Origin of the sequence: Nonomuraea sp. NPDC049028, assembly GCF_043197735.1 — a bacterium.
Classification (GTDB): Bacteria; Actinomycetota; Actinomycetes; order Streptosporangiales; family Streptosporangiaceae; genus Nonomuraea.
This window is the reverse complement of sequence record NZ_JBICTR010000004.1, coordinates 401,331-458,000: the sequence shown is the minus strand read 5'-3', so window position 1 is coordinate 458,000 and position 56,670 is coordinate 401,331. Positions and strand designations below refer to the sequence as shown.

Here is a 56,670-nt window from a genome sequence, read left to right as displayed (position 1 = left end):
CGCACCGGCAAGACCGCCGGCTTCGTCGTACGGGAGGAGCCGTGAGGTTACCGGAGTCCCTGGGCAGGCAGTTCAACCTGTACTGGGGCGGCCAGACGGTGAGCCTCGTCGGCGACCGCGTCACGGTGTTCGTGGTCCCGACCCTGATGATCTTCGTGCTGCACGCCTCCGCATTCGAGGTGGGCGTCGTGGCCATGGCCCAGTACCTCGGCATCCCCGTGCTGGGCCCGGTCGCCGGGGTGCTGGTCGACCGGTGGGACAAGCGCCTGACCATGCTGATGTGCGACGTCGTACGGCTGGTGGCGGTGACGGCGATCCCCGTGGCCTACTGGTTCGGCGTGTTGTCGACGCCGTTGCTGTTCGTCTGCGTGGCGCTGATCAGCGGTGCGACGATCTTCTTCAACGTCGGCTACCTCGTCGCCGTGCCCACCACGGTGCCGGAGGACAAGCTGGTGCGGGCGTACTCGCGCCTTGAGGGCAGCAGCACGGTGTCCGAGGTGGCCGGGCCGTCGATCGCCGCGGGCCTCTACCACGTGCTCGGGGTGGCCGCGCTGCTCGTCGACGCGGCCAGCTACCTGGTCTCGGCGGCGTGCTTCCGCGCCATGCGGCCCTGGGGGGTCAAGGCCGTCCAGCAGGGTTCCGTGTGGTCGCGGCTGGTGCTGGGGTTCCGGCTGAACTGGGCCGATCCGGTGCTGCGCCGGGTGGTCATCGCGGCCGTGACCCTGAACTCGGGCGGCCCGATCTTCGTCACGGTCCTGCCGGTACTGGCCTACCAGGGCCTGGGCATCTCGGTGGGCGTGTTCGGGGCGGCGATGTCGGCCGGGGCGGGCGGCGCGGTGATCGGCGCGCTCGTCGCTCCCAAGATCAGTGACCGGCTGGGCCTCGGCCGGACCATGGCCTGGGGACTGCTGCTGCACTGCCTGGTCGGCCTGGGCATCCTCGCCGCGCCCGCGCTGCCCGCCGCGCCCGTGATCGCCGTGACGTTCGGCTGCTACGGCTTCTTCATGTCGTGCATCAACGTCTGCAGCGCCCCGATCCGCCAATCACGGATGACGGCCGAGAACCAGGGCGTGATGCACGCGGCCTTCCGCACCGTGACCTGGGGAGTGATCCCGCTGGCCGCCCTCGTCGGCGGCACGGCGGTCACCCTGCTGACCGGCAGCCTGGGCGTACTCGACGCGGCCAAGGTGGTCATGGTCGCCGGCACGCTGCTGGCCGCGTTCTCCTTCCTGCCCGCGGTGGGGATCCAGCCGCTGATGAACCGCGCCAAGAACCTTGAGGAGAGCCCGGCATGACCGTGCTGATCACCGGTACGTCCTCCGGCATCGGCCTGGCCACCGCGGTCACCGCCGCCAGGGCCGGGTTCACCGTGGTGGCGACGATGCGCGACCCGGGCAAGGACGGCGCGCTGCGCGAGGTGGCCGACCAGGCCGGGGTCACGCTGGACATCCGCCGCCTGGACGTCACCGACGCCGCGTCCATCGACTCGTGCCTGCAGGGCGTGCGGGAGGAGTATGGGCGGCTGGACGCGGTGGTCAACAACGCCGGCGTCTCCAACTTCGACCCGACGATGGAGATGTCCACCATGGAGGCGCTGCGGGCCAACCTGGAGGTGAACTTCTTCGGCGTCATCGCCGTGAGCCGGGTCGCGATGCCGCTGCTGCGTGCCGCCCGTGGCCGGCTGCTGACGATCGGCAGCGTGCACGGGGTCGTGGGCCAGCCGTTCAACGAGGCGTACGCGGCGGCGAAGTGCGCGGTCGAAGGGTTCATGGAGAGCCTGGCTCCGGTCGCGGCGGTGCACGGGGTGCGGGTCAGCGTGGTCGTGCCCGGCTTCGTACCAGACACCGAGTTCGGGATTTTTCCGGACATCAACCGGGGGACCATCCGGGCGGCCTCGGGGCCGTACGCGCGGACGTTCGACGGCTACCTCGACTGGGTGCGCGGCGCGGGCTGGGAGGGCGCCGGCCAGTCCAAGTGGGAGGTGGCCGAGGTGGTGGTGCGCGCGCTGAGCGAGGACGAGCCGCCGTTCCGGGTGCCCACCAGCGAGTGGGTGGCGGCGTACCTGGCGCGGAAGCTCGCCGATCCGGACGGGTCGGCCGTCCAGGCGCAGGCCAGGACGTGGATCGGGGCCGCGGTATGAGCCACGGTATGAACGGTATGACCACCGAGGACCCGGCCTGCCGCTCGCTCGGCATCGCGCTGGAGGAGGTGGCCGCCGGCCGGGCACGGCTGCGGATGCGGATCACCGGCGAGATGGTGAACGGCCACGGCATCGCCCATGGCGGCTACCTGTTCCTGCTCGCCGACGCCGCGTTCGCGTACGCCTGCAATTCCTACGGCCGCGTCACGCTGGCGCACAGCGCGCAGGTGACGTTCCTGCGCCCGGTCGCGGCCGGTGACGAGCTGGTCGCCGAGGCCACGGAGCGCGTCAGGTACGGCAGGAACGGCGTCTACGACGTGACCGTACGCCGCCCGGCCGGCGAGATCGTCGCGGAGTTCCGCGGCCAGAGCGTGACGGTCTCCGGCCGGCCCGATGGGTCCACCAGCGAAAGGAAGCATTCATGAGCGAGCAGCGGACGGCGCCCCGGCGGACCGGGCGCTGGATCGATCACTGGGAACCGGAGGACCCGGGGTTCTGGGCGGCCACCGGGCGCCGCGTCGCCACCAGGAACCTGGTCTTCTCCATCTTCGTGGAGCATCTCGGCTTCGCGATATGGCTGCTGTGGAGCGCGATCGTCGTCCTCCTCCCCAAGGCGGGCTTTCCCTTCACCGTCGACCAGCTCTTCTGGCTGGTGGCGGTGCCGAACCTGGTCGGGGCCACGCTGCGGCTGCCCTACACCTTCGCGGTCTCGGCCTTCGGCGGCCGCAACTGGAACGTGGCCAGCGCGCTGCTGCTCCTGCTTCCGGTAGGGCTGCTCGCCTGGATGGTCACGGATGCGGCGACCCCGTACTGGATGTTCCTGATCGCCGCGGCGGTGGCCGGGTTCGGCGGCGGGAACTTCGCCTCCTCCATGGCCAACGTCTCCTACTTCTATCCCGAGCGGCACAAGGGGTTCGCGCTGGGCGTGAACGCCGCCGGCGGCAACCTGGGGGTGGCCGTCGTGCAGTTGCTGATCCCGCTCGTGGCGAGCGCGGGCCTGGTGTACGCCGGCCTGGTGTGGGTCGTGCCGATCGTGGCCGCCGCGATGTGCGCGTACTTCTTCATGGACAACCTGGCCGTGGCCAAGACCGACTTCGGCACCCAGGGGCGGGCGTTCCTGCGCAAGCACACCTGGGTGATGTCCTTCCTCTACATCGGCACCTTCGGCTCCTTCATCGGCTATTCGGCGGCGTTCCCGCTGGTCGTCAACGCGACGTTCGCCGAGTCCGCGTCGCCGTACTTCGCCTTCCTCGGCCCTCTGGTCGGCTCGTTGTCGCGGCCGGTCGGCGGGTGGCTGGCCGACAGGTACGGCGGGGCCAGGGTCACCGCGTGGTCCTTCATGGCCATGGCGGTGGGGGTCGTCGGCGCGCTCGCCGGGCTCGGGCAGCACGGGTTCCCGCTCTTCCTGAGCGCGTTCCTGCTGCTGTTCACCGCGTCGGGGATCGGCAACGGGTCCACGTACCGGATGATTCCGGCGATCTTTACCATCCAGGCGGCGCACGGCGAGCCGGACGCGCGGCTGCGCGCCAGGCGGGAGGCCGCGGCGGCCATCGGCATCGCCTCGTCGATCGGCGCGTTCGGCGGGTTCCTCATCCCGCGCGGTTTCGCCATCTCCATCGGCCAGACCGGATCCATCGACCTGGCGCTGTACGTGTTCGTCGCCGGTTACGCCGTGTTCCTGGCGACGAACTGGTGGTTCTACCGCCGCCGGGTGCTGCTGACCCGAATCCCCAGCCTGGCCCACAGCCGGATCTGACCCGCCGGATCTAGGAGAGGCACATGCCCGCCAAATCCCTGCGTGACCTGGTCGACTTCGCCCGCCGCCACTCGCCCTTCTACGCCGAGGCGTACCGCGACGTGCCCGAAGGCGCCTCCGACCTCAGCCAGCTGCCGATCATCGACCAGACGGCCTTCTGGGCCGCGAACGTCTACCCGGACAACCGGCTGCTGACCGGCCCGCTGACCGACGCCGGCGTGTACACCTCCGGCGGCACCACCGGCGCGCCGAAGTTCTCCCCCTGGACCCGCACGGAGCACGCCGACTCGGTGACCGCGTTCGGCGCGGGCATGGTCCGGGCGGGGCTGAAGCCGGGGCACCGGGTGGCGAACCTGTTCTCGGCCGGCGAGATGTACGGCGGCTTCCTCTACATCGAGCACTCGCTGCACAACGCCCCGGTGGAGAACGTCCGGCTGCCCATCGCCTGCCACGCCTCCGACGACTCCGTCGCCGACCTGATCGCGTACTTCGGCGTCGACGTGCTGGCGGGCCCGCCGATGAAGCTCGCCACCGTGGCCGACGCGGTGGCCGCCCGTGGCCAGGTGGCCGACACGGTGGAGTTGCTGCTGTTCGCCGGCGACTTCCTCTTCGACGACCTGCGTCCCCAGCTGGCCAAGGCGTTTCCCGGGGCCAGGATCGCCTCGCTCGGATACGCCTCCGTGGACGCCGGGCTGGTCGGCGGACCGGTGCCGGGCGACGACGTGCGCGTGCACGAGGCCTTCGCCAACCGCACCCTGGTGGAGCTGATCGACGACTCGACCGGCGAGCCGATCACCGAGCCCGGCGTACCCGGCCGGGTGATCGTCACCAATCTGTTCAGGACGCTGATGCCGATCATCCGCTATCCGGCCGGCGACCTGGCGGAGTGGACGGACGCGGACTGCCGCGCATTCCGGCTGCTCGGCAGGTCGGCCGAGGGCGCCAGGGTGGAGACGGTGTCGATGTCGACGGAGGCCATCCGCGCGGTCCTCATCGCGGCGGACCCGGACCGGGCCATGTCGGGGATGCAGATGGTGCAGCGCCGCTGGAACGGCAAGGACGGGCTGACGCTGCGGCTGGCCTGCACCGAGGAGCCGCCGCCCGAGCTGACGCAGCGGCTCATCGACGCCGTGTACGCGGCCAGGCCGCTGTACCCCCAGACGGTGGAGGAGGGGGGCGTCCACCCGTTGACGGTCGAATGGGTACGGCCTTCGGAACTGGTGCTGCATCCCCGTACGGGGAAGGTCCTCCAGGTCGTGGACGAACGCTCCTAGCATGGAGATTCATCCACCATAGGGGTTGAACACGGTAGCAATCTCCATGGTCAGGCGCATAGCCCGGCTGCTTGGCTGTCGGCATGCGAGTCATCGTGCCCGCCGGCGAAGGGCGGGCGGTAAAGGTCAGTACCGGTCAGCGCGTGCGCGTCACCGATCTTGACGGAGGTCAGGTCGGTGACGTGTTCGCGTTCGCCGCCGACGACGTGCGCGAGCACCTCAGCGCGTCGCACACGCGGGCCGCCATCAGCCGCCTGTTCCCGCTGGTCGGCGAGCAGTTCGTCACCGACCGGCGCAGGCCCGTCCTCACCCTGGTGGCGGACACCTCGCCGGGCCGGCATGACATGCTCATCGCGGCCTGCGACCCGGCGCGCTATCGCGCTCTGGGCGTGCCCGGGTTCCATGCCTCCTGCGCGGACAACCTGGGCGAGAGCCTGTCCCGGCTCGGCCTGGCCTGCCCGAGCACTCCGCAGCCCGTCAACGTGTTCATGCGGATTCCCGTGGCGGACGACGGCCGGCTGAGCTGGCTGAGCTCGGTCAGCCGCCCCGGTGACGCGATCACGTTCGAGGCGGCGATGGACTGCGTGTTCGTGCTCTCGGCGTGCCCGCAGGACCTGGTCGGGATCAACGGGCACCGGCCGACGCCGCTGGCGATCGACCTGATCACACAAGGAGAGAGCGAACAATGAACGATGTCCAGCACCCCGCCCTACGACCGGAACGCGTCGGCGGGCTCAGCCTCGCCAACCGGCTGGCGGTCTCGCCCATGACCAGGGTGTCCGCTGCCGCCGACGGCACGCCGACAGCCGAGATGGCCGACTACTACCGGGCGTACGCCCAGGGCGGCTTCTCCCTCGTCGTGACCGAGGGAACCTACACCGACACCTGGCACAGCCAGGGGTACGCCAACCAGCCGGGCATCGTCACCGACGGCCACGAGGCCGCCTGGCGGGAGATCGTCGGGCAGGTGCACGACGCCGGCGCGTCGATGATCCTCCAGCTCATGCACGCGGGCGCGCTGTCGCAGGGCAACCGCTACCGCGACGAGACGGTGGCGCCGTCGGCCGTCCCGCCACGCGGGGAGAAGATGCCCGAGTACGGCGGGCACGGCTCATGGCCGACACCTCGCGCGATGAGCCAGGAGGACATCGACCGCGCGGTGGCCGGTTTCGTGGCCGCGGCCGTCCGCGCCCGGCGGGCGGGTTTCGACGGGGTCGAGGTGCACGGCGCCAACGGCTACCTGGTGGACCAGTTCCTGACGGACTACACCAATGAGCGCGACGATCGCTACGGCGGCCCGGTCGCCCGTCGGGTACGGCTGGCGGCCGACATCGTCTCCGCCATCCGTGCGGAGGTCGGGCCGGGCTTCTGCGTGGGGATCCGGCTGTCCCAGGGCAAGGTCAACGACTTCACGCACCGATGGGCAGGCGGCTCCAGGGACGCGGAGACCATCTTCGCCGCGCTCGCCGAGGCGGGCGCGACCTACCTGCACATCGCCAGCGAAGGACGGGACTGGGTGGAGACGGCGACCCTGGACGGAGGGATGACGATCACCGGCCTCGCCCGGAAGGTGACGGGACTGCCCGTGCTGGCCAACGGCGGCATGCACGACCTCGACCAGGCGGCCATGCTGCTGGAGGACGGCCACGCGGACGTGCTGACCCTCGGCCGGGGCGCGCTGGCCAACCCTGACTTCCCGCGGCGCCTGGCCCAGGGGCTGCCCATGGCGGCCTTCGATCACCAGATGCTCCAGCCGATGGCGACGCTGAGCAACGCCCGCCTGTGGCGGCAGACGGTCTGAGCTCGGTCCAGCACGGCGCTGGCCCTGAGCTCAGTCCATCGCGTCGATGGTCAGCGCCAGGAACAGATCCACCCGATCCTCGGTGCGTCCCACGTCCCTGCCGGTGAGCTCGGTGATCTTGGCCAGCCGGTTGCGGAGGGTGTTGACATGGACGTGCAACGCTCCGGCCGTCGCCGCCCACTGCCCATCGTGATCGAGGTACGTCCGCAGCGTCAGCTCGAGCTCACCGCCGCGCCGCGCGTCATGGTCCTTCATCGGCCCGAGGAGCTCGCCGGAGAACTGGTGCAAGGTCTCCACGTCGAGCGAGCCGAGGAGCAGCCGGTGCGTACCCAAGTCGGCGAAGGCCCGTACGGAAGGCCCCGTGCGGGTCCGCCGCAGCACGCGGCAGGTCTCCCTGGACTGCAGCAGCTCGGGTCGCAGCTCGGCCGAGTGGGCGGCGAGTCCGCCCAGGCCCGCGACCGGGCGGCGGCCGGGGAAGCGCCGTTCGACGTCGCGTACCAGGCGCTGGGCGAGCAGCGGCAGCTCACGCTCGGGATGGCGCCAGGGCAGTACGGCGACGACGTCCTGCGTGCCATCGGCGACGACGACCGGCACCCCCTCGGCCGCGAAGAACTCCCCGATCACCTCGGCGAGCCCGTGCATCGTCGCGGTCTCGCCGAGCGCGAACGCCACGGCGCAGACGGCCAGCGGACCGCCCGGATCGACGCCGAAGGCGCGCAGCCGGCCAGGGACCTCGGCGGAGCGCCGCCCCCCTGACAGGATCATCTCCAGGAGCTCACTGGCGAAGCGCATCTCGATCGCCTGGACCGCCTGCTGCTTCGCGACCTCCAGGCTGAGGAAGCGGGCCGTCTGCTCCAGTGCCGCCCGCTCGTCCGCCGCGAGCTCGCGCAAGGGGCGCAGACAGATGAGAGCCGCGTCGATGTCGCCGACGGCACCCACCGGGAACAGCGCCGCGCGTCCCGCGTCCCCCAGATCCACCTCCAGGGCCGGAGGTCTCTTGGCCAATCCCGTGGCCACGGCGTGCAGCTGGTCCGTGTCGAGATCGGCGCCGGCCATCGCGAGCGACCGCGCCATCCTGTCGACCACCGCGAGCGGCAGGTCGTGGTCGCGCCGCAGGACGTCGAGCACGCCGGAGGCGCCGGCTCCCCGGGAGATCGCCGTGGCCAGGGCGTCTCCCCGGCGCACCATGCCGACCAGCGACTGCTTGCGTTCGTCGGTCAGCATGTCGGCCACGGCCTGTGAAACCGCCGTGAACGGCACCGCGATGGAGATCTCCAGCAGCGGCAGCTCCCCTTCGCGGCAGGCGTCGACGAGCTCCGGGGGAGTGGCGGGCGTCTCGGCCCGCAGGCCGAACACGATGCCGCCGGCCTTGGCCTTCATGACGTTGCGTACGAACTGCTCCGGCGGCACTTGGTCGATCCACAGGCCGTTCGTCAGTACGAGCTCGCCTTCGCGTACGTAGTGCGAAGGGTCGGCCAGCTCGGTGTTGTGCACCCAGGCGACCGGCTCGTCCAGCGCGCCCGGCCGGCCCGGCACCAGCACCCGCAGTTCGAGTGAGGCGCGATCCACCAGGGCTTGAAGCGTGAACACGGTGTAACTATAGACAGCCAACAGCTGATTCTATGGAGCTTCCTCCGATGGGGGTCAGGCCCCTTCCACCGCGTACGTGACCAGCGTCGTGAGCACTTCCTTGACCGACTCGCGTTCGCGTACGTCGCACAGCACCACCGGAGTGGTCTCGGCCAGGCCGAGCGCCCGCCGTACCTTGGCCGGGTCGTAGCGCTTGGCCCCGTCGAAGCAGTTCACGGCGACCAGGAACGGGATGCCGCGCTGCTCGAAGTAGTCCACCGCCGGGAAGCAGTCCTGCAGGCGGCGGGTGTCGGTGAGCACGACGGCGCCGAGCGCGCCGACCGACAGCTCGTCCCACATGAACCAGAACCGGTCCTGCCCGGGGGTGCCGAACAGGTACAGCCACAAGCCGTCGCGGATGGTGATGCGGCCGAAGTCCAGCGCCACAGTGGTGGTGACCTTGGAGTCCACGCCGGAGGTGTCGTCCACCCCGATGCCCCGCTCGCTCAGGAGCTCCTCGGTGTGCAGCGGCCGGATCTCGCTGATGGTGCCGACCATGGTGGTCTTGCCGACGCCGAAGCCGCCCGCGATGAGGATCTTGATGGCCAAGGCCGAGGCGACCGCGGTCGCCCCCGGCTCAGAGGCTGCGTAGCCCATGCAGCACTTCCCTGTAGATGCGTTCGTCGATCGTCTGCGCCGCGGGGCGCGGGCGCTCGATGGTGACAAGACCCTCGCGTCGCAGGTCGCCCAGGATCACCCGCGTGATGTTGAGCGGCAGCTTGAGGTGGGCCGCGACATCCGCCACCGGTGTGGGCCTGCGGCACACCGACAGCACGGTGCGATGCTCCGGGATCAGGTCCGCGATCTCGTGGGAACCGCCGACCGTGGTGACGATGGCCACCAGGTCGAACGTCTCGCCACGCGGTCGCGCCCTGCCTCCGGTCAGCCCGAAGAGCCGGATCAGCGGCCCGGGATCCTCCCCGGTCACGGTCTTGCGCCGTTCCAGGCGGGTGCCGGTGCCGCTCCCCTCGGCTGAGAGGAGAGGTGCTCCCCGACCCGCTTGACCATGAGCGCCATCTCGTAGGTGACCATGCCCAGCTCGGCGTCACCCGAGGCGAGCACGGCCAGCCGGGCGCCCTGGCCCGCCGCGGTGACGAACAGGAAGCCACCCTCCAACTCGATGATGGTCTGTCGTACGCCACCCAGGCCGAAGTGCCGTCCCGCGCCCATGGCGAGGCTGTGGCTGCCGGCGGAGATGGCGGACAGGTGCTCGGAGTCCTCCCGCGTCAGCTCCCGGGACCCGCCCATGGCCAGCCCGTCGGCGGACAGCACGATGGCGTGCCGGATGCCGGGGACCCGCTGGGTGAGGTCGTCGAGGAGCCAGCTCAGTTCACTTCTGGCGTCAGGCATCGGGTTGGTCGTCCTTTCGATTCCACACGTCGTGCTCCTGCTCCGTCTGGCCGCGACCCTGCTGCCAGCCACGTTGCATGGACGACATGATCTGTGCAAGCTCCTCCGGCGAGCGCACCGAGACCGCGCTGCGGTCCGTGCGCCGCGCGGCGCGCAGCTGAGGAGCCATGTTGGCTTGAGGTACGCGCATGGGCAACCCGTCGAGGTCCTCGTCGGCCTCCTGGGCGGGCACCGTGCGGCTCCACTCTACGGATGGGCCGGGGGATCCGGCTGAGCCGCCCCCTCGCCTGGAAATCGGTCCGGTACTCGGCTCGGCGACGGCCTCGCTCCCCGGCCAGGTCGCCGGTCCGTTCCCCAGCCCATTGTTCCCTAGCCCATCGCTAGCCGCGCCGGGTGCCGGCCTCGGCACGGGGCCGGCCTCGAACCAGGTCGCGCGCTCGGGCTCCGGAGCGGGGACGGGCGCGTCCGGCGAGCCGTCCGGGTCTGCCGAGACCCCGTGGCCGCCGGGGTCGCCGGGGACCTCTCGGCCGTTCACGGCCTCCGCCCCGCGAGCGGAGAAGGCATCCGAGGCGGAGAAGGCATCCGAGGCGACCGGGGAGAAGGGCTCCGGAGAGAACGGCTCCGGGGACAGGGAGACCACGCGGGGCCGGGCCTCGGCGGGCGCGGTGCCGATCGCGCGCATGGGCCTGGGCGCGCGACCGCCGTGGCCCACCGGGTGCGCCGCGGCGACGGCCAGGGCCTCGGCGTTGGCGAGCAGCGCCGTGGGGAGCAGCAGGATCGCGGTGGTCCCGTCGTACGGCGAGCGGCGCAGCATGATCTTGATGTTGTGCCGGGCCGCGAGCCTGGACACCACGAACAGGCCGAGCCGGTCGCTGTCGGCCAGGTCGAACTCCGGCGGGTTGACCAGCCGGGCGTTGAGCTCGTCGAGGGTGTCCTGGTTCATCCCCAGGCCCCGGTCCTCCACCTCCAGCGCGAAGCCGTTGGCCGCCGTCATGCTGCGGACGTGCACGGTCGTGTCGGGCGGGGAGAAGACGGCGGCGTTCTCCACCAGCTCGGCGATCAGGTGGATCACGTCGGTGACCGCGGCGCCGACCAGCAACGGGGAGTCCGGCATCGGCGCGACGGTGACGCGGGTGTAGTCCTCGACCTCCAGCACCGCCGCCCGTACGACGTCGAACAGCGGCACGGGGTCGCGCCAGCGGCGGGCGGGGGCGGAGTCGGACAGGATGATGAGGTTCTCCGCGTGCCGCCGCATGCGGGTGGTCAGGTGGTCGAGCTTGAAGAGGTCTTCCAGGACCTCCGGATCGTCGACCCGGCGCTCCATGGTGTCGAGCAGCGCGAGCTGGCGATGCAGCAGCGCCTGGTTGCGCCAGGCCAGGTTGAGGAAGACCTGGGCGACGCCCTTGCGCAGCGTCGCCTGGCCCACCGCGGCCTCGACCGCGGTGCGGCGTACGGCGGAGAACGCGTTCACCACGCGATCGACCTCGGCGGTGTGGGCCGGGTCGAGGCCGGGGGCCTCCGTGGCCGGGTCGACGTCGTCGCCGCGGCGCAGCCGCTCGACCAGCCGGGGCAGCCGTTGTTCGGCGAGTTCGACCGCGGACGCCTGAAGCCGTCTGAGCTCGCTGATCAGCGACTGGCCGAACCGGTACGACAGCGCCACCGACGCGACCACCGCGGCCAGGCCCAGGATCAGGACCAGCCAGATCCGCCAGTACGCCCCGGTCTTCTGATCCTCGGCCTCCACCGAGGTGCGGCCCAGCTCGGCGTGCGTGTCGAGGTTGATCGCGCTGAGGAGGGTCTCGGCGTCGGCCTTCCACTCGTCGGGGTCCACCGGCGGCGATCCGTTGGTGTCCCAGTTGAACAGCCGGTCTTCCACCGTCAGCAGCCGCTTGTACGGGGCACTGGCGACCAGCTTGTCGTAGTTCTCCCGCAGTTCGGGGCCCGCGTCACGTTCGGCGTTGGCCCAGACGAGCCGGCGGCTGGTCATGGCGGCGACGAACGAGGCACGGTCCGTGGGGGACATCTTGCGGCGCACGATCGTGCTGGTGAGCACGGCGTGCTCCTGGCCCAGGTATTCCGCCGCGGAGCTGTAGGCCGCCATGCCGCGCACCGCGCGGTAGGACGAGAGGCTGCTCAACGCGTCGTAGTCGGTGAATTGCCGGTTGGCGACGCTGATCAGGTTGCTGTACGCGTCGATGATCTTCAGCGGTGGGGACAGCGCGCCCTCGTCCGCGCGCTCGCGCAGCGACTGGAGGCCGTCGAGGGCCCGTACCAGCTCCCGCACCTCGGCCGGGGTGTCGTCCTCCGACCCTTCGCCACCGGTGCCGATGGACCCGATGGCCTCGCGCAGCCGCGCGACCTTGCCATCGGTGATCGGCCGCTGCTCGGCCAGCAGCGGGTACGTACCGGTGCTGCGCGGCGCCGCCGCCGAAAGCTGCCGCTCCTGCTGCAGCTCGATGATCAGCTCCAGGACCGGCGACCCGATGGCGTCCCACCGGTCCTGCCTCTGGGAGACCGCGGCGATCTCATCCACACTGGAGTAGGCGATGAACCCCCATAAGGCGATCATCGAGACCAGCGGAAGCAGCAGGATCCTCAGCAGTTTGGTGCGGATCGGCGGAGGCGAGCTCATCCATCGTGTCCAATTCCGCGCGTAGTGGTGCGCCGCTAGGCAGTCGTGAACTGGTAGCGGCCCCCCAGGATGCCCGCCACGACTGATACGCCTGTGGTGCGTCCACTATGCCGATGGGGCAGATGTACTTCAAGCTCCAGATGTGAAGATTCGTGCACAATGGCGGGTTGACTCTTTGTCAGTGCACGGTTCGTGATCGTGACGGTTTGCGGCTGACGCACAGTGACGAGCGTGGATGCCGCCGCGGCCCGGATCGCCGACGGGCTCGGGGGTTTGGCGTAAAAGCCTTCCATTCACCGGGAGAGCGCTATCCGAGAGATCGGACCAGAGCTATGTTTCAGGCGCCTGATTCCCTCCGGCCCGTCCCGAAGGAGTTGCGTACATGCCTGAAACCCTCGTTCCTACGTCGAAAAGGAGAACGAGCCGTCGCGTCGTCGCGCTGCTGACCGCCGTCGCCGCCCTTCTCTTAGGACTCCCCGCGACCCCCGCCTTCGCCGGCGCGGCCCGCCCGGTGGTGCGGGTGGAGGCCGGTCTGCTCAAGGGCGCCGTGGCCGATCGCGTGGACCGGTTCCTGGCCGTACCGTACGCGCAGCCGCCGGTCGGCGACCTGCGCTGGAGCGCACCCCGCCCGGCCCGCGCGTGGACGGGCGTCCGCGACGCCGCCGAGTGGGGCAACCGCTGTCCCGCCGCGGCCAGCACCAACGGACCGCGCTCCGAGACCGAGGACTGCCTGTACCTCAACGTGTTCAGGCCCGCCGGCACCAAGGCCGGGCAGCGGCTGCCCGTGCTGTTCTGGATCCACGGCGGCGGCCTGGTCAACGGCTCAGGCAACCAGCACGACGGCAGCCTGATCGCCCGGCTCGAGAACGTCGTGGTGGTGAGCATCAACTACCGCCTGGGCGTGTTCGGCTTCCTGGCCCACCCGGCGCTCACCCGGGAGGCCGGTCAGTCCGGCAACTACGGCTTCCTCGACCAGCAGGCGGCGCTGCGCTGGGTGCGGCGCAACATCGGCGCCTTCGGCGGCGACCCCCGCCAGGTCACCATCGACGGCGAGTCGGCCGGCGGGTTCTCCGTCTGCGGCCACCTCACCGCCCCCGGATCGAGCGGGCTCTTCAACCGCGCGATCATCCAGAGCGGCGCCTGCGTCAGCCAGCCCGTCAGCCAGGGGGAGCAGTCCGGCACCTCCATCGCCGGCCAGCTCGGCTGCGCCGACGACGCGACCGCCGTCGCCTGCCTGCGCGCGCTGTCCCCGGCGCGGCTCGTCGACGGGCCGCAGTTCAGCTCGTTCGTGCACGGCGGCCCGGTGTTTCCTGAGGCTCCCGGTGACGCCGTCCGTGCGGGTCACTTCCAGCGCGTCCCCCTGATCGTGGGCTCCACCCGCGACGAGGGCCGTACGTTCGCGCAGGGCAATCTGGACTGGACCCAAACGCAGTACGAGAACTTCGTCCGATCCCTGTACGGCGGCAACGCCGACGCCATCCTGCGCCGGTATCCCTGGCCGGCGACGCCGGACCGGTTCACCGGCGCGTACCTGGCGGCGGCGATCTTCACCGACTCGGGGTTCATCGCCGGTCTGGGCGGCTGCCCGACGCTCAAGTTCATCAAGGACCTGTCCGCCTACACCCGCGTGTTCGCCTACCGGTTCGACCACCGTACGGGGCCCGGCCTCACCCCCGAGCCGGTCGGGTACGAGTGGGGCGCCGGGCACGCCGCCGAGCTGGCCTACCTGTGGCCGAGCTTCGACAACGGCACACCGATCGCGCCCACCTTCGACGCGGCCGAGCGCCGGCTGGCGGCGGACATGGTGCACTACTGGGGCTCGTTCACCCGGCTCGCCCGGCCGCAGGCGCCGTACGCGTCACCGTGGCCGGACTACAACCGCACCTCGCGCGTCATGTCACTGCGCGCGGGCGGACGCTCGGTGATGGTCCCGGCCACCGAGATGGCCACCGAGCACAACTGCGACCTGTGGGACGCGCTCTGACCGCTTCTATTTGATACGACTTCTGTTGGTACGACCAGGGCCGGGGCGACCACCCCGGCCCTGGGCGGGGTACATGCTGCTGTGACTAGCCGAGCAGGGAGCGGACATATTCGCCGATCGGCTGGGTCGGCCGGCCGATGAGCTCGCTCAGCGTGCCGGGAGTGTCGGCGAGCCAGCCACGGGAGATGTTGACGTCCACGTCGGCCATGAGCGCCGCGAACGGAGCCGGAAGACCGGCGCCGGCCAGAACGCCCGCGAAGTCGTCCTTCGGCAGGTTCTGGTAGGCGACCTCCTTGCCGGTGACCTTGGAGATCTCGGCGGCCAGGTCGGCGAGCGTCCAGGCGGTGTCGCCGCCCAGCTCGTAGATCTTGCCGTCGTGGCCCTCTCCGGCCAGCACGGCGGCCGTGGCGGCGGCGTAGTCCGCGCGCGAGGCGGAGGCGATCCGGCCGTCGCCGGCGGCGCCGTAAACCGCGCCGAGCTGGGGAGCGCCCGCGATCGACTGCTCGTAGTTCTCGTGGTACCAGTTGTTGCGCAAGATTGCGTACGTCACGCCGGACGCCTTGATGTACTCCTCGGTCGCCTTGTGGTCGGCGGCGAGGCCGGCCTCGGTGGTGTCGGCCTTGGGCGCGCTGGTGTAGGTGAGCGTGGCGCCGGCCGCCTTGGCCGCGTCGACGACCGCCGAGTGCTGCTGGAGCCGGTTGCCCTCGGTGCCGGAGATGAGCAGCACCTTGCCGGCGCCCTCGAACGCGCTCTTGAGCGTCTCGGGCCGGTCATAGGACGCTTCGCGGACCTCGACGCCGAGATCCGCGGCCTTCTCCGGGGTACGCGCCGCCGCGACGATCTGCCCGGCGGGAACCCGCTTCTTGAGCTCCTCGACCACCAGCCGGCCGAGGTGTCCGCTGGCTCCGGTTACCACGATCATGATTACTCCCTCTCAGTACGAACTAGCGGTTAGTACTTTCTATCAGAAAGCACTGTAAGCTAGCACGCATGGAGGAGTTCGAGAACCTGGTGGCCGACGTCTTCTCGCGCAAGTGCACCTCTCGCTCGGTGCTGGAGACGATCACCGGCCGCTGGGCGATCCTGGCGCTGGTGGCCCTCTACGAGGGGCCCTACCGCTTCAACGCGCTGCGCCGCCGCGTCGACGGGGTGAGCGAGAAGATGCTGTCCCAGACCCTCCAGACCCTGGAACGCGATGGCATGGTGCTGCGGGTGGCCGAGCACACGATTCCGCCCCGGGTCGAATACAGCCTCACCTCGCTGGGTCGCGAGGCCGCCGAGCGGCTGATCCCCCTCATCACCTGGCTGGAGGACCGCATGCCCGACGTCGTGACCGCCCGCGAGGGCTACCAGGGCCGTTAGGGCGCGCGGGCACATCCGCTCGCCGTCCGCGCCGGGTGTCCGCGCGTCATCCGCGCCGGCAGGTCAGCCGGCCGTCCGTGCCTCTGGCAGCAGGGCGAAGCCCGCCCCGAAGTCGCGGTTGATCGGCAACGTGACCACCACGAACTCCTTCCTGGCCACCTCGACGCCCTGGATCTTGCAGGCGATGGCGGCTGTGCAGTCGCCCCCGGTCAGGCCCATCAGCCGGCCGCCGCGGACCCTGGCCTGCACCATCGTGAGATGCAGGATGAGGTCCACGCCGAAGGTCAGCCGGCCAACCGGCCGGCCGTTGACCTGTACCTCGACATAGGGCTCGTGGTGGGAGACGACCTCGTGCTCGGCCAGCGGCACGACCTTTCCCATGCCCGGGTTGTCCAAGGTGCTGCGGGCAGCGGCGCGCAGGCTGCGGTACTTCGCCCAGCCGCCCAGCAGCACCGACCCCACGTCGATGCCGCCGAGCAGGTCGGCGCCCGCCTCCGCGGCCCGGCGCGCCAGCTCGCCGGGCGGCGTCTGGACCTGCCGGTTGATCTCGTCGAGCACCCGGCGGGCGTCCACGGCCCGCGCGAGCTCCTGGGCCGCCTGTCTCGGGTCGGCGTAGAGCAGCAGGTCGGCGGTGCTGGGGTGGGTGATTAAGGTAACGGTCACCGTACGATCTCCCTGATCTCCTGCCGGCCCGGGTCGTGGTGGCAGACGAAGTCGAGGTTGAGCGAGGGCGCGAACTCACGGATCTGCAAGCTCGGCGAGAGGTCGGCGTACGGGACGCAGACCACGGAGGGCGTCGTGGAGGTCCGCCGGCCGCGGCGGGCGCGGCGCAGCGCCCAGACCACTACGCCCACCGCCACGAGCGCGCCCACCAGCAAGCCGGGCAGCGGCGTGCTCGATGAGTCGGTTTCCCGCGAGTCGATGTCGCTGACCCGCGGCGACTCGTCGGTGCCGGAGGGGGTGACGTCCGGGCTCGCGGGGTCGGTCGGCGTGGGCCCCGCTGTCAGGGTGACGGTGACGGAGCTGCCGCGGTCGACGATGGTGCCGGCGGCCGGATCCTGCTCGCTCACGCGGCCCGAGTCCCCGCTGCCGACGACGAGCGTGAGCCCCAGGCTCTGAAGCTGCCGCCGCGCCACGTTCGCGCTGAGCCCGTTCAGGTCGGGGACCTCGACGCGGTCGTCCGGCGTCGGGGACGTCGGTGTGGGGGGACGCAGGGTCAGTGTCACGGTGCTGCCGCTGGGCACCTGCGTGCCGGCGGCGGGATCCTGGGCGTCCACCACGCCCGTCCCGTCTCCCTCGGTCACCGACGGGACGAGCCCCTTGTCGCGGATCTTCTTCTCCGCCGTGTCCCGCTGGTCGCCCACGACGTCCGGGACCGCCACGGTCGGCGCCTGCAGGTCGATGGTGACGGTGGAGCCGCAGTTCGCGAGCTCCTCGCTGGTGGGGGTCTGGTCGGTGACCGTCCAGTCGGCCGCCGCGTCGGAAGGTGTGGACTCCGTGTCGAAGCCACCCTGGGCCAGCGCGGCGACCGCGCTGTCCCGGGTCATCCCCATGACGTTCGGCACCGGCCCGGGGCGGGTGCCGTCATGCGTCTCGCTGTTCCATTCGGACAGCGTCGGGCAGGACGGTTCGGCCGTCGGCCCCACCACCTCCGTTGCCCCGGCCGTCGGCTCCGCCGCCCCCGCTGCCCCGGCCGTTGCCGGGCTCAGCCCGATCACGCACGCGGCCATCAGCACCATCACGCTCGCGGCAAGTACGTAGGCCATCAGGCCGTACCGGCGCATCGCCACCTCCCCGGCTCAGGGCTTTGACGCTAGGCGCGCAGCTCGGCCGGGTCATGAGTAGGCCTCTACTCAACTTGCGGGGCGACCTTTCCGCAGGGCCAGGGCCAGGGCCGCCGGAGGGAATCAGCGGGAAGGCTCCTTCGCGGGCGCGGGGACGGCGGTGTGCGTCGTCCCGGTGGCGGCGGCCGGCCGTCGGCCGGGGATGAACGACATGATCACCAGGGCGATGAGGGCCATGACGGCGCCGAGGGCCAGGACGACGCGGAAGCCGTTCTGGGAGGGGACGATCACGGGGCCGAGGGACATGGTCAGCTGGGCCAGGATGGCGCCCGAGACGGCGCTGGAGATCGAGGTGCCGATCGAGCGCATCAGCGTGTTGAGGCTGTTGGCGGCGGCCGTCTCGGACAGGGGCACGGCGGCCATGATGAGCGCGGGCATGGCCCCGTACGCCAGGCCGATGCCGGCCCCGATGACCGCGGAGACGAGCACGAGCTGCCAGATCGCGGACATCAGCACAGTGCCCAGGCCGTAGCCGGCGGCGACCACGACGGCGCCGACCATCAGCGTCGTCTTGGGACCCCTGGCCCTGGAGATGCGCGCGGACAGCGGTGCTGTGGCCATCATCACCAGGCCCGACGGACCCATCACCAGGCCCGCGACCAGCATCGACTGGCCCAGCCCGTAGCCGGTGGCCTCGGGCAGCTGCAGCAGCTGGGGGAGTACCAGGGACATCGCGAACATCGCGAACCCGAACACGGCGGAGGCGAGGTTCGTGAGCAGCACCTGACGGCGCGCGGTGGCGCGCAGGTCCACCAGCGGCTGCCTGGTACGCAGCTCCCACCAGCCCCACAGCAGCAGGACGACGACCGAGACCGCGAACAGCCCGATGGTCCGGCCGCTGGTCCAGCCCCAGCCGGCGCCCTGGGAGATGGCCAGCAGCAGGCACACCAGCGCGGCCGACAGTCCGGCCGCGCCCACCAGGTCGAAGCGTCCCCCGCTGCGGACACTGGACTCGGGCACGAGCGTGAGCACGAGCACGGCGGCCACGGCGCCGAATCCCGCCGCGGTCCAGAACAGCACGTGCCAGTCGGTGCGCTCGGCCAGGAAGGCGGCCGCGGGCAGGCCGAGCGCGCCGCCCACGCCGAGTGAGGCGCTCATCAACGCGGTGGCCGAGCCGAGGCGTTCGGCCGGCAGTTCGTCGCGCATGATGCTGATGCCCAGGGGGATGACGCCGGCCGCCAGCCCTTGCAGGACCCGTCCGACGACCATCGGCGCCAGGGAGTCGCTGAGGGCGGCGACGGTCGAGCCGGCCACCAGCAGGGTCAGGCTGATGAGCAGCATGAGCCGCTTGCCGTACATGTCGCCCAGTCGTCCCATGACCGGGGTGGCGACGGCGCCGGCCAGCAGCGTCGCGGTGATCGCCCAGGTGGCGTCGGAGGGCGAGGCGCTCAGGAGCCGGGGGAGCTGGGGGATCAGCGGGATCACGAGGGTCTGCATCAGCGCGACCACGATCCCGGCGAAGGCCAGCACCACCACGACGGCATTGGTCCGCGGCGGGCCGGGCGGCTCGGCCTCGAAGGGCTGAGCTTGTGCATGGCGCATGGAAAGGTCTCCGTCCGAGCGGCCGGATATCAGCGATCCGGCCACAACTTAAATCAACTGTTTGACTTAAATTAGCAGGGCCGGTTGACTAGGCGCGTACCGAGGGCCGAATTCGAGGAGGACGTACGGTGAGCCAGAGCCAGGACCAGCAGGCGTTGAGCTACCCGCTTTCCAGAGAAGGGGCGCTGGAGCCGCCGGCGGAGTGGGCGCGGCTGCGGCAGGAGTGCCCGGTCGCGCGGGTGACGCTGCCCAGCGGGGACGAGGCGTCGCTGCTCACGCGCTACGCGGATGTCAAGCAGGTGCTGTCCGACCCGCGCTTCACCCGGCAGCTGAGCGCCGACGACGCGGCCCGGATCTCCGACAGCGAGTCGGGCGGCGTGTTCAACAGCGAGATGGCGACGGCGCTCCCGCAGAGCGGCGAGGGTCATCTGCTGTGGCGGCGGATGATCACCAAGTGGTTCACGGCCAAGCGGATGAACGCGCTGCGGCCGGGGATCGAGGCGATGGCCGAGCAGCTCATCGACGACATGGTGCGGCAGGGTCAACCGGCGGATCTCAAGGCGAGCCTGGGCTTCCCGCTGCCGGTCTGGGTGATCTGCGACATGCTCGGGGTCCCCGACTCGGACCGCGACAGGTTCTCCTACTGGTCCGACTCCCTGCTCAACCTGACCCGCTACACGCAGGCGGAGACCGAGGCGGCGCAGGCCGAGTTCGTGGCGTACATGGCCGGCCACATCGCCGCCAAGCGCGAGGAGCCGGGCGACGACCTGCTCAGCGAGCTCATCACGGGCACCGACGCCGAGGGCGGCAAGATGTCCGACGCGGCGCTGGTGGCCACCGGCATGGGCCTGCTGGTCGCCGGGCACGAGACCACCGCGAACATGATCGCGAAGATGATGGCCATGCTGCTGACCGACCGGAGCCGCTGGGAGCGGCTGCTGGCCGATCGGTCGCTGGTCCGCACCACGGTGGAGGAGGCCCTGCGCTTCGACGCCAACCTCGGGTTCGGGATGCCGCGCTACATCGGCGAGGAGGTCGAGGTCGGCGGCACCCTCCTGCCGCGCGGCACCACGGTGCTGTGCGACATGGCCGCGGCCAACCGGGACGAGAGCGCGTTCGACGGGGCCGGCGAGATGGACCTCAGCCGCAGCCCGAACCCGCACCTGGCCTTCGGCGCCGGGGCTCATTCGTGCCTCGGCCAGCCGCTGGCCCGTACCGAGCTGCAGGCGGTGCTCGACGTGCTGTTGCGCAAGCTGCCCTCCCTGGAGCTCGCCGTCACGGCCGGGGAACTGCGCCGGGTCGAAGGGCTCGTCGTCGGCGGACTGAGCGAGCTTCCAGTACGGTGGTGACCTGATGGAGAGAACCGCCCGGGCCGAGCGCGTGAGCGCGACGCGAGAGCAGATCCTGACGGCGGCGGAGCGGCTGTTCGCCGAGCACGGGGTCTTCGCCGTGTCCAACCGCCAGGTCAGCGAGGCCGCCGGCCAGGGCAACACGGCGGCGGTCGGTTACCACTTCGGCACCAAGGCGGATCTCGTACGCGCCATCGTGCGCAAGCACACCGAGCCGATGGAGCGGCTGCGCCTGCGGATGCTGGCCGAGACGGCCGGCTCCACGGACGCGCGGGACTGGGTGGGCTGCCTGTTGCGCCCGATCACCGAGCACCTGGGCGCTTTGGGAAACCCCACCTGGTTCGCCCGGTTCAGCGCCCAGGTGATGACCGATCCCGCACTGCGCGAGATCATGATCGAGGAGACGATCAGCTCGCCGTCCCTGCGCCAGGCGATCGACGGGCTCAACCGGTGTCTTCCCGACCTGCCGCTGGAGGTACGCCTCGAACGCGGTGACATGGCGCGTCAGCTGATGGTGCACATGATCGCCGAGCGCGAGCGCGCGCTCGCCGAAGGCACCTCCACACCCCGGTCCAGCTGGCACGACGCCGCGACCGGGCTGATCGACGCGATCGTCGGTCTCTGGCTGGCTCCGGTCACGCCCCGCTCGTAACCGCTGGACCGTTCAGGCAAGGCTCACCGCACCTGAACGGTCCAGTGACGTGCGGTACTTAGTCCGATCTGAGGCGAAAGCTGTTTGATCGTGCGTAATTAGGCCCTCCTCGATCGGCGTAAGCCGGGTTACATTCACGTTAATTTGCCCTCTCTTATCCCCCTGAGCAGAACGAAGGGAGAGGCATGAGAACGAGAACCGCGCTCGCCGCCCTGACCGCTGCGGCGATCCTCATGCCGGCCGCCGCCGCCAACGCCACCGGGACCGTCGCTGTCACTGAGACCGTGGGCATCGCGGCTCCGCCGCCCGACAGCCAGTTCCAGAAGGTGACGCTGAACGACAATCCGGGTGAGCCCATGGACCTGGCGGTGTTACCAGATTCGAGGGTCCTGCACACCACCCGGCCCGGTGTGGTCTGGTTGCACGATCCGAAGACCGGTCTCAACACGGAGGCCGCCCGGCTAAACGTCTATCGGCACGACGAGGAGGGACTGCAGAGCATCGCCCTCAGCCCTGGCTTCGGCAAGGGCTCCAAAGCCGACGACTGGGTCTACCTCTACTACTCCCCGCCGCTCAACACTCCCATCGACGACCCGGCGACGCCGGACTTCAACGAGGGCGACGCCCCGGTCACCGGCACACCGGCGGACTTCGCGCCGTTCAACGGGCTGATCAGGCTGTCCCGCTTCCGCTTCACCGGCACCACGATCGACCTCCGTACCGAGCAGCGCATCCTCGACGTGCCGGTCAACCGCGGCATCTGCTGCCACGTCGGCGGGGACATCGTCTTCGACGCCGACGGCAACCTCTACCTGTCCACCGGCGACGACACGAACCCGTTCTCCTCCGACGGCTACAACCCCATCGACGAGCGGCCCGACCACAACCCCGCCTTCGACGCCCAGCGCAGCGCCGGCAACACCAACGACCTGCGCGGCAAGGTCCTTCGCATCAAGGTCCGCGCCGACGGGTCCTACACGATTCCGCGCGGCAACCTGTTCCCGCCCGGCATGGCGCGCACCCGGCCGGAGATCTACGCGATGGGCCTGCGCAATCCCTTCCGCATCGAGCTCAACCGGTCCACGGGCGAGCTCTACGTCGCCGACTACTCGCCCGACGCGCGGGAGGCCGATCCCCAGCGCGGCCCGTCGGGGACCGGCAAGTGGACGGTGATCCGCAAGGCCGGTAACTACGGCTGGCCGTACTGTGCGACGGCGCGGCTCCCGTACGTCGACTACGACTTCGCGACCGGTACGTCAGGCGCGGCGTTCAACTGCGCCGCGCCGGTCAACGAGTCGCCGCACAACACCGGCCTGCGCGCGCTGCCACCGGTGACGCAGCCGAACGTGTGGTACTCCTACGGGGCTTCAGCGGAGTTCCCGCAGCTGGGCACCGGCGGCATCGGGCCGATGGCCGGTCCGGCGTACCACTTCGACCCGCGTAACACGCGCGGCCGGACTGCCGTGGGGTGGCCGAAGTACTTCGACGGCGTTCCGCTCTTCTACGAGTGGACCCGCGACTACGTCAAGGCGTTCCACCGTGACGGGCGGATCGAGGACGTGCTGCCCTCGTTCGTCTTCGACAACCCGATGGACATGGAGTTCGGCCCTGATGGCGCGCTCTACGTGCTGGAGTACGGCGACGGCTACTTCCAGGAGAACCCGGACGCCCAGCTCGCGCGCTACGACTACATCGGCAACACCGGCAACCACACTCCCGTCCCGGCCGCCGCCGGCTCGCCGACCGACGGCCACGCGCCCCTGACCGTCCGCTTCACCAGCGCGGGTACGACCGACCCTGACGGCGACAGGCTCCGCTACGCCTGGGACTTCGACGCCGACGGCAAGGTCGACTCCCGCAGCCCCGAGGCGTCGTACACCTACCAGAAGAACGGCCTCTACAACGCCACGCTCAAGGTCACCGACACCGCCGGCATGTCCGCGGCGACATCGGTACGGATCGTGGTCGGCAACGCCGCGCCGGTCGTGGAGCTGATCCGGCCCGCCGAAGGGCAGGCGTTCCACTTCGGCGACGTCGTCGAGTTCGAGGTGCGGGTCACCGACGACCAGCCGGTGGACTGCGCCAAGGTGACCGTGGACTACATCCTCGGCCACGACGACCACGGCCACCCGCAGACCACGGCCCGCGGCTGCACGGGCTCCATCCAGACCACCTTGCCGAGCGGACACGATCCGGAGACCGACCATCTCACCGGCGTCTTCGTCGCCGGCTACACCGACCCCGGCGGCACCGACCTGCCCCCGCTGACCGGCAGCGACCAGGTCGTCCTCCAGCCCACACGTTAGGAGTTCCCCCATGTGCTACGGCTACGGTCCCAGCAGGCGCTCCCTGCTCGCCGCGGGCCTCGGACTCGGGGCGGCCGCGCTGGCCGCCGCTTCGCCCGCCGCCGCGGCGACGCCGCCGCACCACTCCGGCGGGGAGCGCATCCCGCCGAACCAGATCAGCATCCAGCTCTGGACGGTACGCGACGACCTCGCCCAGAACTACGATGCCACGCTCACCTACCTGGCCGAGACCGGCTACCCGAAGGTCGAGCTGGCGCTCGGCTACTTCGGTCGTACCGCCCAGCAGCTGCGCCAGTTCCTCGATGGGATCGGCATCCGGGCCAGCTCCAGCCACGACGGCCTCACCACCGACCAGGCCGGTCTGGACACGAAGATCTCCAACGCGCTGACCCTCGGCCAGTCCTTCATGGTCGTGCCCTACCTGAACTCCACCAGCGAGGACGAGTGGAAGGCGTGGGCCGAGCGCATGAACGTCGAGGCGCGGGCCGCCCGCTCGGCCGGGCTGCGCTACGGCTACCACAACCACGCCCACGAGTTCACCACCGACCTCGGCGGCGGTAAGACGCCCTGGGACGTGCTCACCGCCGAGCTCGATCCGCATCTGGTCCACCTGGAGATCGACCTCTATTGGGCGGTCACCGGCGGCGTCGGGCGCGGGGCCCCCGATCCGGTGCGCTTCGCGCTCGACGTCATCCGCAGGGCGCCGCAGCGGGTGCTGCAGTTCCACGTCAAGGATCGAGCGCCCGACGGCGACATGGCCGACCTCGGCACCGGGACCATCGACTTCCGGCGCATCTTCGACAAGCACCGCGTGTTGGAGTACATCGTGGAGAACGACACTCCCGATGTGACTCCCCGGCGTACCGCCGAGGTCGGATATCGCTACCTGCGGAAAGTGAGGTTCTAGGGGTCTGTTGCCGGGCGCCCAGGTTCTTGGGCGCCCGGCTCCTTGGGCGTTCGGGTTTTTTGTTCGGGCGTCCGGGTCAGGCGGCGATCTCGGTCAGTGAGCGGTCGCGGGTGCGGACGCCCAGCCGGATGATGCCGGCGGCGATCACCAGCAGCCCCACCAGGACGAACGACGCCGGCCGCGCGCCGAAGCCGGTCAGGATGGGCAGCACCACGAAGGGGGTGACCGCACCGCCCAGATGCCCGACTCCGTCAGCGATGGCCGACGCCGTGCCCCGTGCCCGCGTGGGGAACACCTCCGCCGTGTAGGTGTAGGCAGGGGTCGCCATGAAGGCGATGCCGAACGAGCTGAACAGGGCACCGACGGTGGCGACCGCCTCGCCCATGTCCAGGGTGATGAGCAGCAGGGAGGCCGCGAAGACCAGCGTGCCGATGATGACCATGGTGCGGCGTTCCATCCGCTCCACCAGTAGGACGGCCGCGACGGTGGAGACCAGCGGCATGGCCCGGGTGAGCACGCTGACGAGGACCGCGTCGGAGGTCGAGATGCCGATGCCCTCAAGGATGAGCGGCAGGTAGCTGGCGTAGCCGTACATGGCAATGTAGAAGATGAACCAGAAACCCAGCACGATCAGCATGCGACCCAGGTACGGCGCCTTGAAGAGGGCGCGGGCCGGCACCGTCTCTTCAGCTGGAGCGGGCTCCTGTTCGAGCGTGCCCTCGGCCGGGACGGCGCCGCCCGGGGGCAGGCCGACACGGGCCTCCATCTCACGGACGATGCGGTCGGCCTCGTCGGCCCGGCCCATCGCCACCAGCCAGCGCGGCGACTCCACCAGCGCGTGCCTGCCGACCAGCGGCAGCACCAGGAGCACCAGGCCGCCGAAGGCCAGCAGGTAGCGCCACCCGTCGGGGGAGGCGCCCAGGACCAGCAGCGAGGCGAACCCGATCGCCAGCAGCAGCACCGTGCCCACCATGTACAGGCGCGACAGGTAGCCGCCGCGCTGGTTCTTGGGCGCCAGCTCGCCGATGTAGGCCGAGCACAGCGCGAGCACCGCCCCCATCCCGCACCCGGTCAGGAACCGGAAGAAGGTCAGCGACCACACGTCCCACGAGAACGCCGTGAGGAACCCGCCGATACCGAGCGCCAGGATGGTCAGCGCCAGGCCCTTCTGCCGGCCGTGCCGGTCCGCGATGTGCCCGAACGCGTACGCGCCGATGCAGTAACCGACGAGGTTCCACGTGATCGGGTAACCCAGCTCGGCCCCGGCCAGCCCGAACGCGCTGCGCATCGAGGGCAGCGTGATGGTCAGGACGGAGATGTCGTAGTTGGCGAAGAAGAAGCAGAGCATGAGCGCGAGCCAGGCCGCGCGGCTGAGCCCGACTTTCGGCATGGCGTCGATGCGGGCGTCCACACTGCGGGCGTTCACGCCGCGAGTGGGTACGGGCGGTTCCGGGGCGGGCGAGTCGAGGGGCGTCTGAGACATGGCGGCCTCCTTGGAATGGGGCAACGGAGCACGAGCTGGGAGGCGCTCTCCTGCGGTTTCCAGGACATGAGCTTCTGAGACATGAGCAATGAGCGGACATGAAGCGGTGAGCGGTCCGCGCCGGCGGGATGGGGGCTGTGACAGGGCTCACGTAGAGGTGGTGCTGGGAACCGTAGGCAGGTCCCGGCGGTGGCGACCATCGCGGTTTGGCGCATGTGCACATGCGCGAAAACGCAACGAAGGGGACGCCCTAAAGGGTGAGTGCCTGCCCGGCCCACTCCTGGCGCAGCGCGTGGACGAGCCGGCGTACGACGTCGTCCTGTTCCGCCCGCGACCGGTGCCAGGCCACGCCGAGCAAGAATTCCAGGTCGTCGCGGAGCGGGACGATCACGAAGGCCGGGTCGTCGAAGACCCGGGCGGCGCCGCCGTTGCGCGGGTCGAGCGTCAGCGTGACGCCGTGGCTGCGGCGGATGTGGCTGGCCAGCATGACGGAGTCGTTGTCCGGCATCTCGTGGAGCGAGGTGATGCCGGCGCTCTTCAGCCGCCGGTGCAGCCGGTCCATCGCCAAGGGCTGGGGCGTGAGCGGGCCGACGGTCAAGATCCGGTCCGTGAGATCCCGCAACGTCAGCTCGCCGGCGGCGGCCAGCGGATCGTCGGCCCGCATCGCCGCCGAGAACACGTAGCGGGCCACGACGAGACTGTCCAGTTCGGGCCGGTCCAACGGGAGGTGGACCAGGGCCGCGTCGAGCTCGCCGCGCTCCAGCGCCGGCAGGAGCCCGGCGGACGGCGCCGCCGTCGCGTCCACCGCGAAGGAGGGGAACGTCTGCTCGGCCACCGCCAAGAACCGGTCCATCACGGCCGGCGGGCACAGGTGCGTGCCGCCCACGCGCACCACCCGGCTCCTGGTGCCGGACGCCTCCCGGAGCACGTCCTTGAGGCCGTCGACCTGCTCCAGGATGCCGCGTACCCGCTCGACCAGGACCGCCCCGCCCGCGGTGAGCTCCACCTGGTGGTAGCGGCGGACGAACAGCTCGACCCCCAGCTCGCGCTCAAGGTCCTTGACGGCGCGGCTGACCGGTGACGGAGTCAGATGCAGCCGCTCCGCCGCGCGACCGAAGTGAAGCTCCTCGGCGACGGCGAGAAAGCATCGCAGCTGCTGTACGTCCATGAGCGGGAGTCTGTGGCGGGCCGTCGCCGCGCGTCAACCGGCATGTTCCGTTTCGCGCTGGTTACCACGGGGTTGGCCGCCGGACGCGGTCATGTTGCCGATTGGGACGCGTAGCACGTTGCCGATTCGGACGTTTTCAGACTGAAAACTGGGTGGCATCCTCACGGTTGTAGGAAACCTGTTCGCAACAATCCTGGCGAGCTGCCATGAACCGCTGCTCAAGGGCCGGGATCCCTCCGCCGCGACAGGTCATGTCCGGCGTACTCGCGCATCCTTCACACCGTGGGGTGATTCACCATGCCCGCAGCCAGGGGCCTTCCCCTCGCCGGTCTTCGGGTCATCGACCTGGCCGACGGCAAGGCCGAGATGTGCGGCCGTTTCCTCGCCGACCTCGGCGCCGACGTCATCCGCGTCGAGCCGCCCGGCGGCGCGCCGACCCGTCACCGGGAGCCCGTCCACGACGGCGTGAGCCTCTACTTCGCCACGCACAACGCCAACAAGCGCGGCGTCACCCTGAACCTGCGCGACTCCGCCGGCCGTGACCGGCTGCTCGACCTGGCCGCCGGGGCGGACTTCCTCATCGAGACCGAACGCCCAGGTACCCTCGACGGCCTCGGTCTCGGCGCGGACGCGCTGCTCGCCCGCAACCCGGCACTGGTCGTCGTCTCAATCACCGACTTCGGGCAGACCGGCCCATACCGGGACTGGGTCGGCACCGACTGGACGCACATGGCGCTCGGCGGGGTGCTGTCGCGCTCCGGCATCCCGGGCCGCGAGCCGGTCATGCCGCCCGGCCCGCTGGCCTACGAGTCGGCGGCCATCCAGGCCGCGTGGGCGGGCCTGCTGGCGTACCTGAACCGGCTCGACACCGGCCGCGGCGACCACGTCGACTGCTCGGTGTACGAGATGACCGCCCAGGTCCTGGACCCGGGCTTCGGCATGGGCGGCTCGGCCACCGGCGGGGTCCCGGCCACCCGGCTGCCGCGCGGCCGTCCGCAGGCGGGCGACCTGTACCCGATCTTCCCGTGCGCCGATGGATACGTCCGGATCTGCGTGCTGGCCAAACGGCAGTGGCGCGGGATGTTCGGCTGGCTGGGGGAGCCTGAGGAGTTCGCCGACCCCAAGTACGACAGCATGGGCGCCCGATTCGGAGCCGCTGAGCGGCTGCGCGTCCTCATGGGAGAGCTGTTCAGGGACCGGACCAGGGACGAGCTCGTGGCCCAGGGCCAGGAGCGCGGCGTGCCGATCGCGGCACTGCTCGACCCCGGCGAGGTGCTCGACAGCCCGCACTTCCGCGCGCGGGGCAGCCTGCTGGACGCCGAGGTCGCCCCGGGGCTGACCGGCCGCGTGCCGTCCGGGTACGTGGAGGTGAACGGGGTACGGGCCGGGTTCCGGCACCGGGCCCCCGAGCCGGGGGAGCACGACGACGAGATCTTCGCCGCGGTGACGCCCGGCAAGCCGGTCACTTCCGGCACGGCCCTCGATAGGCCGGTCACCACCGACTCGGCCGAGGGCGTGACGCGGCGGCCCCTCGACGGGCTTCGGGTGCTGGACCTGGGTGTCATCGTGGTCGGTGCGGAGCTGGGCCGGCTGCTCGCCGACCAGGGCGCCGAGGTCATCAAGATCGAGAGCCGCGCCTACCCCGACGGCAGCCGCCAGTCGCTCGGCGACGAGGTCATCAGTGTCGGCTTCGCCTGGGGCCACCGCAACAAGCTCAGCGCCGGGATCAACCTCCGCTCGCCCGAGGGCCTGGACCTCTTCAAGCGGCTCGCCGCCGACTCCGACGTCATCCTGTCCAACTTCAAGCCGGGCACGCTGGAGTCGCTGGGTCTCGGCTACGACGTCATCAGCGAGCTGAACCCCAAGATCATCATGGCCGACAGCAGCGCTCTGGGCCCGACCGGGCCGTGGAGCAGGCGCATGGGCTACGGCCCGCTCGTCCGCGCCTCCGCCGGGCTGACCGGGCTCTGGCGGGACACCGAGGTCGAGGCCGGGTTCTGCGACGGCATCACCATCTATCCCGACCACATCGCCGCGCGGGTCGGCGCCGTCGCCGTGCTCGCCGCGCTCATCGAGCGGCGGCGTACCGGGAAGGGCGGCACGGTCAGCGTCGCCCAGGCCGAGACGATCCTCACTCAGCTGTCCACCGGTTTCCTGCGCGAATCACTGGAACCCGGCTCGTTCACCGCCCACGGCAACAGCGGCGAGTGGGACGCGCCCCAGGGGGTCTACCCGTGCGCGGGCGACGACGAGTGGTGCGTGGTGAGCGTCGACGGCGACGAGCAGTGGCGGCGCTTGTGCGAGGTGATCGGCCGCGCCGACCTGAGCACCGACGCGCGGCTGGCCGCCGCCGCGGGTCGCCGCGCGCACCGCGACCTCGTGGACGCGGCCGTGACCGAGTGGACGGCCGCCACCCCGCCGGGAGCGGTCATGGAGCGGCTGCAGGAGGCCGGGGTGCCCGCCGGGATGATGCGGCGGGTCATCGAGTATCTGGACGACCCCCAGCTCACCGCCCGTGGGTTCCTGCGGGAGATGCGCCATCCGTACATCGAGCACGCCCTGCGTACCGAGAACGCCCCGGCCACCTTCCGTGGGGTCGCCGACCCCGAGCTGCGCCCCGCGCCGCTGGCGGGGGAGCACACGCGGCTGGTGGCCGCCAAGCTGCTCGGCCTGGCCGAGTCCGAGATCCAGGCGCTCATCGACGAGGGCGTGCTGGAAGAAGCAACCGTACAGAGTAAATGAAGGAGTCGACCATGGGTGAGCCCGCCGCGCTCGTCGAGCGCCGCGACCACATCGTGTTGATCACATTGAACCGGCCCGAGGTCCGCAACGCCGTGAACGCGGAGCTGACCCGCGCCGTCGGTGAGGCTCTCGACGAGGCCGACGCGGACGCGTCGGTCCGGGCCGTGGTGCTGACGGGGGCGGGGGACAAGGCGTTCTGCGCCGGTGCCGACCTGAAGGCGGTGGCCCGCGGGGAGTTCTCCACCGAAGGGCTCAAGCCGCACTGGGGCTTCGCCGGATGTGTCACGCATCCCATCGCCAAGCCGGTCATCGCCGCCGTCAACGGGTTCGCGCTCGGCGGCGGCACCGAGATCGCCCTGTGGGCCGACCTGGTGGTGGCCGCCGAGACCGCCGCGTTCGGGCTGCCGGAGGTCAAGCGCGGGATCCTCGCGGGCGCGGGCGGCGCGTTCCGGCTGGCCGCGCAGTTGCCCACGAAGGTCGCCATGGAGATCCTGCTGACCGGTGAGCCCGTCACCGCCGCCGAGGCCCTGCGGCTCGGCCTGGTCAACCGGGTCGTACCGCGGGCCGAGCTGCTGACCGCCGCGTTCGCCCTGGCCGAGACGGTCAGCGCGAACGCCCCGCTGTCCGTGCAGGCCAGCAAGCGGATCGCGCGCGGCATCTCCGACGGCACCATCCCGTCCGAGCAGGCCGCCTGGGAGCGGACCGCCGCCGAGAGCGCCGCGCTCATGCGGTCGGCGGATGCCAAGGAGGGGCCACGCGCCTTCGCCGAGAAGCGCGCCCCGGTTTGGGAGGGACGATGAACCACACGTCGGTCATCGCCGGTCTCGGCATCACCGAGATGGGCAAGGTCTATGGCCGGAGCGCGCCGGAGTTCGCCGCCGACGCCGTACGGCTCGCCGCCGCCGACGCCGGTCTCGACCTGCGCCAGGTGGACGGCCTGCTGACCAACACCGGCCTCACCGCCGACGTCGGCCTGAGCCTCCAGCGGGACCTGGGGCTGCGCGAGCTGCGCCTGCTGTCGGAGGTGCAGGCGTACGGCTCGTCGGCCGGCGCCATGGTCCAGTACGCCGCCATGGCCGTCGCCTCCGGCATGGCCGACGTCGTGGCCTGCGTCTTCGCCGACGCACCGCTCAAGGACAAGGCGTCCGGGGGCGGCGCGGCCTACGCCGGCGCGGGCCGCAGACTGGCCGGCTGGCAGGGCCTGACCGCGGCCTCCGGGATCTACAGCGCCAACACCATGTACGCGCTGGCCGCACGCAGGCACATGCAGAAGTACGGGACGACCAGCGAGCAACTGGGGCACATAGCCGTCGCGCAGCGCGCCTGGGCGGCCAGGAACCCCCTGGCCCAGATGCGGACTCCGATCACCATCGAGGACCACCAGAGCTCCCGGTGGATCGCCGAGCCGTTCCACCTCCTCGACTGCTGCCTGGTCAGCAACGGCGGCGTCGCGGTCATCGTCACCTCCGCCGACCGGGCCGCCGACCTCGCCCAGCCCGCCGTGCACATCCGCGGCTGGGGACAGGCGCATCCGGGGTACGTCATGGGCAGGGACAGCGAGTTCGGCCTGGTCAGCGGCGCCGCTCTGTCGGGGCCGACGGCGCTGAAGATGGCCGGGGTGTCGATCGACGACATCGACGTCGCCGAGCTGTACGACTGCTACACCTACACCGCGCTCATCTCCCTGGAGGACTACGGCTTCTGCGCCAAGGGCGAGGGTGGCCCCTTCGTCGCCAGCGGCGTACTGGGACCGGAGGGGACGCTGGCCGTCAATACCGGCGGCGGCCAGCTCTCCTCCTATTACATGTGGGGGATGACCCCGCTGTCGGAGGCCGTCATCCAGGCCCGCGGCCAGGGCGGCGACCGGCAGGCCCCGCGCAACGACATGGTGCTGGTCAGCGGCAACGGCGGCGTACTCGACCACCACTCCACCCTCATCCTCAGCCCGCACGCGCGATAGGAGCATGCCGATGCCCGTGGGAATCGTCCACCGAGACGCGGCCACCGCCGAGTTCTTCGACGGCACCGCGCGCGGCGAACTGTTGATCCGGCACTGCGATCAGTGCGGCGGCTTCTCCGCTCCGCAGGCGCGTACGTGCCCGAGGTGCGGCTCACCCGAGCTGTCCTGGACGGCCGCCTCCGGCACGGGGTCGGTGGTGAGCTGGTCGGTGGTGCACACCAAGGGCGCGCCGCCGACCGTGGTCGCGATCGTCGAGCTGGAGGAGGAGCCGTGGCTGCAGCTCCAGATCACCGGTGCCGCGCCCGAGGAGGTGTACGCCGGCCTGCCGGTCCGCGTCGCCTTCGAGCACCCCGAGGGCGGCGAAGCGGTCCCCGTCTCCCGCCCGGCCGCAGGGTCGGGCTGAGGAGTCACACCAATACCGCGCCACCGGCGATGTCGACGATGACGCCGGTGATCCAGCTCGAGTCGTCGGAGGCGAGGAAGAGCGCGGCCCGGGCGACGTCCTCGGACGTGCCGAGCCGCCGCAGCGGGTGCGACTCGGCCAGCGAGCGCTGGACGTCGGCCGGTATCCACTGCTGATTCGTGTCGGTGAGGATCGTCTCCGGGGCGAGGCAGTTGGCCCGGATGCCGAACGGACCCACCTGGGCGGCCAGATCCTGGGTGAACAGCTGCACACCGGCCTTCGCCGCGGCGTACGCGACGATCGTCCGTTCGCTCGGCTTGCGCCCGGCCGCCGAGGACAGGGTGATGATGTTGCCGCTCCGGCGCTCCTTCATACCGGGCAGGAAGCACTTGACGGTCAGGAAGGTGCCGGTCAGGTTCCGGTCGATGTCGGCCCGCCAGCTCTCCTCCGTGATGTCCTCGATGGGTACGGGGCGGCTGTCCGAGCTACCGGCGTTGGCGACCAGCACGTCGACGCGGCCGTAGCGCTCGAGGATCTGCTCGCGGATCCGGTCGAGGTCGGCGGCGACGGTGACGTCTCCGGTCACGCTGATGGCCTCGCCGCCGAGGTCGTCGACGCGCGCCCGGACCGCGGCGAGCGCGGCCTCGTCGCGGCCGTGCAGCACGACTCGGGCGCCGGCCTGCGCGAACGCGGTCGCGATGTCCGCCCCGATCCCTCGGGAGCTGCCGGTGACCAGGGCGACCCGGTCCTTGAGATGGCTCATCATTCCTCCGGGGTCACGCCGTCGCCGTCAGGACGATGATCGCCACGGCCAGAGCGGTGTCGAGCACGAGACAGAACTTGGCGAGCGACCGGGTCACCACTCGGTTCGCCCGGTAGTGGTAGACGTCCCATGCGGCGTGGCCGAGCAGGCCCAGCGCCACCAGGTAGCTTCCGACCGTCGGGTTGACGAACAGCGCGATCGTGGCCGCGGCGCCGAAACCGAGCATGGCGACCAGCTGTAACGGCAGCCCTCCGGGCTCAGGGCGCGTACCACGCGAGGGACCGTAGCCGCGTAGCAGACCGTAGCCGCCCAGCAGGACGCCCAGGCCCAGCACCGCCCAGGTCGCCTCGAAGTCGTCATCGATGAGGTCCGTGGCCAGGATGACGACGAAGGTCAGGAAGAACACGGGCCAGGTCGAGGCGGGTTTCCCGAACGCGGCCGCACCCAGGTACACCACCGCCGAGGCGGCCAGTACCTTCGCCAGCTCGAGGCCCGTGGCCATGTCCAGGATCATGAGCACGGCGGTCCCGACCCCGACCAGAACCGGCCAGTGCCGCAGCACCCGGCCGAGCGGAGGGATCGTCTGTGTCGTCATCGTGCTTACCGCCTTGGGGGTCGCGCAGTGGTCTTCATCCTCTATCCCAGCGGATCATCGGGCCAGGACAGCAACCGGACATTTACCGGACATTGGGCGGCATGTCCGAGGACGGGGACGAGGACGGGCTATGCGTCGTCGGCCATCGGGCTGAACTGGATGCCCGCCAGCCGCCACGAGCCCTTCTGCCTGACCCACGTCTGGGACACCCGCACCCGCAGCGCCACCGCCCGGCCGTGAGAGGTCGCCTGGTTGCTCTGCACATTGCGCACGATCGCGGCGTCGCCGTACATCCGGATGTCGATCTGGCTGGTGTCCAGGGCGTGGTACTGGAATTGGGCGTGGCGACCGATCCACTGCTCCTTGTCGAGCACGTACCCCTTGGGCCCGATCGACTGGAAGTCGTCGGCCAGTAACTCGCGCAGGCGTCCGGCGTCGGCGGCCAGCTCCGCCGCGTCGAACTGCCGCTGAAGGCCGAGAACCGTCTCTTTCTCCGTGGTCTCCATGTTCTCCATGGGAGCCGAGCATAAGCGGGAGAACCGGAATAATCACCGGACAAAATGCCCTCCCGAATTGTCCGGTAAATGCCCTGGGCTGCCTTCCCGGCGATGGCCGAAAATTGGCCCGCGTCATGTCTTCTCGGGCCCGCCCCGGTGACATCGCGAGCCGCTGATCAGTCGTGCGCATGGAACCAAGTGCCCCGGACAACCCGTTTCTTGAAAGAGTGTGTTTGCCGTGCGTGCCGGGTTGTTCAGCGGAAAGGGTGGCATATGGAGCCGCTATGGGCCGATGATCCACGCCAAGTGGGGCCAATTCGGCTGAGGGGCCGGCTGGGCGGTGGCGGCATGGGGCAGGTGTACTTGGGCCGTACCCGGGGCGGCCGGCCGGTCGCGGTGAAGGTGGTGCGCTCGGACCTGGCCGGCGATGCGGAGTTCCGACGCCGGTTCGCGATCGAGGTGAGTATGGCCCGGAGGGTCGGCGGGTTCTACACCGCGCAGGTGGTGGACGCGGACACTGACGCCGATTCGCCGTGGATGGCCACCGCTTACATCCCCGGCCCGACCCTGCACCAGGCCGTCGCCACGCACGGACCGCTGCCGCCTGCGGCGATCGGTGTGCTGGGGGCGGGCCTGGCCGAGGGCCTGATCGCCATCCACGAAGAGATACTGGCGCACCGCGACCTCAAACCCGGCAACGTGATCCTCGCCGGCGACGGTCCCCGGGTCATCGACTTCGGCATCGCCCGCGCTTTGGAGGCCGCCTCCCACAGCGTCTCGGGGGCCGTGATCGGCACTCCGGCGTTCATGTCCCCCGAACAGAGCCGAGGCGGCGAGGTGGGCCCGGCCAGCGATGTGTTCTCGCTGGGGGCGGTGCTGGTGTTCGCCGCCACCGGCTGCGGCCCGTTCGGTACCGGTCAGGGCCACGCGGTCATGCACCGCATCCGCCATGACGACCCCGACCTGACCGGCCTGCCGAAGGACCTGGTCGACCTGGTGGACGCCTGCCTGGCCAAGACTCCTGAGCACCGGCCCAGTCCCGCCGATCTCCTCGACCGGCTCGCCGCATCGGCCGAAAGCACCACGCCATGGCTCCCGCCCACGGTCACCGCGCTGATCACCCAGCTCGAAGAGGACCTCTCCGAACCTTCTGGCGGCGCTACGATCCCTGGGCAGGCCGCCCCTATCCCTGGGCGGGCCGCCGATTCGACGGACCGACCGGCGATCGACCACGCCCTACGGATCGCCGGTTCCATCGCCGATCCCGACGAGCGAGAAGAGGCGCTGTACGGAGTCGCTTACGCGATCGTCGAGGCCGATCCCGACCACGCGGAGCAGTATCTGCGGCGCATCCCCTCGGAGGTATGCCGAGCAGTGGCTCTACTGGCCCTCGCCGACGAACTGCCCGACAGGAACCGCGCCCTGCGGCTGGTCGGCCACGCCGAACAGCTCTTCGCCCAGCACCTCGACGACGGTCCGAACGCCGTGGAACACAAGGTGTTCGTTTATCTGGTCGACCAGCTGATCGCGGTGGATCCTCAGCGGGCGCTCACGGTGCTCGACAGCGTTGAGCGGCGGGTCGTGGACTTCGACGATTGCGAGCTGCGAGCCAAGGCGCTGGCGGCCACGGCCGACAAGATGGCCGTCAACGCCCCTGACCACGCCACCGAGCTGATGGCCCGGGCAGTAGAAGTGGCCCGCATGCTCCCACCCCACTCCGACTACACGTTCCTCCAGCCCCAAACCCTGGCGGAAATCGCCAAGATCGGTTATGCCGCCGATCGGCGACACGCCGAGCAGCTGATCGACCTCGCCGAAGCCGCCGCGCTCGACGTCCCGGGCGAAGCCAGCCAGCGGAACTTCGCACTCAAGGAGACCGCTGTGGAGGTCGCGCGGGTCGACCTCGCCCGGGCGGAACAGATCATCAGCAAGATCAGAGAGTCCGTCGTTCGCTCATGTGCCTGGGGCGACATCCTCAAGGCAGCGGGCTCTACCCGGCAGGATCACCGGCCGCTGCTCGACGCGGCCGAACAGAGCGTCGCGGCACCTGCGGCCCAGAAACCGGTCTCGGTGAAGCCCGCTTCCTGGTGGGCCCGCTGGGGAGCCCAGCCCAAGGTCGGCGCCGGCCAGAGGAACGTCGGTCCGTGGCATCTGAAATACATCGCCACCGGCGCGGCATGGTGCGACCCGTCGCGGGCCGAAACCATCGCCTCGCGGATCAGTGATGTCGAATATCGGATCGAGGCCTTCGTCGACATGGCGGGCGCGCTCGCCGAGACCAACCCTCTGCAGGCACGGTGGTGGCTCAACACCGCGTACCAGACCGCCCTCGAAGCCGAGGGAACATGGGTTCTCCCCATGATGGGCAGGATCGCAGCGGCCGGGCGCGCCGTCGCCGCCGAAACCGCGCAGCAGGCTGCCCAGTACATCACGAGTCGCGCCGACGCCACGGACCTGAGCGCGCAGCAGCTGACAGTGGTCGCCCGAGATGTCGTCGCCGTCGATCCGGAGCTGGCCATGCGCCTCATCGACCTCGCTGAGACCCGAGCACAACAGCCCGGCAAGGCACGGCTCGACAAGAATGATCTGGAGCGCGTCGCCACGACCCTGATGGCCGTGGCGGCGACAGCATGGGCCGACTCCAGGCCCGAACGTACCGGTCCCATCCTGCGCCACCTGCTGGAGGTCGCCCTGGCCGCAGGATCGACCGCGTATCTGTCGATCATCGAGACCGCCGTACCGAACCCACATGTCGTCGAGCAGCTCCTGCGGGAGTACCGCGGTCCCGGCCGGGATCATCTGCGGTACATCGCGGTTGCGGCGTTCGCGGTAACCGACGCCCACCGCGCCGAGCAGCTCGCCCAGGAGATCACCGACGACTCCCTGCGGTACGCGGCACTCAACGCCCTCGCTGTATCGATCACCAGGCAGGCCATGGGCTCGGCGAGCGGCCCAGAGACCAAGCGCGCCACATAAGCACCACATCAACCGGTGCCTCCCCAGACACCGCATCCCCGGCTACGAGGGGTCGCACGTGTGCCGTAAAGTGCCACATCATGGTGGATTGGGGTATTCGGCGGGCTTTGGCGGCGGACATCGAGGCGATGGTCGAGCTACGCGCCGTGGTGATGCGGGCGGATCTGGAGCGGCTCGGCCGGTACGACGAGCACCGGGTACGGCAGCGAATGCGGGACGCCTACGACCCGTCGCACACCTGGGTGATCGAGGTCGGCGGCGAGTTCGCCGGCTGCGTGGCGCTACGGGAGGCCGAGGACGCCCGCTGGCTGGAGCACTTCTTCCTGGCCCCGCACCTGCAGGGTTCCGGCATCGGTTCGGGCGTCCTGCGCGAGCTGCTGGATCAGTGTGACCGTGACGGTGTCCCTGTCCGGCTGAACGTGCTGCAGGGAAGCCCTGCCCGGCGGCTGTACGAGCGGCACGGGTTCACGCTGGAGACCGAGGATCCGGTGGACGTGTTCATGGTCCGCATGGTGTCTTGAGATCGCCCGCCCTGGATGTCGCGCCCGAGGTCTTGGGCCCGACCGTGGACGGCCTCGCCGAGCTCGCCGGCGACGGGCAGGCGCTCGAGTTCGCCATCGGAACCGGCCGCGTGGCCGTGCCGCTTGCCGAGCGTGGGGTGCCCGTGACCGGCGTCTACCGCATCCCGCCGGGCCACTAGCTTCACCTGTCCTGGTAGGCCCGTGGCCAACTGGGCTGGTAGCAGCAGCGCATGCCCGTCTGTACGGTGGTACGCAGTTCATCCCCGATAACCGGATCGGCCTCCGCGATGCGGTTCACCGTACGTCTGATGGCCTTGCCCACCGCGACCCTGGCGCGCTCGGCGCTGCCGGTGAAGTGGCGGGTCCGCTCGCCGAGGCCGGTGGCCGCGGCCAGCTCGTCGAGCAGCCAGTCGCGCTCGGCGCGTACCGCGGCGACCCGTTCCGCGTCGTTCATCGACTCGAGCTCGTCGATCTCGGCCTGCAGGTGCGACAGCCGCTGCATGTAGCGGCGTTTGGCCAGGTCGTCGAGCACCGGCTGGGCGCTTTCGCCGTCCCGGCCTGTCGACTGGCCGGGGAGGGTGGAGCCGGCGGCCAGTTCGAGGGCGGAGATCTCCTGGTACGGGTTGGCCAGCAGGAGCGCCAGGTGGTTCATCCCCACGCTGTGCTCGACGTACACGGTCCGGCCGGCCAGCTCGATCCGCCATTGCCGTCCCCAGCGCCGGCAGGACACGGCCGATCGGCCGGCATCTTCGATCGGCCGGGCCAGCAGGGTGCCCAGTTCCAGCAGGCACTGCTCGGCGCGCGAGTCCGTGGGCTGGAACAGGTCGATGATGCGCCGCAGCAGCTCCATGAGCAGGTCGGCGCGACCGTCGCTGGTGATCGGCCGCATGTCCATGTCCATGTCCATGTCCATGTCCATGACAATCGGCCGCATGTCTATGACAGACGGGCTGGTACACCGCGCCATGCCGTCCCCCTTATCGCCGTAATGAGTCCCCGTGCCGTGGTGAGTGGCTCGACCGTACGGGGACAGGGCGGCGGTGGGGATCGGTGGCCGATCCCTATATTGCGGCGGGCGATGCCTAACTTTCCGCCCTGGGTTCCCGCTCGGCCAGGCCGAGCCTGATGGCCTGGTCGGCGGCGGCGTTGCGGCTCGGGGCGCCCAGTTTGGCGAGGATGGACGAGACGTGGTGACCGACGGTCTTGGTGGAGATGAATAACTTCGCGGCGATCTCGGCATTGGTGCATCGGGCGCAGAGCAGGGCGAGCACTTCGTGTTCGCGCCGGGTCAGCCCGAACGGATGCCCTCGGGTCGCCGCACGCGGACCGGCAGGGAGTGACCGGGCGCCGAGTTCGCGGAGCTTGCGCCTGACGATGCGAGTGGCGGGGAAGGCGCCGAGACCGGTGAGGATCTTCAGGGCCTGACGGAGCTCCGGCTCCCGTGGGGCGTGTGCCAGGGCCAGCGCGGCGTCGTGCGGGCACCCCAGCTCGGTCCAGGCATGCGCGGCCTTCGTCGCATCACCGCCGAGCTCCAGCCGGTACGGCTCGGCGTGCGCGCCATGCGCCCGCCGGCGAGAGCCGGTCCGCCGCAGCCAGACGGCGACCGCGCCGAGATCCCAGGCGTCGCACCCCTCGGCGGTGTCCGCGGCCAGTTCGGCCTCGCGGCGGGCGTGGTCCGGCTTCCCCTCCAGCCAGTACGCCTCGGCGCGGGTGAGCCGGACGGGCACGATCTGCTGCGGCTCGCGGGTACGGTCGGCGATCTCGGCCGCCTCGTCGAGATACGCCCAGACGCCGGGCTCGCCACGGCGGGCGTGGATCGCGCCGAGCTTGCGTACGATGCACAACCGGCTGCACGAGGAGAGCGGCGTGACGGCGAGGATCTCGGCGCAGAGCGTCACCGCCTCGTCCCAGCGTCCCATCCGCTCCATCATGGCGGCCTGCTCGCTGCGCAGGTGCATCGCGTACGTGGTGAGGTCCCGCTCATCGCAATAGGCGAGGCCCTCGACCAGCAACGGCTCGGCTTCGGCGAACTGTCGCTCGCTCACGTACGTGGCGCAGAAGTTCGCGAACGCCCGGCCCGCCTGATCTTGGTGGCGCCCGGACAGACCGAGATCCAACGCCCGGCGCATGCCCCCCACCCAGTCCTCGCCCTTGGCCGCGGCCGACGCCGCCATGGTGTTGAGCACATCGCTGAGCACGTCGGTGGCGCCCAGACGCTCGGCGATCGTCTGCGCCCGCCGTGCCAGGTCGATCGCCGCGTCGTGCTGGGCCTGCAGCATGCGGCGGTTGGCGAAGATGGCGTACGCCCAGGCCAGCTCGACGCTCGGCCCGAGCGGTTCCAGAACCGACACGGCGGCTTCGACGGCGGCGACCGCCTGATCCGCGCGGACAAGGTTCCACAGAGTGCGTGACAGCCGCCGCAGCGTGTCGCCCTCCCGCAGCCGATCGCCCGCCTCGCGCCACTGCGCCAGCGCGTGCTCGCAGGCATCGGCCGCGTCCTCCCACTGGTCGAGCAGCGCCGCCTCGTCGGCCAGCCCCTCGTACAGCCGGGCGATCGTCGAGGCGTCCGCCCCGTCCGCGAACCGCAGGGCCCGCCGGAACTGCGCCGCCGCCTCACGGTGCGAGGCCAGCCACGCCGCACGGCGAGCGGCGGCGGGCGCGTGCCGCAGAACCGCCTCGGCATCGCCGGCCGCCTCGGCGTGGAAGGCCATCCGGGCCTCGTCGTCGCACCCCAGGTCGGCCAGCGCGGTCAGTACGAGGCCGTGAATGGCCCGGCCGCGATGCGCCGAGACCGCCCCCGCCACCGCCAGCCGCGCGATCTCATGACGGAACCTCAGCCACGGGCCGTCCTCGATCACCAGCCCGCACCCGAGCAGCTCGTCCAGGGCGGACGGCGGGCAGCCGGTCACCGAGGCCAGTAATCGCGACTCGACCCTGGTCCCGGTCAGCGCCGCCACGTCCAGCACCTGACGGGACCCGCCGTCCAGGCGCGTCGCGCGTGCCAGCACCGCGTCCCGCGCAGATGGGGGCACCTCTGTCACGCCGGCCTGTACGACCTCGGTCACGTAGAACGGGTTCCCGCCGGTCAGCCGGTGCAGCGCGGACGCCTCCCACCCGCTCCCACGGGCCAGCAGCCCCACCGCGTCGGCGGACAGCGGCGCCAGCGCGATCCGCCGCGTCGACCGCTGCGAAGCCAGATCGCCCAGGGCGACCCGGAACAGATCGTCCGCCGCCAGACCCTCGTCCCGGTAGGTGGCGATGACCAGCACCGGAGCGCTCCACAGCCGCCGGCTGAGGAAGCGCAGCATGTCCAGGGTGGCCTCGTCGGCCCAGTGAACGTCCTCGACCGCGACCACGTTCAGCGTCCCGGGCTCACTGACCTCGTGCAGCAGCCCGCGGAACAACTCCTCCCGCCCGGCCCCCGCGCGACACAGCTCCAGCAGCGCGCCACGACGCTGATCCGCCACGTCGAAGAGCGGCCCGAGCGGGCGCGGAGTGAACAGCCCGTCGCACATCCCCCACGACCAACGGGCATCCGGCAGCTCTTCCTGGAAGCGCTCCACCAGCGCCGACTTCCCGACGCCCGCCTCACCCGAGACCAGAACCAGCCGCCCGGCACCCTGCCTGGCCTCGGCCGCGTACTCAGCCAGCGCCGCCAGCGACGGCTCCCGCTCCAGCAACCGCATGCCCGCAGTATCCGCTAAATCCACGGAAACCGTAAGACGAAGGATGGCCCGCCTCAGGGCGACGGGCGATGAGGGACATCAATGCTGTTCCACCCCGTTCACGAACACCTTGCGCAGGGTCAGGTCGTCGGTGAACGTGATCGTGTTCGCGCCGGTGATGTTCGTGAACGCGCACCTCTCCAGGCGCACTCCGGTCAGGTGGTCGGTTTCCAGGCCGACGAGGTTGAGTACGGCGTCGGCGCCGTCGAGCCTGGTCCGCTCCATCCGGATGTCGCGGACCGACACCGGCTCGGTGCCTCCTTCGTTGCTGTTGTAGGCCATGTTGACGAACATCACCTCGCGGTCCACGTTCTGGCCGGTGAAGCCGCGTACGTAGACGCCCTCGACGTAGGCGCCGCGCTTCTTGCTGGCCTTGATGTAGACGGGGTACTTCACCGGGTAGTTGCCGGGGAAGTCCGGCGAGTTGATCACGCACCGCTCGGCGAAGACGTTGCGGACGCCGCCGGACATCTCGCTGCCGACCGTGATGCCGCCCCAGCGGCCGGAGAAGGCGCAGTCCTGGACGACGATGTTCTCGCTGGGCACGCCCACCCGGCGGCCGTCGGCGTCGCGTCCCGACTTGACCGCCACGCAGTCGTCGTTGGTGTTGAAGCGGCAGTCGTGGATGTGCACGTACGACGACGCCTCGGGGTCGCAGCCGTCGGTGTTGTACAGCGTGCTGACGACGGTGATGCCGCGCACGGTGACGTTCGTGGACAGGACCGGGTTCACGGTCCACATGGCCGGCTCGAGGATCGTGAGGTCGCTGATCAGGATGTTCTGACATTTCACGAACTGGACCATGGCGGGGCGCAGATAGTGACCTGCCCCGAACACGCGCTGTTCGACCGGGACGCCGTCGTCGCCCATCTTGCGCAGCGCCCGCTGGTCGGCGCCCTGCGGGCCGCTGTTGGCGTACCAGCTCTCCCAGGGGCCCTGTCTGGCTTGGCCGTCGAGTGTGCCCTTGCCGGTGACCGCGATGTTCCGCTGGCCGTGGGCGTAGATGAAGGGACTGTAGTTGTAGCACTCCGTGCCCTCCCACCGGGTGAAGACGACCGGCAGGTAGGCGTTCGGATCGGTGCTGAAGGCGATCACGCCGCCCTCGGACACGTGCAGCTCGACGTTGCTGAGCAGGTGGACGGCGCCGGTGAGGAAGCGTCCCGGTGGGACCACGACTCGGCCGCCGCCCCTGCGATGGCACTCGGCGATCGCCGCCTTGAACGCGGCCGTGCAGTCGGTCGTGCCGTCACCCACGGCGCCGAACGCGGTGACATCCCACCTTCGGTTGGGGAAGCGAGGGGGCCGGATCCTACGCAGGATGTCCGGCACTTGGTGCCAGGGATCCGCTGATCGGGCCTCGGCCTGCGCCGACGCGGTTCCGGGGACGAGTGTGGCGGCGGCTAGAGCGCCGCCGGCCTTCAATAGAGATCGTCTGGATGGCATGGTCACCACCGGGGGATGCGGAGACATCGGATCTCTGGAGCGTAAGTGCGGCCCGGACGCAATTCAATTCTTGACGAAGTAAATGATGAGATTCGCTCGATCGAGCGTGCTCCCCTTGGGGTCCGGTGAGGAGGGAGTGGTGGAGTTTCTGGTGGAGTTTCTGGTGGACATGATCACGCCGTTGTCGCCGCATCCGAGCGACCCGGGCCGGTCGGCCCTGGGACGCGGAACGGGTCGCCGACGGGCAGCCAGGCCGCATCGGCGTCCAGACCGAGCCTGCCGACGTCACGGGTCAGGGCTTCGACGGCGGCCCGTACGGCGCCGCGCTTCTCGCCGTGGCGGCACACCAGGGCCCAGGTCCAGTACGGCGACGGATCGATCACCGGTCGCCGGACGAGATCAGGCGGCAGGGGAGTGGTCTGACCCTTCGGTGAGTTGATGACGGGGCGGCGTAGCCGGCGTACGTGGTCGAAGAACGCCGCGTCGGTGATGCCACCATCGTCGATGTGCACGGTCTGGGATCCGGTGTCACGGGCGAACTCTTTGGCATAGCGGTTCCAGGAGTCCCAGGTGACGGTGTCGGTGTCCAGCAGCACCAGCGTGTCCCTGGCCCGGACCGCCGACGTTTCGGAGCCCGCGGAGATCGCGTGGAGCCGATCCGCGCCGATCAGCCGAGCCTCGAGATCGTAGACGGCCAGGTCATCGGTCTGAACCCAGCAGATGGCCAGATCGATGCTGCCGTCGGCCACCCGGCCGGCCTGGGTGTGTGACGGCATGACCCACGCGTCGACGTGCAACTGCGCTATGCCGGACAGGCGGGCGGCCAGGTCGGGGGGCCGCCAGTTGACGTACCCGAGCCGGACCGGTTCGGGGGCGGACATACGGGCCGCGGACGCGCGCAACTCGTCGGCCTGTCCGAGCAGCGCCCGGGTCGGGGCCAGCAACGCCTCCCCGGCCTGAGTCAGCGCGACCGAGCGGCGGTCCCGGTCGAACAGCCGCACCCCCAGGTCCCGCTCCAGCGCCTTGATCTGCTGGGAGAGCGACGGGCCGGCGATGCGCAGCCGGGCCGCGGCGCGGCCGAAGTTCAGCTCCTCGGCCACAGCCACGAAATAGCGCAGCTGGCGTAGCTCCACCCGCCCATCGTAGAGCGGTAGGAGGCTGTGCCTACCAGCAGAGAGCAAGCCCGTCGTGGCGTGACGGCGACCGCTGGGTGCACGATGGAATGCATGGCCCCAGGGCAGGTCGGGACCCGGCCGCCCGCTGTCTGAGCCATTCCCCCCACGCCGGCACCGCCCAGGAGCGGTGCGGGTGCCACACGTCCACAGTCACTTACAAGGGGGAAGCAATGAGTACGCCAAAGGTCGCCGTGATCACCGGCGCGTCCCAGGGCATAGGCGCGGCGCTGGTGACCGCCTACCGCAAGCTCGGCTACGCGGTCGTCGCCAACTCCCGGTCGATCGCGGATTCCGACGACCCCATGGTGCGGGCCGTCGCCGGCGACATCGCCGCCCCGGCCGTCGGGGCGCACGTCATCGAGCAGGGGCTGAAGGCGTTCGGCCGCATCGACACGTTGGTCAACAACGCCGGTCTCTTCGTGTCCAAGCCGTTCACGGACTACACCGACGAGGACTACGACCTGGTCACGGGAGTGAATCTGCGCGGGTTCTTCGAGATCTCCCAGCGGGCCATCGAGGCGATGCTCAGCCAGGGCGGCGGCGGACACGTGGTCAACATCACGACCAGCCTCGTCGATCACGCCAACAGCAAGGTGCCGTCCGCGCTGGCGTCGCTGACCAAGGGCGGCCTCAACGCGGTCACCAAATCACTGGCCACCGAGTACGCCACCCGGGGCATCCGGGTCAACGCGGTCGCGCCCGGCGTCATCCGCACCCCGATGCACCCGGTCGAGACCCACGAAGCCCTGGCCGAGCTGCACCCTGTGGGCCGGATGGGCGACATCAGCGACATCGTCGACGCGATCATCTATCTCGAGCACGCTCCGTTCGTCACCGGCGAGATTCTGCACGTCGACGGCGGCCAGAGCGCCGGTCACTGAGCTGGTCATTCGGCCGGGGGCGGGGCGGGGGCGGTCGGTAACCCCAGGCGCCGCCCGCCCCCAACCTGCCGAAAGAGCCGCCGCCCGCCTCACCTGCCATCAGCCTCACCTGCCATCAGCCTCACCTGCCATCAGCCTCACCCGCCATCAGCCTCACCCGCCATCAGCCTCACCTGCCGAAAGAGCCGAGAGAAAGGCGCATGTTGACAGCCGTACCGGAGCAGACGATCGAGGCGACCTCGCTGGAGCGGCCCTGGCGGGTCGTCGGGCAGGGCGCGGCGGCGCTGGCGGCGGGCATGGGCATCGGCCGCTTCGCCTACACCGCGATCCTGCCCCTGATGCTCGCGCATGCCGGGCTCTCGCCGCAGCTCGGCGCGAGCCTGGCCACCGCGAACTACATCGGCTACCTCCTCGGCGCGGTCGTCGCGATCATCGCCCCCGCGATGGCCGCCTCCCGGACGACGCTGCGCCTGTCGCTGGTGATCCTGATCGCCACGCTGGCCCTGATACCGCTCACGCACGTCGGCGCGCTCTGGTGGCTGCTCCGGCTGGTCGCCGGGATCGCGAGCTCGCTGATCTTCGTCGTCGCGGTCAACGCGATGCTCACCGGGCTGCGTGGCCACGCCCACCACCTCACCGGATGGGCTTTCGGCGGCATCGGCGCGGGGATCGCCCTGTCCGGCGTCGTCGTGCTGATCCTCCGTACCGCCGGTACGTGGCAGCAGGCGTGGTGGACCACGGCCGCACTGACCGCCGTCTTCACGGTCCTTGCCTGGCCGCTGCACGCCAGTCCGACGTCGCCCCACGCGGCGCCGGTCCCGCCCCGGCGCGGTGACGCGGTCGGGCTGCGCTGGTTCGGCGCGTTGCTGGTCGGCTACACCCTCGAAGGGACCGGGTACATCATCGCCGGCACCTTCCTGGTCGCCGCGATCGACCAGACCGCGCCCGGCTGGGTCGGCAGCTCCGCCTGGATCCTCGTCGGGCTGGGCGCCCTGCCGTCGTCGGCCCTGTGGGCCTGGCTCAGCCGTACGTGGTCGCGGCCGACGCTCCTCCTCGTCGCGCTCGTCGTGCAGGCCGTCGGCATCGCGCTACCGGTCCTGGTCAGCGGGGTCGCGGTGGCCCTGGTCTCGGCGGTGTTGTTCGGCGCCACGTTCCTCGGCATCGCCTCCCTCACCCTGGCCGTCGGCGCCCACCTGCGGATCCCTCGGGCGGTCGCGATCCTCACCACCGGCTACAGCGTCGGGCAGATCCTCGGCCCCTTGGTCGTCACCCCGCTCCTGCACCAGGGCTACAACCAGGCGCTGCTCGTCGGCGCCGCCCTCGTCGCGCTGGCCGCGGTCGCGACCGCCGCGCTGCGTCACCGCTTCCCGCATCACCTCGGCCCACTGCCCCGACGGGTCGACACCGCCCAACCGACGCACATCACGATCCATCCATCCGACCGCTGATATCCGATCACTGATATCCGATCACTGATATCCGACCGCTGACAGGAGAGCGCCATGACCAGTACCGCCGAGGCCGAGATCCTCCACACCGTCCTGGACCGATGGAAGAGCGCCGTCGACGCGCACGACCCCAAGCGCGTGGCGTCGTACTTCACCGACGACGCCATCTTCCAAGGTCTGCACCCGTACGGCATCGGTCCCGAGAGCGTCGCCGAGTACTACGACTCGCAGCCGATCGGCATGACCGCCGCGTACGACATCCTGGAGACCCGGCGGATGGCCGACGACCTCGTCCTCGGCTACCTGCACGTCGACTTCACCTTCACCGACCGGCCGGTCGTGACGGTCAACCTGTGCGTGCTGGCGCGGCGGGCCGGCGACGACTGGCTCATCGACCACTATCAGGTCTCACGGTTGCCCTGATCCCCTGAAGCGGGGAAAGGGCGGCTATCGTCTCACTGCTGATGTCGTCGTGCTGAAGGGGGCGGCCCGGTGACGGACACCCGGCGCTCGCAGCCGTTGCGCGGCCTGCGGATCGTCGAGATCTCCAGCTATGTGGCGACCCCGCTGAGCGGGATGACGCTGGCCCAGCTGGGCGCCGACGTGATCCGGGTCGAGCCGATCGGCGGCGCGGTCGACCGTACGCGCTGGCCGCTGGCCGAGAGCGGGACGAGCCTGTACTGGTCGGGACTGAACAAGGGCAAACGCGCCATCGAGGTGGACCTGTCCGCCGAGGAGGGCCGCGCGCTCGTCGGCGAGCTGATCGTCAGCGGCGGACCGCGCGGCGGGATCGTGATCAGCAACTCCGAGCGCTACCCGGAGCTGTCTTTCGAGGCGCTGCGCGCGCGCCGCCCCGACGTGATCCACGTGCTGCTCACCGGCCGCCGGGACGGCGGGGCCGCGGTGGACTACACGGTGCAGGCGGCGACCGGGTTCCCCCTGCTGACCGGCCCGGAGGACGTGGCGGAGCCGGTGAACAGCCTGGTGCCCGCCTGGGACGTGACCGCGGGGCTCTACCTGGCGGTCGGGCTGCTGGCCGCGGAGCGGCACCGCCTGCTGACGGGGGAGGGACAGCAGGTACGGGTCGCGCTGGAGGACGTCGCCCTGGCCACCGCCGGGAACCTCGGCTACCTCGCCGAGGCGCAGCTGAGCGGCACCCCGAGGGAACGCGGCGGCAACTACGTCTACGGCACCTTCGGCCGCGACTTCACCACGGCCGACGGCGGGCGGCTGATGGTCGTGGCGCTGACCGCCCGGCACTGGAGCGGGCTGCTGGCCGCGACCGGCCTGACTGACGTGGTCAGCGCGCTGGCCACCGCGCTCGGGGTGGACTTCGCCGACGAGCCGGCCCGCTACCGGCATCGCAAGGTGCTCGGCGAGCTGCTCGCGGGCTGGTTCGAGAGCCGTACGCTCGCCGAGGCCGAGTCGGCGCTGCGTACTGCCCGAGTGCTGTGGTCGAGATATCGCAGCTTCACCGAGCTGGCCGCGCTGCTGGGGGAGAACCCGCTGATGGGAGCGGTCGAGCAGCCAGGAGTCGGCGGGCATTGGGCGCCCGGCTCGCCCGTGGTGATGGACGGGGAGCAGTCGCCGCCCGCGGCGGCGCCGCAGGTGGGCCAGCACACCGGCGAGGTCCTGCGGGCCGAGCTCGGACTGTCGGCCCAGGACGTCGCGACGCTGCGCAAGCATGGTGTCCTGGATGAACCGGTAAACCCAGGGACAGCCGAATGAAGCGACCCACGATCGACGACATCGCCCGCCGGGCCGGCGTCTCGAAGGGCGCGGTGTCGTTCGCGTTGAACGGCCGTCCCGGTGTCTCCAGCGAGACCCGCCGCCGTATCCAGGCCATCGCCGCCGAGCTGGGCTGGCAGCCGAACAGCCTGGCACGGGCCCTGTTCGACGGGCGGCCCGACGTGCTGGGCCTCGTGGTGGACCGGCCGGCGCGCACGCTCGGGCTGGAGCCGTTCTTCATGCAGTTGATCTCCGGCATCGAGGCCACGCTGTCGGCGGAGTCCGTGGGGCTGCTGCTGCAGATGACCGAGGACCCCGAAACCGAGATCGCGATTTATCGGAAATGGTGGGCGCAGCATCGGGTCGCCGGAGTGTTCGTCGTCGACCTGCGGGCCGAGGACTCCAGGATCGCCGTGCTGGAGGAGCTGAAGCTGCCCGCCGTGGTCATCGGCGGACCGGAGGGGACCGGGCGGCTGCCCGCTGTCTGGAGCGACGACGCCGGCGCGATCGGCGTCGTGATGGCGCACCTGGCCGGGCTGGGGCACCGCAGGATCGCCAGGGTCGCGGGGCAGGAGGAGCTCAGGCACACCCGCGTGAGAACCGCCGCGATGCGGGAGGCGGCGGCCAGGCTGGGCGTGACGGCCGTCACCGTGTACGCCGACTACAGCGGCGAGAGTGGCGAGCGGGCCACCCTCGACCTGCTGCGCGGCCCGGACCGGCCGACCGCCATCGTGTACGACAACGACGTGATGGCCGTGGCCGGCACCGCCGCCGCTCGCGAGGCGGGTTTCTCGGTGCCTGCCGATCTGTCCGTCGTGGCCTGGGACGACTCCGCTCTGTGTCTGCTGACCCGGCCGCATCTGACAGCGGTGAGCAGGGACATCGCCGCGTTCGGCGCCAAAGCCGCCCGGTCGCTGCTCAGCTTGGTTCAGGGCCGGGAGGTGGCCGACTCGCAGCAGGCCGAGCCGCGCCTGGTGAGCAGGGGGAGCACGGCCCCCCTGTCCTGAATCGGTTCAGTAATCGAGTGGAAATGTCCGCGACCAGACATTGAAACTAAACGGGTTTAGTGATGGCATGACGGCTAATCTCCGCTGCTCAACTCCGGAGGGTTGATGACCCCGCTCCGCCCCTTGACCGATTCCTGGACCGTCCGCTCGGCGAGCGGCGACGTGCGTGCTCCGGCCACCGTGCCCGGTTGCGTGCACACCGACCTGCTCGCCGCCGGTCTGATCCCGGATCCCTACCTCGACGACAATGAGACCCGCCTGGCCTGGGTGGGGCGTACGGAGTGGCGTTACGAGACGGAGTTCTCGTGGGACGGCACCGAGCACGAGCGCACCGATCTGGTCTGCGAAGGACTCGACACCGTGGCCGAGATCGAGCTCAACGGCGTGCGCGTGGGCGAGACCGCGAACATGCACCGCTCCTACCGGTTCGACGTCCGGCCCGCGCTGCGCATCGGGAGCAACCGGCTGGCGGTGACCTTCCGGCCGGCGGGGGAGTACGCCGAACGGCTGAAGGAGGAGCTCGGCGACCGGCCGAGCGCCTACACCGAGCCCTACAACTTCATCAGGAAGATGGCCTGCAACTTCGGCTGGGACTGGGGCCCGACCCTGGTCACGGCGGGCATCTGGCGGTCGATCGGGCTGCACGAGTGGAGCGGTGCCCGGCTGGCCGCCGTGCGGCCGGTGGTGACCGTCACCGACGGCGTCGCCCGGGTCGCCGTGCATGTCGAGGTCGAACGGGCCGTACAGGAGGAACTGCAGATCACCGCCACCGTCTGCGGCAGGTCTGTTGTGGGAGCGCTCCCATCGGACACGGCGGTACTTGAGGTCCACATTCCCCAGCCCGAGCTCTGGTGGCCACGCGGGTACGGCGAGCAGCCGCTGCACGAGCTGACCGTGACACTCGGCGACGACCTCGACAGCTGGCAGGGGAAGATCGGCTTCAGGACGGTCGAGCTGGACACGGCCGACGGCGCCTTCACGATCGTGGTCAACGGCCGCCCGATCTTCGCCAAGGGCGTCAACTGGATCCCCGACGACTGCTTCCCGGTCAGGATCGATCGCACCCGCTACGCCGAGCGTCTCGCGCAGGCGTGTGAGGCGGGCGTCAACCTGATGCGTGTCTGGGGCGGCGGCCTCTATGAGAGCGACGACTTCTACGACCTGTGCGACGAGCTGGGGCTGCTGGTCTGGCAGGACTTCCCCTTCGCCTGCGCCGCCTACCCGGAAGAGGAGCCGCTGCGCTCAGAGGTCGAGGCCGAGGCCCGCCAGAACGTTACCCGCCTCATGCCGCATCCGAGCCTGGCCCTGTGGTGCGGCAACAACGAGAACATCTGGGGCTTTTTCGACTGGCACTGGCGCGAGCGGCTGGCCGGACGTACCTGGGGCGAGGGCTACTACCTCGACCTGCTGCCCGGCATCGTGGCCGAGCTCGATCCGGGCCGGGCGTACTGGCCGGGCAGCCCGTACTCGGGGTCGATGGACGTCCATCCCAACGACCCCGACCACCACAACATCCACATCTGGGACGTCTGGAACGAACGCGACTACACGGCCTACCGCGAATACCGGCCCCGGTTCGTCTCGGAGTTCGGCTTCCAGGGGCCCGCGACGTACGCGACCATCAAGCGGGCCATCGGCGACGACCCGCTCACGCCCGACTCGCCCGGCATGCGCCTCCACCAGAAGGCGATCGACGGTGACCTCAAGCTGGCCGCCGGGCTCAAGCCGCACTTCGCGCCGCCCACCGGTTTCGCCGACTGGCACTACCTGACGCAGGTCAACCAGGCCAGGGCGATCCAGCTCGGGGTCGAGCACTTCAGGTCCTTGTGGCCGCACTGCGCGGGCACGATCGTGTGGCAGCTCAACGACTGCTGGCCCGTCACCTCATGGTCCGCGATCGACGGCGACGGGCGCAGGAAGCCGCTGTTCCACGCGCTGCGCCGGGCGTACGCCGACCGGCTGCTGACCGTGCAGCCGCGCGACGGCGGCCTGGCGCTCGTGGCGGTCAATGACACCGACGAGCCGTGGGTGAGCGGCGCGGTGGCCGCGCGGCTCGGCGTGGACGGCAGGGAACTGCGGACCGAGAGCTTCGACCTCGAAGTGCCGCCACGTGGCGTGGTGACGGTGCCCCTTGGCGTGGGTGAGCCGGCCGACCCGGCCAGAGAGCTGATCGCGGTGCGCGTGGGGGAGCGCAGGGCGCTGTGGTTCTTCCTGCCGGACAAGGACCTCGACCTGCCCGAGGGGCGGTGCACGGTGACGGTCGAGGGGCGTGACGTGATCGTCAGCGCGCACACGCTGGTACGGGATCTGGCGATCTTCCCTGACCAGGTACACCCCGACGCCGAGGTGGACGACCAGCTCATCACCCTCCTGCCCGGCGAAAGCCATCGCTTCACGATAAATCGGGAAATCGGGGCTGATGCGCCCATGAGGTGGGTGAACGACCGCTCCGCCCTCCTACCCAACCCCCCTGGGAGAAATGCATGAGAAGAACCTCGATGATCGTGGCAGCGGCCACGCTTGCCCTCCTCACCGCCTGCTCGGGCGGCGGGGTGCCACTGACCGCCGGCAGCGCCGCTCCCTCCTCGGGCCCGGCCTCGGCCTCCGGAGGCGCCGCCAAAGACACCATCGTGAACGTCATCGCCGGCACCGGCCAGTTCAACGAGAACCTCAACCCCCTGGTCCAGGGCGCGCCCAACCTCATGGGCACCTGGGGGCTGATCTACGAGACACTCATGTTCTTCAACCAGTCGAAGTCGGGTGACGTCCAGCCCCTGCTGGCCACCAAGTACGAGTTCGGCGACGAGGGCAAGTCGATCACCTTCACCCTCCGCGACGGCGTGAAGTGGAGCGACGGCAAGCCGTTCACCGCCGAGGACGTGGCGTTCAACTTCCTCTACCGCCGCGACAAGAAGGACCTGAGCGCGGGCGGCAGCAACGTCAAGGACGCCCAGGTCCTCAGCCCCACCTCAGTGAAGATCAGCTTTACCGAGAAGATGTACACCAAACTGTGGGACGTGGCCGGTCACCAGTACATGGTGCCCAAGCACATCTGGGAGAAGATCGACAAGCCCACCAAAGAGACGAACACCAAGCCGGTCGGCACCGGGCCGTTCATGATGGGCGAGTTCACGCCGCAGAGCTACACGATGGTCAAGAACCCGAACCACTGGGACACCGGCAAGCCCAAGATCGCCGGAATGCGGTTCTGGTCGTACAACAACAACGACGCCTCCCTCCAGGCGATGGTCACCGGGCAGCTCGACTGGGGCGGCATGTTCATGGCCGACCCCGAAAAGCAGTTCGTGGCCAAGGACCCCGAGCACAACGCCTACAAGAACGAGTCCCAGCTCTACGTCACCAACCTGGTGCCGAACCTGACCAAGGCCCCCATGAACGACCTGGCCGTGCGGCAGGCCATCAACCTCGGGCTCGACCGCGACAAGATCATCGAATTGGCGTTCGCCGGGCTCGGCAAGCCGGCCAGCCCGGCGGGCATAGTGCTGCCGCTCTTCCAGGACTACCTCTCGCCTAAGTACGCCACCGCGAAGCTGGAGTTCAACCAGGACAAGGCCCGCCAGACCCTGGAGGCGGCCGGATACGCCAAGGACGGCGACGGCTACTACGCCAAGGACGGCAAGCGCCTGTCGGTGACCTGCCACCTGGTGAGCGGCTGGACCGACTACGTCTCGGCCGCCCAGGTCATCAAGCAGCAGCTCAAGGAGGTCGGCATCGAGTTCAAATCGAAGGAGGTCTCCTTCAACGCTTTCGTCGACATGCAGCAGAAGGGCGACTTCGAGCTGATGATGTGGAACGCCTATGGCGGCCCGCACCCGTACTACATGTACGACAACATCCTCAACAGCAAGAGCATCCCCCCGGCCAACCAGAACATGGCCCGCTACAAGAACCCGGCCGTGGACGCCGCGCTGAAGGTCATCGCCGACACTCCGCCGGAGCAGACGGACACGATCAAGCAGGCGATCTACGCCATCCAGGACGCCGTCGTGGCCGACCTGCCCTACATCCCGCTGCAGCAGTCCAGCGCCCTGGCCGAGTTCCGGACCACCAACGTCACCGGGTGGCCCAGCGAGCAGAACCCGTACGCGCTCGGCCTGCCCTTCTCCCACCCCGACAACGGCATCGTGGCCAAGAACCTCCAGCCGGTGCAGTAGCAACGACGAGGACGCGACCGGGGCCGCGCGCCCCGGCCGCCCGGGGAGAATCACATGGCATACCTTTGGCGCAAGCTCGGCTTCTACGCGGTGGCGCTGTGGGCCGCGCTCACGATCAACTTCCTCATCCCGCGCCTGATCAGGGGCAACCCGGTCGACATCATCCTGTCGCGCTTCCAGAGCAGGCAGCCCCCGCCGCCGGAGTTCCGCAAGACCCTGGAAGTCATGTTCGGGGTGAGCGACGACCCGCTCTGGGTCCAGTACTTCGCCTACCTCCGCCAGCTGGCCACCGGGAACCTCGGCACCTCCGTCACCTACTACCCCGCCCCGGTGGGCACCGTGATCGGCCAGGCGATGCCGTGGACGCTCGGGCTGGTGTCGATAGCGCTGCTGATCACGGTCGGGCTCGGCGTCGGCCTGGGCATGGTGGCCGGGTGGCGGCGGGGGAGCTGGCTGGACGGGCTGATCCCGACCACGACGTTCCTGGCCGCGATCCCGTACTTCTGGCTGGCCCTGCTGCTGCTGTTCTTCCTCGGGGCCGGGCTCGGCTGGTTCCCGCTGAACGGAGCCTACGACTACGCCCACGTACGCATGGGCTTCACCGGCGACTTCATCGGCAGCGTGCTCTATCACGGCGCGTTGCCCGCGCTCACGCTGGTGATCTCCGGCATCGCGGGCTGGCTGCTCGGCATGCGCAACATGATGGTCTCGACCATGGCCGAGGACTACGTGGTCATGGCGCAGGCCAAGGGGTTACGGCCGCGCCGGGTGATGGTCGCGTACGCGGCCCGCAACGCCGTCCTGCCCAGCGTGACCGGGTTCGCGATCACGCTGGGCTTCTTCGTCGGCGGCCAGGTCGCCACCGAGGTCGTCTTCTCCTACCCGGGCGTGGGGTTCGCGCTGCTGCAGGCCGTCGGCAGCGCCGACTACCCGCTCATGCAGGGCCTCTTCCTGATCATCTCGGTGGCCGTGCTGGCCGCCAACCTCCTGGTCGATCTGCTGTACGGGCTGATCGACCCCCGAGTGCGGAAGGCGGGCTGAGGCAGTGACCGCTGTTGTGACCCTGGCCGCTCCCCGGGACCGGGTGCTCGGCCTGCCCCGATCGGGCAAGCTCGTCGCCGGACTGGTGATCGTCGGCTTCTTCGCCCTGCTCGCCATCGCCGGTCCCATCCTGGCCGGAGACCCCGAGGCCCTGGTGGCCGGGCGGCTCGAACCGCCGTCGGCGGAGCACTGGCTCGGCTCGACCGACACCGGGCAGAGTGTGCTGGCCCAGCTGATGCACGCCACGCGCGGGTCGATGCTGATCGGCGTGATCGCCGGGGTGCTGGGCACGGTGGGCTCGCTGCTCATCGGCGTCGTCGGCGGCTATTTCGGCGGCTGGGTGGACGAGGCGTTCTCCCTGCTCAGCAACGTCGCCCTGGTCATCCCCACGCTGCCGCTGCTGATCCTGGTCGCCGACTACGTCGAGGACAGCGGCCCGTTCACCTACGCCCTGATCATCTCGATGATCAGCTGGGCGGGCCCCGCGCGGGTCATCCGCTCCCAGGTCATGTCGCTGCGCAACCGCGACTACGTGGACGCGGCCAGGGTGAGCGGCGAGCCCGGCTGGCGGATCATGGTCTTCCAGATCCTGCCGAACCTCGTCCCCGTCATCGCCTCCGGCTTCGTCTGGGCGATCATCGGCGCCATCCTCACCGAGTCGGGACTGTCCGCGCTCGGCCTGGGCGGCGGCGCGGTCACCTCCTGGGGCGGGATGCTCTACTTCGCCCAGAACGGCTCCGCGCTCTCCATGGGCGCCTGGTGGTGGTTCGTACCGCCGGGGGTGTTCATCGCCGCGCTCGGCACCGGGCTCTCACTGATCAACTTCAGCATCGACGAGCTGATGAACCCGCGACTGCGAAAGGCGGCCGCATGAACGACACCGTCCCGTCGGTACGCGACATGAACGACCGCGACATGAACGACACCGTCCTGTCCGTACGCGACCTGAGTGTGGCCTATGGGCAGACCCGCGCGGTCCGCGGCGTGAGCTTCGAGCTGGGCCGCGGCCAGGTGCTCGGCATCGCGGGCGAGAGCGGCTGCGGCAAGTCGACCCTGGCGTACGCGGTCAACCGGCTGCTGCAGCCACCCGGCCGGACCACCTCCGGCGAGGTCGTCTTCCACCCCAAGGACGGCGACCCCATCGACGTGCTGGCCCTGGAGGGCGAGGAACTGCGGCGCTTCCGGTGGCGGCGGGTGGCCATGGTCTTCCAAAGCGCCATGAACGCCCTCAATCCCGTGCTCAGCGTCCGGCGCCAGCTCCACGACGTGTTCACCACCCATGAGCCGTCGATGTCCAGGCGCGAGCGGGAGGAGCGCTCCCGTGAGCTCCTGGAACTGGTCGGCATCGATCCGGGACGCATCGGCGCCTACCCGCACGAACTGTCGGGCGGCATGCGCCAGCGGGTGCTGATCGCGATGGCGATGGCGCTCAACCCCGACGTGGTCGTCCTGGACGAGCCCACGACGGCGCTGGACGTGGTGGTGCAGCGCGACATCCTGGAGGAGATCGACCGGCTGCGGGAGATGTTCGGCTTCGCCGTCGTCTTCATCACCCACGATCTGTCGCTGCTGCTGGAGATCAGCGATCATCTCGCGATCATGTACGGCGGCCGCATCGTCGAGTACGGCACCAGCAAGGACACCCTCATCCAGCCCCGCCACCCGTACACGGTCGGCCTGCTCAACTCCTTCCCCAGCCTGCGCGGCGAACGCCAGGCGCTGCACGGCATCCCCGGCAGCCCGCCCGACCTGTCGAAGGAGCTGGCGGGCTGCTCGTTCGCGCCCCGCTGCCCGTACGCGTTCGAGGGCTGCCACACCCACGAGCCCGAGCTGGACTCGATCCAGGACTCGCTGGTGGCCTGCCTCCAGTACGACCGCAGGCTGCACCCCGCCCGCCCCGACCGGCGCCTGCGGGAACGCCGCTTCGACCACGCCGACCATGAGGTGATCTCATGACCTCGATGACGGTCAGCCACCTGAGCAAGACCTTCAGGCTGTCCAGGAAGGAGCACCTCCGGGCGGTCGACGACGTCTCCTTCGAGCTGCGCTCCGGCGAGACCACCGCGCTGGTGGGGGAGAGCGGCAGCGGCAAGTCCACGATCGCCCGCATGCTGGCCAGGCTCGCCAAGCCCACCTCGGGCGAGATCCGGTTGGAGACCTCGAACTACCGCAAAGACGTACAGATGGTCTTCCAGGACCCGTTCGCGTCGCTCAACCCGGCCCACACGATCGGCTACCACCTCCGCCGCCCCCTGGAGATCCACAAGACACCGGGCACGGCCGAGGAACTGCTGGAGCGGGTCAACCTGCCCGCCGCCTACGCCCGCAGGTATCCGCACGAGCTGTCCGGCGGCCAGCGGCAGCGGGTGGCCATCGCCCGCGCGCTGGCACCGCGCCCCAAGGTACTGCTG

The 56,670-nt window shown here is 70.3% G+C and carries 50 protein-coding genes (2 of these 50 running past the window's edge); 32 read left to right on the top strand and 18 right to left on the bottom strand.

The features are described 5' to 3' along the window. The 8 genes from ACGFJ2_RS17695 to ACGFJ2_RS17660 all read left to right on the top strand — a co-directional run. Positions 1-45, top strand: partial view of an AMP-binding protein gene (locus ACGFJ2_RS17695; RefSeq protein ID WP_393469342.1) — the end only. The gene continues 1,185 nt to the left of window position 1, outside the view; the window shows 45 of its 1,230 coding nt (coding positions 1,186-1,230); its start codon lies off the left edge, out of view; the stop codon is at positions 43-45. Continuing rightward, a complete protein-coding gene (locus ACGFJ2_RS17690; protein ID WP_393469340.1) occupies positions 42-1,295 on the top strand; it encodes an MFS transporter in 1,254 nt (417 codons plus the stop codon). The genes ACGFJ2_RS17695 and ACGFJ2_RS17690 overlap by 4 nt, the downstream gene beginning before the upstream one ends. Beyond that, a complete protein-coding gene (locus ACGFJ2_RS17685) occupies positions 1,292-2,140 on the top strand; it encodes an SDR family NAD(P)-dependent oxidoreductase (protein WP_393469338.1) in 849 nt (282 codons plus the stop codon). Before ACGFJ2_RS17690 ends, ACGFJ2_RS17685 begins: the two co-directional genes overlap by 4 nt. 8 nt (positions 2,141-2,148) lie before the next feature. Next, complete coding sequence (gene paaI, locus ACGFJ2_RS17680) at positions 2,149-2,565, top strand: hydroxyphenylacetyl-CoA thioesterase PaaI (RefSeq protein WP_393469335.1); 417 nt, start codon at positions 2,149-2,151, stop codon at positions 2,563-2,565. Continuing rightward, the gene (locus ACGFJ2_RS17675) at positions 2,562-3,896 is read left to right on the top strand and encodes an MFS transporter (RefSeq protein WP_357952292.1); all 1,335 of its coding nucleotides are present in this window, start codon (positions 2,562-2,564) and stop codon (positions 3,894-3,896) included. The genes paaI and ACGFJ2_RS17675 overlap by 4 nt, the downstream gene beginning before the upstream one ends. A 23-nt stretch (positions 3,897-3,919) precedes the next feature. Further along, a complete protein-coding gene (locus ACGFJ2_RS17670; RefSeq protein ID WP_393469332.1) occupies positions 3,920-5,170 on the top strand; it encodes a phenylacetate--CoA ligase family protein in 1,251 nt (416 codons plus the stop codon). An 83-nt stretch (positions 5,171-5,253) separates the two neighbouring features. Then, the gene (locus ACGFJ2_RS17665; protein WP_393469329.1) at positions 5,254-5,859 is read left to right on the top strand and encodes a DUF1989 domain-containing protein; all 606 of its coding nucleotides are present in this window, start codon (positions 5,254-5,256) and stop codon (positions 5,857-5,859) included. Then, positions 5,856-6,971 (top strand): tRNA-dihydrouridine synthase, encoded by a 1,116-nt coding sequence (locus ACGFJ2_RS17660; RefSeq protein ID WP_393469326.1) that lies wholly within the window; start codon positions 5,856-5,858, stop codon positions 6,969-6,971. The genes ACGFJ2_RS17665 and ACGFJ2_RS17660 overlap by 4 nt, the downstream gene beginning before the upstream one ends. 30 nt (positions 6,972-7,001) lie before the next feature. On the opposite strand, the gene ACGFJ2_RS17655 is transcribed toward ACGFJ2_RS17660, so the two are convergent. Genes ACGFJ2_RS17655 through ACGFJ2_RS17635 form a run of 5 tightly spaced genes read right to left on the bottom strand, consistent with a single transcriptional unit; the run spans position 7,002 to position 12,582 of the window. Continuing rightward, positions 7,002-8,561 carry a PucR family transcriptional regulator gene (locus tag ACGFJ2_RS17655; protein WP_393469323.1) on the bottom strand — a complete coding sequence of 520 codons (1,560 nt, stop codon included), beginning with the start codon at positions 8,559-8,561 and terminating at the stop codon, positions 7,002-7,004. A gap of 54 nt (positions 8,562-8,615) precedes the next feature. Continuing rightward, complete coding sequence (locus ACGFJ2_RS17650; protein ID WP_357952297.1) at positions 8,616-9,197, bottom strand: ATP/GTP-binding protein; 582 nt, start codon at positions 9,195-9,197, stop codon at positions 8,616-8,618. Then, a complete protein-coding gene (locus tag ACGFJ2_RS17645; protein ID WP_357952298.1) occupies positions 9,178-9,528 on the bottom strand; it encodes a DUF742 domain-containing protein in 351 nt (116 codons plus the stop codon). Before ACGFJ2_RS17645 ends, ACGFJ2_RS17650 begins: the two co-directional genes overlap by 20 nt. Beyond that, positions 9,525-9,950 (bottom strand): roadblock/LC7 domain-containing protein, encoded by a 426-nt coding sequence (locus ACGFJ2_RS17640; RefSeq protein WP_357641159.1) that lies wholly within the window; start codon positions 9,948-9,950, stop codon positions 9,525-9,527. Before ACGFJ2_RS17640 ends, ACGFJ2_RS17645 begins: the two co-directional genes overlap by 4 nt. Beyond that, entirely contained in the window at positions 9,943-12,582 is a 2,640-nt protein-coding gene (locus ACGFJ2_RS17635; protein WP_393469318.1) for a nitrate- and nitrite sensing domain-containing protein, read from the bottom strand. Before ACGFJ2_RS17635 ends, ACGFJ2_RS17640 begins: the two co-directional genes overlap by 8 nt. Before the next feature lie 382 nt (positions 12,583-12,964). Between ACGFJ2_RS17635 and ACGFJ2_RS17630 the strand changes: the two genes are divergently transcribed. Continuing rightward, positions 12,965-14,566 (top strand): carboxylesterase/lipase family protein, encoded by a 1,602-nt coding sequence (locus ACGFJ2_RS17630; protein WP_393469315.1) that lies wholly within the window; start codon positions 12,965-12,967, stop codon positions 14,564-14,566. Positions 14,567-14,651: 85 nt separating this feature from the next. Here the strand turns inward: ACGFJ2_RS17630 and ACGFJ2_RS17625 are convergent, their stop codons facing one another. Next, entirely contained in the window at positions 14,652-15,488 is an 837-nt protein-coding gene (locus ACGFJ2_RS17625) for an SDR family oxidoreductase (protein WP_393469312.1), read from the bottom strand. 68 nt (positions 15,489-15,556) lie between these two features. On the opposite strand from ACGFJ2_RS17625, the gene ACGFJ2_RS17620 reads away from it, so the two are divergent. Next, on the top strand, positions 15,557-15,928 hold the full coding sequence (locus ACGFJ2_RS17620) for a helix-turn-helix domain-containing protein (protein ID WP_357952302.1): 372 nt from the start codon (positions 15,557-15,559) through the stop codon (positions 15,926-15,928). A 63-nt stretch (positions 15,929-15,991) separates the two neighbouring features. On the opposite strand, the gene ACGFJ2_RS17615 is transcribed toward ACGFJ2_RS17620, so the two are convergent. From ACGFJ2_RS17615 to ACGFJ2_RS17605, 3 genes are all read right to left on the bottom strand, one after another. Continuing rightward, positions 15,992-16,591, bottom strand: a complete 600-nt coding sequence (locus ACGFJ2_RS17615; protein ID WP_393469309.1) for a hypothetical protein — start codon at positions 16,589-16,591, stop codon at positions 15,992-15,994. Next, positions 16,588-17,712 carry a PASTA domain-containing protein gene (locus tag ACGFJ2_RS17610; protein WP_357952304.1) on the bottom strand — a complete coding sequence of 375 codons (1,125 nt, stop codon included), beginning with the start codon at positions 17,710-17,712 and terminating at the stop codon, positions 16,588-16,590. Before ACGFJ2_RS17610 ends, ACGFJ2_RS17615 begins: the two co-directional genes overlap by 4 nt. A 123-nt stretch (positions 17,713-17,835) precedes the next feature. Continuing rightward, complete coding sequence (locus ACGFJ2_RS17605; RefSeq protein ID WP_357952305.1) at positions 17,836-19,314, bottom strand: MFS transporter; 1,479 nt, start codon at positions 19,312-19,314, stop codon at positions 17,836-17,838. Between the two features lie 128 nt (positions 19,315-19,442). On the opposite strand from ACGFJ2_RS17605, the gene ACGFJ2_RS17600 reads away from it, so the two are divergent. From ACGFJ2_RS17600 to ACGFJ2_RS17585, 4 genes are all read left to right on the top strand, one after another. After that, positions 19,443-20,663 carry a cytochrome P450 gene (locus tag ACGFJ2_RS17600; protein WP_393469304.1) on the top strand — a complete coding sequence of 407 codons (1,221 nt, stop codon included), beginning with the start codon at positions 19,443-19,445 and terminating at the stop codon, positions 20,661-20,663. A gap of 4 nt (positions 20,664-20,667) precedes the next feature. Then, positions 20,668-21,315, top strand: a complete 648-nt coding sequence (locus ACGFJ2_RS17595; RefSeq protein WP_357952307.1) for a TetR/AcrR family transcriptional regulator — start codon at positions 20,668-20,670, stop codon at positions 21,313-21,315. Positions 21,316-21,500: 185 nt separating this feature from the next. Beyond that, entirely contained in the window at positions 21,501-23,621 is a 2,121-nt protein-coding gene (locus ACGFJ2_RS17590; protein ID WP_393469300.1) for a PQQ-dependent sugar dehydrogenase, read from the top strand. A gap of 10 nt (positions 23,622-23,631) precedes the next feature. Further along, positions 23,632-24,528 (top strand): sugar phosphate isomerase/epimerase, encoded by an 897-nt coding sequence (locus ACGFJ2_RS17585; protein ID WP_357952309.1) that lies wholly within the window; start codon positions 23,632-23,634, stop codon positions 24,526-24,528. A 76-nt stretch (positions 24,529-24,604) separates the two neighbouring features. Here the strand turns inward: ACGFJ2_RS17585 and ACGFJ2_RS17580 are convergent, their stop codons facing one another. Continuing rightward, positions 24,605-26,011 carry an MFS transporter gene (locus tag ACGFJ2_RS17580; RefSeq protein ID WP_393469297.1) on the bottom strand — a complete coding sequence of 469 codons (1,407 nt, stop codon included), beginning with the start codon at positions 26,009-26,011 and terminating at the stop codon, positions 24,605-24,607. A gap of 250 nt (positions 26,012-26,261) precedes the next feature. After that, complete coding sequence (locus ACGFJ2_RS17575) at positions 26,262-27,179, bottom strand: LysR family transcriptional regulator (RefSeq protein ID WP_393469295.1); 918 nt, start codon at positions 27,177-27,179, stop codon at positions 26,262-26,264. Between the two features lie 297 nt (positions 27,180-27,476). Between ACGFJ2_RS17575 and ACGFJ2_RS17570 the strand changes: the two genes are divergently transcribed. The 4 genes from ACGFJ2_RS17570 to ACGFJ2_RS17555 are packed head-to-tail and all read left to right on the top strand — an operon-like array spanning position 27,477 to position 32,284. After that, the gene (locus ACGFJ2_RS17570) at positions 27,477-29,921 is read left to right on the top strand and encodes a CaiB/BaiF CoA transferase family protein (RefSeq protein WP_393469292.1); all 2,445 of its coding nucleotides are present in this window, start codon (positions 27,477-27,479) and stop codon (positions 29,919-29,921) included. Between the two features lie 11 nt (positions 29,922-29,932). Continuing rightward, the gene (locus ACGFJ2_RS17565) at positions 29,933-30,721 is read left to right on the top strand and encodes a crotonase/enoyl-CoA hydratase family protein (protein ID WP_393469289.1); all 789 of its coding nucleotides are present in this window, start codon (positions 29,933-29,935) and stop codon (positions 30,719-30,721) included. Next, positions 30,718-31,881, top strand: coding sequence for a thiolase family protein (locus ACGFJ2_RS17560; protein ID WP_393469286.1), 1,164 nt, complete (start codon positions 30,718-30,720; stop codon positions 31,879-31,881). The genes ACGFJ2_RS17565 and ACGFJ2_RS17560 overlap by 4 nt, the downstream gene beginning before the upstream one ends. Positions 31,882-31,891: 10 nt before the next feature. Next, the gene (locus ACGFJ2_RS17555; RefSeq protein WP_393469283.1) at positions 31,892-32,284 is read left to right on the top strand and encodes a Zn-ribbon domain-containing OB-fold protein; all 393 of its coding nucleotides are present in this window, start codon (positions 31,892-31,894) and stop codon (positions 32,282-32,284) included. A 4-nt stretch (positions 32,285-32,288) separates the two neighbouring features. On the opposite strand, the gene ACGFJ2_RS17550 is transcribed toward ACGFJ2_RS17555, so the two are convergent. From ACGFJ2_RS17550 to ACGFJ2_RS17540, 3 genes are all read right to left on the bottom strand, one after another. Further along, complete coding sequence (locus tag ACGFJ2_RS17550; protein ID WP_393469280.1) at positions 32,289-33,050, bottom strand: SDR family NAD(P)-dependent oxidoreductase; 762 nt, start codon at positions 33,048-33,050, stop codon at positions 32,289-32,291. A gap of 10 nt (positions 33,051-33,060) precedes the next feature. After that, a complete protein-coding gene (locus ACGFJ2_RS17545; protein ID WP_393469277.1) occupies positions 33,061-33,642 on the bottom strand; it encodes a hypothetical protein in 582 nt (193 codons plus the stop codon). Between the two features lie 128 nt (positions 33,643-33,770). After that, entirely contained in the window at positions 33,771-34,157 is a 387-nt protein-coding gene (locus ACGFJ2_RS17540) for a DUF4440 domain-containing protein (protein WP_393469274.1), read from the bottom strand. 69 nt (positions 34,158-34,226) lie between these two features. On the opposite strand from ACGFJ2_RS17540, the gene ACGFJ2_RS17535 reads away from it, so the two are divergent. From ACGFJ2_RS17535 to ACGFJ2_RS17525, 3 genes are all read left to right on the top strand, one after another. Then, positions 34,227-37,115, top strand: coding sequence for a serine/threonine-protein kinase (locus ACGFJ2_RS17535; RefSeq protein ID WP_393469271.1), 2,889 nt, complete (start codon positions 34,227-34,229; stop codon positions 37,113-37,115). Positions 37,116-37,195: 80 nt separating this feature from the next. Then, entirely contained in the window at positions 37,196-37,636 is a 441-nt protein-coding gene (locus ACGFJ2_RS17530; RefSeq protein ID WP_393469268.1) for a GNAT family N-acetyltransferase, read from the top strand. After that, positions 37,633-37,815 carry a hypothetical protein gene (locus ACGFJ2_RS17525; RefSeq protein WP_393469265.1) on the top strand — a complete coding sequence of 61 codons (183 nt, stop codon included), beginning with the start codon at positions 37,633-37,635 and terminating at the stop codon, positions 37,813-37,815. Before ACGFJ2_RS17530 ends, ACGFJ2_RS17525 begins: the two co-directional genes overlap by 4 nt. A gap of 2 nt (positions 37,816-37,817) precedes the next feature. On the opposite strand, the gene ACGFJ2_RS17520 is transcribed toward ACGFJ2_RS17525, so the two are convergent. The 4 genes from ACGFJ2_RS17520 to ACGFJ2_RS17505 form a co-directional block, all read right to left on the bottom strand. After that, positions 37,818-38,549: a hypothetical protein gene (locus ACGFJ2_RS17520; RefSeq protein ID WP_393469263.1), complete on the bottom strand. Its 732-nt coding sequence runs from the start codon at positions 38,547-38,549 to the stop codon at positions 37,818-37,820. 169 nt (positions 38,550-38,718) lie between these two features. Then, on the bottom strand, positions 38,719-41,322 hold the full coding sequence (locus ACGFJ2_RS17515; RefSeq protein ID WP_393469260.1) for an ATP-binding protein: 2,604 nt from the start codon (positions 41,320-41,322) through the stop codon (positions 38,719-38,721). Between the two features lie 78 nt (positions 41,323-41,400). Next, entirely contained in the window at positions 41,401-42,804 is a 1,404-nt protein-coding gene (locus ACGFJ2_RS17510; RefSeq protein WP_393469257.1) for a glycoside hydrolase family 28 protein, read from the bottom strand. A 173-nt stretch (positions 42,805-42,977) separates the two neighbouring features. Beyond that, entirely contained in the window at positions 42,978-43,937 is a 960-nt protein-coding gene (locus tag ACGFJ2_RS17505; RefSeq protein ID WP_393469254.1) for a LysR family transcriptional regulator, read from the bottom strand. Between the two features lie 212 nt (positions 43,938-44,149). On the opposite strand from ACGFJ2_RS17505, the gene ACGFJ2_RS17500 reads away from it, so the two are divergent. From ACGFJ2_RS17500 to ACGFJ2_RS17450, 11 genes are all read left to right on the top strand, one after another. Next, positions 44,150-44,860, top strand: coding sequence for an SDR family oxidoreductase (locus tag ACGFJ2_RS17500; RefSeq protein ID WP_357952326.1), 711 nt, complete (start codon positions 44,150-44,152; stop codon positions 44,858-44,860). Positions 44,861-45,060: 200 nt separating this feature from the next. Then, entirely contained in the window at positions 45,061-46,308 is a 1,248-nt protein-coding gene (locus tag ACGFJ2_RS17495) for a YbfB/YjiJ family MFS transporter (RefSeq protein WP_393469251.1), read from the top strand. Positions 46,309-46,362: 54 nt separating this feature from the next. After that, the gene (locus ACGFJ2_RS17490) at positions 46,363-46,731 is read left to right on the top strand and encodes an SgcJ/EcaC family oxidoreductase (protein ID WP_357952328.1); all 369 of its coding nucleotides are present in this window, start codon (positions 46,363-46,365) and stop codon (positions 46,729-46,731) included. A gap of 69 nt (positions 46,732-46,800) precedes the next feature. Beyond that, a complete protein-coding gene (locus ACGFJ2_RS17485) occupies positions 46,801-48,036 on the top strand; it encodes a CoA transferase (RefSeq protein ID WP_393469247.1) in 1,236 nt (411 codons plus the stop codon). Further along, on the top strand, positions 48,033-49,043 hold the full coding sequence (locus tag ACGFJ2_RS17480) for a LacI family DNA-binding transcriptional regulator (RefSeq protein WP_358173610.1): 1,011 nt from the start codon (positions 48,033-48,035) through the stop codon (positions 49,041-49,043). Before ACGFJ2_RS17485 ends, ACGFJ2_RS17480 begins: the two co-directional genes overlap by 4 nt. Positions 49,044-49,148: 105 nt before the next feature. Next, positions 49,149-51,530 (top strand): glycoside hydrolase family 2 protein, encoded by a 2,382-nt coding sequence (locus ACGFJ2_RS17475; protein ID WP_393469244.1) that lies wholly within the window; start codon positions 49,149-49,151, stop codon positions 51,528-51,530. Further along, complete coding sequence (locus ACGFJ2_RS17470) at positions 51,527-53,218, top strand: ABC transporter substrate-binding protein (protein ID WP_393469241.1); 1,692 nt, start codon at positions 51,527-51,529, stop codon at positions 53,216-53,218. The genes ACGFJ2_RS17475 and ACGFJ2_RS17470 overlap by 4 nt, the downstream gene beginning before the upstream one ends. 54 nt (positions 53,219-53,272) lie before the next feature. After that, positions 53,273-54,259, top strand: a complete 987-nt coding sequence (locus tag ACGFJ2_RS17465) for an ABC transporter permease (protein ID WP_358173603.1) — start codon at positions 53,273-53,275, stop codon at positions 54,257-54,259. Positions 54,260-54,263: 4 nt separating this feature from the next. Further along, on the top strand, positions 54,264-55,133 hold the full coding sequence (locus tag ACGFJ2_RS17460; RefSeq protein ID WP_357952336.1) for an ABC transporter permease: 870 nt from the start codon (positions 54,264-54,266) through the stop codon (positions 55,131-55,133). Beyond that, positions 55,130-56,215: an ABC transporter ATP-binding protein gene (locus ACGFJ2_RS17455; protein WP_393469237.1), complete on the top strand. Its 1,086-nt coding sequence runs from the start codon at positions 55,130-55,132 to the stop codon at positions 56,213-56,215. The genes ACGFJ2_RS17460 and ACGFJ2_RS17455 overlap by 4 nt, the downstream gene beginning before the upstream one ends. Beyond that, positions 56,212-56,670, top strand: partial view of an oligopeptide/dipeptide ABC transporter ATP-binding protein gene (locus ACGFJ2_RS17450; RefSeq protein ID WP_357952338.1) — the 5' portion only. The gene runs 438 nt beyond the window's last position; only the first 459 of its 897 coding nucleotides appear in the window; it begins with the start codon at positions 56,212-56,214; its stop codon lies beyond the right edge, outside the window. The genes ACGFJ2_RS17455 and ACGFJ2_RS17450 overlap by 4 nt, the downstream gene beginning before the upstream one ends.

Coding starts and splice junctions, on each gene's coding strand:
- ACGFJ2_RS17685 (WP_393469338.1), top strand. CDS start 1,292: ATGACCGTGCTGATCACCGGTACGTCCTCCGGCATCGGCCTGGCCACC.
- paaI (WP_393469335.1), top strand. CDS start 2,149: ATGAACGGTATGACCACCGAGGACCCGGCCTGCCGCTCGCTCGGCATC.
- ACGFJ2_RS17675 (WP_357952292.1), top strand. CDS start 2,562: ATGAGCGAGCAGCGGACGGCGCCCCGGCGGACCGGGCGCTGGATCGAT.
- ACGFJ2_RS17670 (WP_393469332.1), top strand. CDS start 3,920: ATGCCCGCCAAATCCCTGCGTGACCTGGTCGACTTCGCCCGCCGCCAC.
- ACGFJ2_RS17665 (WP_393469329.1), top strand. CDS start 5,254: ATGCGAGTCATCGTGCCCGCCGGCGAAGGGCGGGCGGTAAAGGTCAGT.
- ACGFJ2_RS17660 (WP_393469326.1), top strand. CDS start 5,856: ATGAACGATGTCCAGCACCCCGCCCTACGACCGGAACGCGTCGGCGGG.
- ACGFJ2_RS17650 (WP_357952297.1), bottom strand. CDS start 9,197: ATGGGCTACGCAGCCTCTGAGCCGGGGGCGACCGCGGTCGCCTCGGCC.
- ACGFJ2_RS17640 (WP_357641159.1), bottom strand. CDS start 9,950: ATGCCTGACGCCAGAAGTGAACTGAGCTGGCTCCTCGACGACCTCACC.
- ACGFJ2_RS17635 (WP_393469318.1), bottom strand. CDS start 12,582: ATGAGCTCGCCTCCGCCGATCCGCACCAAACTGCTGAGGATCCTGCTG.
- ACGFJ2_RS17630 (WP_393469315.1), top strand. CDS start 12,965: ATGCCTGAAACCCTCGTTCCTACGTCGAAAAGGAGAACGAGCCGTCGC.
- ACGFJ2_RS17625 (WP_393469312.1), bottom strand. CDS start 15,488: ATGATCGTGGTAACCGGAGCCAGCGGACACCTCGGCCGGCTGGTGGTC.
- ACGFJ2_RS17620 (WP_357952302.1), top strand. CDS start 15,557: ATGGAGGAGTTCGAGAACCTGGTGGCCGACGTCTTCTCGCGCAAGTGC.
- ACGFJ2_RS17610 (WP_357952304.1), bottom strand. CDS start 17,712: ATGCGCCGGTACGGCCTGATGGCCTACGTACTTGCCGCGAGCGTGATG.
- ACGFJ2_RS17605 (WP_357952305.1), bottom strand. CDS start 19,314: ATGCGCCATGCACAAGCTCAGCCCTTCGAGGCCGAGCCGCCCGGCCCG.
- ACGFJ2_RS17595 (WP_357952307.1), top strand. CDS start 20,668: ATGGAGAGAACCGCCCGGGCCGAGCGCGTGAGCGCGACGCGAGAGCAG.
- ACGFJ2_RS17590 (WP_393469300.1), top strand. CDS start 21,501: ATGAGAACGAGAACCGCGCTCGCCGCCCTGACCGCTGCGGCGATCCTC.
- ACGFJ2_RS17585 (WP_357952309.1), top strand. CDS start 23,632: ATGTGCTACGGCTACGGTCCCAGCAGGCGCTCCCTGCTCGCCGCGGGC.
- ACGFJ2_RS17580 (WP_393469297.1), bottom strand. CDS start 26,011: ATGTCTCAGACGCCCCTCGACTCGCCCGCCCCGGAACCGCCCGTACCC.
- ACGFJ2_RS17575 (WP_393469295.1), bottom strand. CDS start 27,179: ATGGACGTACAGCAGCTGCGATGCTTTCTCGCCGTCGCCGAGGAGCTT.
- ACGFJ2_RS17570 (WP_393469292.1), top strand. CDS start 27,477: ATGCCCGCAGCCAGGGGCCTTCCCCTCGCCGGTCTTCGGGTCATCGAC.
- ACGFJ2_RS17565 (WP_393469289.1), top strand. CDS start 29,933: ATGGGTGAGCCCGCCGCGCTCGTCGAGCGCCGCGACCACATCGTGTTG.
- ACGFJ2_RS17560 (WP_393469286.1), top strand. CDS start 30,718: ATGAACCACACGTCGGTCATCGCCGGTCTCGGCATCACCGAGATGGGC.
- ACGFJ2_RS17555 (WP_393469283.1), top strand. CDS start 31,892: ATGCCCGTGGGAATCGTCCACCGAGACGCGGCCACCGCCGAGTTCTTC.
- ACGFJ2_RS17550 (WP_393469280.1), bottom strand. CDS start 33,050: ATGATGAGCCATCTCAAGGACCGGGTCGCCCTGGTCACCGGCAGCTCC.
- ACGFJ2_RS17545 (WP_393469277.1), bottom strand. CDS start 33,642: ATGACGACACAGACGATCCCTCCGCTCGGCCGGGTGCTGCGGCACTGG.
- ACGFJ2_RS17540 (WP_393469274.1), bottom strand. CDS start 34,157: ATGGAGAACATGGAGACCACGGAGAAAGAGACGGTTCTCGGCCTTCAG.
- ACGFJ2_RS17535 (WP_393469271.1), top strand. CDS start 34,227: ATGCCCTGGGCTGCCTTCCCGGCGATGGCCGAAAATTGGCCCGCGTCA.
- ACGFJ2_RS17530 (WP_393469268.1), top strand. CDS start 37,196: ATGGTGGATTGGGGTATTCGGCGGGCTTTGGCGGCGGACATCGAGGCG.
- ACGFJ2_RS17520 (WP_393469263.1), bottom strand. CDS start 38,549: ATGGACATGGACATGGACATGGACATGCGGCCGATCACCAGCGACGGT.
- ACGFJ2_RS17515 (WP_393469260.1), bottom strand. CDS start 41,322: ATGCGGTTGCTGGAGCGGGAGCCGTCGCTGGCGGCGCTGGCTGAGTAC.
- ACGFJ2_RS17510 (WP_393469257.1), bottom strand. CDS start 42,804: ATGCCATCCAGACGATCTCTATTGAAGGCCGGCGGCGCTCTAGCCGCC.
- ACGFJ2_RS17500 (WP_357952326.1), top strand. CDS start 44,150: ATGAGTACGCCAAAGGTCGCCGTGATCACCGGCGCGTCCCAGGGCATA.
- ACGFJ2_RS17495 (WP_393469251.1), top strand. CDS start 45,061: ATGTTGACAGCCGTACCGGAGCAGACGATCGAGGCGACCTCGCTGGAG.
- ACGFJ2_RS17490 (WP_357952328.1), top strand. CDS start 46,363: ATGACCAGTACCGCCGAGGCCGAGATCCTCCACACCGTCCTGGACCGA.
- ACGFJ2_RS17480 (WP_358173610.1), top strand. CDS start 48,033: ATGAAGCGACCCACGATCGACGACATCGCCCGCCGGGCCGGCGTCTCG.
- ACGFJ2_RS17475 (WP_393469244.1), top strand. CDS start 49,149: ATGACCCCGCTCCGCCCCTTGACCGATTCCTGGACCGTCCGCTCGGCG.
- ACGFJ2_RS17470 (WP_393469241.1), top strand. CDS start 51,527: ATGAGAAGAACCTCGATGATCGTGGCAGCGGCCACGCTTGCCCTCCTC.
- ACGFJ2_RS17465 (WP_358173603.1), top strand. CDS start 53,273: ATGGCATACCTTTGGCGCAAGCTCGGCTTCTACGCGGTGGCGCTGTGG.
- ACGFJ2_RS17455 (WP_393469237.1), top strand. CDS start 55,130: ATGAACGACACCGTCCCGTCGGTACGCGACATGAACGACCGCGACATG.